Annotated in this window: 54 protein-coding genes and 1 tRNA gene (2 of these 55 cut by a window edge); 37 read left to right on the plus strand and 18 right to left on the minus strand. The window is 66.5% G+C overall.

The window, feature by feature from the left end; genetic code table 11:
- From LE190_RS09185 to msrQ, 4 genes are all read left to right on the plus strand, one after another.
- Positions 1–95 carry the 3' portion of a heavy metal response regulator transcription factor gene (locus LE190_RS09185; RefSeq protein WP_225238402.1) on the plus strand. It extends 592 nt beyond the left edge of the window, so only the last 95 of its 687 coding nucleotides appear in the window; its start codon lies beyond the left edge, outside the window; the stop codon is at positions 93–95.
- Positions 92–1,480, plus strand: coding sequence for a heavy metal sensor histidine kinase (locus LE190_RS09190; protein WP_225238403.1), 1,389 nt, complete (start codon positions 92–94; stop codon positions 1,478–1,480). The genes LE190_RS09185 and LE190_RS09190 overlap by 4 nt, the downstream gene beginning before the upstream one ends.
- Before the next feature lie 127 nt (positions 1,481–1,607).
- Positions 1,608–2,579 (plus strand): protein-methionine-sulfoxide reductase catalytic subunit MsrP, encoded by a 972-nt coding sequence (gene msrP, locus LE190_RS09195; protein ID WP_224946805.1) that lies wholly within the window; start codon positions 1,608–1,610, stop codon positions 2,577–2,579.
- A gap of 2 nt (positions 2,580–2,581) precedes the next feature.
- Positions 2,582–3,187 carry a protein-methionine-sulfoxide reductase heme-binding subunit MsrQ gene (gene msrQ, locus LE190_RS09200; RefSeq protein WP_225238404.1) on the plus strand — a complete coding sequence of 202 codons (606 nt, stop codon included), beginning with the start codon at positions 2,582–2,584 and terminating at the stop codon, positions 3,185–3,187.
- A gap of 50 nt (positions 3,188–3,237) precedes the next feature.
- Here msrQ and lysA read toward each other — a convergent pair whose 3' ends face one another.
- Together lysA and lptM are read right to left on the minus strand one after the other, a co-directional pair.
- A complete protein-coding gene (lysA, locus tag LE190_RS09205; RefSeq protein WP_225238405.1) occupies positions 3,238–4,515 on the minus strand; it encodes a diaminopimelate decarboxylase in 1,278 nt (425 codons plus the stop codon).
- An 8-nt stretch (positions 4,516–4,523) separates the two neighbouring features.
- Entirely contained in the window at positions 4,524–4,700 is a 177-nt protein-coding gene (gene lptM / locus LE190_RS22020; RefSeq protein WP_224946808.1) for an LPS translocon maturation chaperone LptM, read from the minus strand.
- A gap of 41 nt (positions 4,701–4,741) precedes the next feature.
- Here lptM and cyaY point away from each other — a divergent pair, with 41 nt between their 5' ends.
- On the plus strand, positions 4,742–5,071 hold the full coding sequence (gene cyaY, locus LE190_RS09215; RefSeq protein WP_225238406.1) for an iron donor protein CyaY: 330 nt from the start codon (positions 4,742–4,744) through the stop codon (positions 5,069–5,071).
- Positions 5,072–5,075: 4 nt separating this feature from the next.
- Here the strand turns inward: cyaY and LE190_RS09220 are convergent, their stop codons facing one another.
- The 6 genes from LE190_RS09220 to LE190_RS09245 form a co-directional block, all read right to left on the minus strand.
- A complete protein-coding gene (locus LE190_RS09220; protein WP_225238407.1) occupies positions 5,076–5,513 on the minus strand; it encodes a hypothetical protein in 438 nt (145 codons plus the stop codon).
- A 96-nt stretch (positions 5,514–5,609) separates the two neighbouring features.
- On the minus strand, positions 5,610–6,839 hold the full coding sequence (locus LE190_RS09225; RefSeq protein ID WP_225238408.1) for an ABC transporter permease: 1,230 nt from the start codon (positions 6,837–6,839) through the stop codon (positions 5,610–5,612).
- Entirely contained in the window at positions 6,832–7,548 is a 717-nt protein-coding gene (locus tag LE190_RS09230) for an ABC transporter ATP-binding protein (protein WP_225238409.1), read from the minus strand. The genes LE190_RS09225 and LE190_RS09230 overlap by 8 nt, the downstream gene beginning before the upstream one ends.
- Entirely contained in the window at positions 7,545–8,837 is a 1,293-nt protein-coding gene (locus LE190_RS09235) for an efflux RND transporter periplasmic adaptor subunit (RefSeq protein ID WP_225238410.1), read from the minus strand. The genes LE190_RS09230 and LE190_RS09235 overlap by 4 nt, the downstream gene beginning before the upstream one ends.
- Complete coding sequence (locus tag LE190_RS09240; RefSeq protein WP_225238411.1) at positions 8,834–9,568, minus strand: YIP1 family protein; 735 nt, start codon at positions 9,566–9,568, stop codon at positions 8,834–8,836. The genes LE190_RS09235 and LE190_RS09240 overlap by 4 nt, the downstream gene beginning before the upstream one ends.
- Positions 9,569–9,810: 242 nt before the next feature.
- The gene (locus LE190_RS09245) at positions 9,811–12,150 is read right to left on the minus strand and encodes a penicillin-binding protein 1A (RefSeq protein ID WP_225238412.1); all 2,340 of its coding nucleotides are present in this window, start codon (positions 12,148–12,150) and stop codon (positions 9,811–9,813) included.
- 364 nt (positions 12,151–12,514) lie between these two features.
- Between LE190_RS09245 and LE190_RS09250 the strand changes: the two genes are divergently transcribed.
- From LE190_RS09250 to LE190_RS09285, 8 genes are all read left to right on the plus strand, one after another.
- Entirely contained in the window at positions 12,515–13,594 is a 1,080-nt protein-coding gene (locus tag LE190_RS09250; protein WP_225238413.1) for a pilus assembly protein PilM, read from the plus strand.
- Positions 13,591–14,229 carry a PilN domain-containing protein gene (locus LE190_RS09255; RefSeq protein WP_225238414.1) on the plus strand — a complete coding sequence of 213 codons (639 nt, stop codon included), beginning with the start codon at positions 13,591–13,593 and terminating at the stop codon, positions 14,227–14,229. Before LE190_RS09250 ends, LE190_RS09255 begins: the two co-directional genes overlap by 4 nt.
- A 3-nt stretch (positions 14,230–14,232) precedes the next feature.
- Positions 14,233–14,967 (plus strand): type IV pilus inner membrane component PilO, encoded by a 735-nt coding sequence (locus LE190_RS09260; RefSeq protein ID WP_224946817.1) that lies wholly within the window; start codon positions 14,233–14,235, stop codon positions 14,965–14,967.
- Positions 14,964–15,506, plus strand: coding sequence for a pilus assembly protein PilP (locus tag LE190_RS09265; protein WP_225238415.1), 543 nt, complete (start codon positions 14,964–14,966; stop codon positions 15,504–15,506). Before LE190_RS09260 ends, LE190_RS09265 begins: the two co-directional genes overlap by 4 nt.
- Complete coding sequence (locus LE190_RS09270) at positions 15,503–17,707, plus strand: type IV pilus secretin PilQ (RefSeq protein ID WP_225238416.1); 2,205 nt, start codon at positions 15,503–15,505, stop codon at positions 17,705–17,707. Before LE190_RS09265 ends, LE190_RS09270 begins: the two co-directional genes overlap by 4 nt.
- A gap of 63 nt (positions 17,708–17,770) precedes the next feature.
- Entirely contained in the window at positions 17,771–19,906 is a 2,136-nt protein-coding gene (locus tag LE190_RS09275; RefSeq protein ID WP_225238417.1) for an Ig-like domain-containing protein, read from the plus strand.
- A 125-nt stretch (positions 19,907–20,031) separates the two neighbouring features.
- Positions 20,032–21,675, plus strand: coding sequence for a bifunctional shikimate kinase/3-dehydroquinate synthase AroKB (aroKB, locus tag LE190_RS09280; protein WP_229517063.1), 1,644 nt, complete (start codon positions 20,032–20,034; stop codon positions 21,673–21,675).
- Between the two features lie 2 nt (positions 21,676–21,677).
- Entirely contained in the window at positions 21,678–22,823 is a 1,146-nt protein-coding gene (locus LE190_RS09285) for a deoxyguanosinetriphosphate triphosphohydrolase (RefSeq protein ID WP_225238418.1), read from the plus strand.
- Between the two features lie 25 nt (positions 22,824–22,848).
- Here the strand turns inward: LE190_RS09285 and mutY are convergent, their stop codons facing one another.
- Genes mutY through mutM form a run of 3 tightly spaced genes read right to left on the minus strand, consistent with a single transcriptional unit; the run spans position 22,849 to position 26,767 of the window.
- Positions 22,849–23,967, minus strand: a complete 1,119-nt coding sequence (mutY, locus tag LE190_RS09290) for an A/G-specific adenine glycosylase (RefSeq protein WP_225238419.1) — start codon at positions 23,965–23,967, stop codon at positions 22,849–22,851.
- Positions 23,964–25,913 carry a dynamin family protein gene (locus tag LE190_RS09295; protein ID WP_225238420.1) on the minus strand — a complete coding sequence of 650 codons (1,950 nt, stop codon included), beginning with the start codon at positions 25,911–25,913 and terminating at the stop codon, positions 23,964–23,966. Before LE190_RS09295 ends, mutY begins: the two co-directional genes overlap by 4 nt.
- Before the next feature lie 14 nt (positions 25,914–25,927).
- Entirely contained in the window at positions 25,928–26,767 is an 840-nt protein-coding gene (gene mutM / locus LE190_RS09300; protein WP_225238421.1) for a bifunctional DNA-formamidopyrimidine glycosylase/DNA-(apurinic or apyrimidinic site) lyase, read from the minus strand.
- An 89-nt stretch (positions 26,768–26,856) separates the two neighbouring features.
- Between mutM and LE190_RS09305 the strand changes: the two genes are divergently transcribed.
- The 7 genes from LE190_RS09305 to pth all read left to right on the plus strand — a co-directional run bounded on the left by LE190_RS09305 (position 26,857) and on the right by pth (position 33,129).
- Complete coding sequence (locus tag LE190_RS09305) at positions 26,857–28,698, plus strand: tetratricopeptide repeat protein (RefSeq protein ID WP_225238422.1); 1,842 nt, start codon at positions 26,857–26,859, stop codon at positions 28,696–28,698.
- A 50-nt stretch (positions 28,699–28,748) separates the two neighbouring features.
- Positions 28,749–29,354, plus strand: a complete 606-nt coding sequence (locus LE190_RS09310; RefSeq protein ID WP_225238423.1) for an outer membrane lipoprotein LolB — start codon at positions 28,749–28,751, stop codon at positions 29,352–29,354.
- Between the two features lie 7 nt (positions 29,355–29,361).
- Positions 29,362–30,273 (plus strand): 4-(cytidine 5'-diphospho)-2-C-methyl-D-erythritol kinase, encoded by a 912-nt coding sequence (ispE, locus tag LE190_RS09315; RefSeq protein WP_225238424.1) that lies wholly within the window; start codon positions 29,362–29,364, stop codon positions 30,271–30,273.
- Between the two features lie 67 nt (positions 30,274–30,340).
- Positions 30,341–30,417 (plus strand) — tRNA-Gln (locus tag LE190_RS09320).
- Positions 30,418–30,558: 141 nt separating this feature from the next.
- Complete coding sequence (locus LE190_RS09325) at positions 30,559–31,509, plus strand: ribose-phosphate pyrophosphokinase (RefSeq protein WP_224946828.1); 951 nt, start codon at positions 30,559–30,561, stop codon at positions 31,507–31,509.
- A 197-nt stretch (positions 31,510–31,706) separates the two neighbouring features.
- Entirely contained in the window at positions 31,707–32,291 is a 585-nt protein-coding gene (locus LE190_RS09330) for a 50S ribosomal protein L25/general stress protein Ctc (protein ID WP_224946829.1), read from the plus strand.
- A 253-nt stretch (positions 32,292–32,544) separates the two neighbouring features.
- Positions 32,545–33,129, plus strand: coding sequence for an aminoacyl-tRNA hydrolase (pth, locus tag LE190_RS09335; RefSeq protein ID WP_225238425.1), 585 nt, complete (start codon positions 32,545–32,547; stop codon positions 33,127–33,129).
- Positions 33,130–33,153: 24 nt separating this feature from the next.
- On the opposite strand, the gene LE190_RS09340 is transcribed toward pth, so the two are convergent.
- The gene (locus tag LE190_RS09340; RefSeq protein WP_225238426.1) at positions 33,154–35,025 is read right to left on the minus strand and encodes a DUF3857 domain-containing transglutaminase family protein; all 1,872 of its coding nucleotides are present in this window, start codon (positions 35,023–35,025) and stop codon (positions 33,154–33,156) included.
- A 97-nt stretch (positions 35,026–35,122) separates the two neighbouring features.
- On the opposite strand from LE190_RS09340, the gene LE190_RS09345 reads away from it, so the two are divergent.
- A complete protein-coding gene (locus tag LE190_RS09345; protein WP_225238427.1) occupies positions 35,123–36,217 on the plus strand; it encodes a patatin-like phospholipase family protein in 1,095 nt (364 codons plus the stop codon).
- Here the strand turns inward: LE190_RS09345 and LE190_RS09350 are convergent.
- Entirely contained in the window at positions 36,214–36,768 is a 555-nt protein-coding gene (locus LE190_RS09350; protein WP_225238428.1) for a hypothetical protein, read from the minus strand. The genes LE190_RS09345 and LE190_RS09350 overlap by 4 nt on opposite strands.
- Positions 36,769–37,027: 259 nt before the next feature.
- On the opposite strand from LE190_RS09350, the gene ychF reads away from it, so the two are divergent.
- The 3 genes from ychF to LE190_RS09365 all read left to right on the plus strand — a co-directional run bounded on the left by ychF (position 37,028) and on the right by LE190_RS09365 (position 39,501).
- A complete protein-coding gene (gene ychF / locus LE190_RS09355) occupies positions 37,028–38,119 on the plus strand; it encodes a redox-regulated ATPase YchF (protein ID WP_225238429.1) in 1,092 nt (363 codons plus the stop codon).
- Positions 38,120–38,470: 351 nt separating this feature from the next.
- Positions 38,471–39,076, plus strand: a complete 606-nt coding sequence (locus tag LE190_RS09360; protein ID WP_225238430.1) for a peptidoglycan recognition protein family protein — start codon at positions 38,471–38,473, stop codon at positions 39,074–39,076.
- On the plus strand, positions 39,070–39,501 hold the full coding sequence (locus LE190_RS09365; protein ID WP_225238431.1) for a hypothetical protein: 432 nt from the start codon (positions 39,070–39,072) through the stop codon (positions 39,499–39,501). Before LE190_RS09360 ends, LE190_RS09365 begins: the two co-directional genes overlap by 7 nt.
- A gap of 121 nt (positions 39,502–39,622) precedes the next feature.
- Here LE190_RS09365 and LE190_RS09370 read toward each other — a convergent pair whose 3' ends face one another.
- Positions 39,623–40,444, minus strand: a complete 822-nt coding sequence (locus tag LE190_RS09370; RefSeq protein ID WP_225238432.1) for an alpha/beta hydrolase — start codon at positions 40,442–40,444, stop codon at positions 39,623–39,625.
- 91 nt (positions 40,445–40,535) lie between these two features.
- On the opposite strand from LE190_RS09370, the gene LE190_RS09375 reads away from it, so the two are divergent.
- From LE190_RS09375 to LE190_RS09395, 5 genes are all read left to right on the plus strand, one after another.
- Positions 40,536–41,060, plus strand: coding sequence for a DUF2975 domain-containing protein (locus LE190_RS09375; RefSeq protein ID WP_225238433.1), 525 nt, complete (start codon positions 40,536–40,538; stop codon positions 41,058–41,060).
- A complete protein-coding gene (locus LE190_RS09380; RefSeq protein WP_225238434.1) occupies positions 41,060–41,296 on the plus strand; it encodes a helix-turn-helix domain-containing protein in 237 nt (78 codons plus the stop codon). Before LE190_RS09375 ends, LE190_RS09380 begins: the two co-directional genes overlap by 1 nt.
- Before the next feature lie 30 nt (positions 41,297–41,326).
- Complete coding sequence (bla, locus tag LE190_RS09385; protein WP_225238435.1) at positions 41,327–42,241, plus strand: subclass B3 metallo-beta-lactamase; 915 nt, start codon at positions 41,327–41,329, stop codon at positions 42,239–42,241.
- A gap of 63 nt (positions 42,242–42,304) precedes the next feature.
- The gene (locus tag LE190_RS09390) at positions 42,305–43,159 is read left to right on the plus strand and encodes an MOSC domain-containing protein (RefSeq protein WP_225238436.1); all 855 of its coding nucleotides are present in this window, start codon (positions 42,305–42,307) and stop codon (positions 43,157–43,159) included.
- Between the two features lie 134 nt (positions 43,160–43,293).
- The gene (locus LE190_RS09395) at positions 43,294–44,412 is read left to right on the plus strand and encodes a GGDEF domain-containing protein (RefSeq protein ID WP_225238437.1); all 1,119 of its coding nucleotides are present in this window, start codon (positions 43,294–43,296) and stop codon (positions 44,410–44,412) included.
- A gap of 17 nt (positions 44,413–44,429) precedes the next feature.
- Here LE190_RS09395 and LE190_RS09400 read toward each other — a convergent pair whose 3' ends face one another.
- Positions 44,430–46,409 carry a monovalent cation:proton antiporter family protein gene (locus LE190_RS09400; RefSeq protein ID WP_225238438.1) on the minus strand — a complete coding sequence of 660 codons (1,980 nt, stop codon included), beginning with the start codon at positions 46,407–46,409 and terminating at the stop codon, positions 44,430–44,432.
- Positions 46,410–46,508: 99 nt separating this feature from the next.
- On the opposite strand from LE190_RS09400, the gene LE190_RS09405 reads away from it, so the two are divergent.
- The 8 genes from LE190_RS09405 (at position 46,509) to LE190_RS09440 (ending at position 53,162) form a co-directional block, all read left to right on the plus strand.
- Complete coding sequence (locus LE190_RS09405) at positions 46,509–47,531, plus strand: KpsF/GutQ family sugar-phosphate isomerase (RefSeq protein ID WP_307734693.1); 1,023 nt, start codon at positions 46,509–46,511, stop codon at positions 47,529–47,531.
- A complete protein-coding gene (locus LE190_RS09410) occupies positions 47,531–48,061 on the plus strand; it encodes a KdsC family phosphatase (RefSeq protein ID WP_225238440.1) in 531 nt (176 codons plus the stop codon). The genes LE190_RS09405 and LE190_RS09410 overlap by 1 nt, the downstream gene beginning before the upstream one ends.
- 6 nt (positions 48,062–48,067) lie before the next feature.
- Positions 48,068–48,664 (plus strand): LPS export ABC transporter periplasmic protein LptC, encoded by a 597-nt coding sequence (lptC, locus tag LE190_RS09415; RefSeq protein WP_224946850.1) that lies wholly within the window; start codon positions 48,068–48,070, stop codon positions 48,662–48,664.
- 32 nt (positions 48,665–48,696) lie between these two features.
- On the plus strand, positions 48,697–49,260 hold the full coding sequence (gene lptA, locus LE190_RS09420; RefSeq protein WP_225238441.1) for a lipopolysaccharide transport periplasmic protein LptA: 564 nt from the start codon (positions 48,697–48,699) through the stop codon (positions 49,258–49,260).
- Complete coding sequence (lptB, locus tag LE190_RS09425) at positions 49,257–50,018, plus strand: LPS export ABC transporter ATP-binding protein (protein ID WP_225238442.1); 762 nt, start codon at positions 49,257–49,259, stop codon at positions 50,016–50,018. The genes lptA and lptB overlap by 4 nt, the downstream gene beginning before the upstream one ends.
- A gap of 17 nt (positions 50,019–50,035) precedes the next feature.
- Positions 50,036–51,520, plus strand: coding sequence for an RNA polymerase factor sigma-54 (locus LE190_RS09430; protein ID WP_225238443.1), 1,485 nt, complete (start codon positions 50,036–50,038; stop codon positions 51,518–51,520).
- Positions 51,521–51,578: 58 nt separating this feature from the next.
- Positions 51,579–51,932: a ribosome hibernation-promoting factor, HPF/YfiA family gene (gene hpf / locus LE190_RS09435; RefSeq protein WP_224946854.1), complete on the plus strand. Its 354-nt coding sequence runs from the start codon at positions 51,579–51,581 to the stop codon at positions 51,930–51,932.
- Between the two features lie 144 nt (positions 51,933–52,076).
- Positions 52,077–53,162, plus strand: a complete 1,086-nt coding sequence (locus LE190_RS09440; RefSeq protein ID WP_225238444.1) for an enoyl-CoA hydratase/isomerase family protein — start codon at positions 52,077–52,079, stop codon at positions 53,160–53,162.
- A 143-nt stretch (positions 53,163–53,305) separates the two neighbouring features.
- Here LE190_RS09440 and rapZ read toward each other — a convergent pair whose 3' ends face one another.
- The 3 genes in view from rapZ to LE190_RS09455 are tightly spaced (at most 52 nt apart) and all read right to left on the minus strand, a layout consistent with a single transcriptional unit that may run on beyond the window.
- A complete protein-coding gene (gene rapZ, locus LE190_RS09445; protein ID WP_225238445.1) occupies positions 53,306–54,184 on the minus strand; it encodes an RNase adapter RapZ in 879 nt (292 codons plus the stop codon).
- Positions 54,185–54,223: 39 nt separating this feature from the next.
- Positions 54,224–55,159 (minus strand): HPr(Ser) kinase/phosphatase, encoded by a 936-nt coding sequence (gene hprK / locus LE190_RS09450; RefSeq protein WP_225238446.1) that lies wholly within the window; start codon positions 55,157–55,159, stop codon positions 54,224–54,226.
- A 52-nt stretch (positions 55,160–55,211) separates the two neighbouring features.
- Positions 55,212–55,605: the 3' portion of a PTS sugar transporter subunit IIA gene (locus LE190_RS09455; RefSeq protein WP_224946858.1), read on the minus strand. It continues 89 nt past the right edge of the window; only the last 394 of its 483 coding nucleotides appear in the window; its start codon lies off the right edge, out of view; its stop codon occupies positions 55,212–55,214.

Here is a 55,605-nt window from a genome sequence, read left to right on the forward strand (position 1 = left end):
GCCTGCGGCGCAAGATCGACGACCCGTACACGCTGAAACTGATCCACACGCGGCGCGGCATGGGCTATGTCTGCGAAGCGCAGGACCCGGCATGACATCCTCCTGGCGCCATTCCCTGACCCTGCGCGTGACGCTCGCCTTCATGCTGATCGTTTCCTTCGTTGCGGCGGGCCTGGGCATCTACCTGTACCGCGCCTTCGTGGCCGAGATCGCGCGCCGCGATGACCTGCAGCTGCTGGGCAAGCTGCGCCAGGTGCAGATCGTGCTCGGCCGGCCGGGCGCGGCCGAGCTGCTTGTTGCGCAACCCGACTTCTTCCGCGACACCATGAGCGGGCAGGAGAACTCGCTGGTGCGCATCGTCGGGCCGGGGGGCGCGGTGCTGGCCGATATCAACCCGCGTGGCGAGCGCTACCCCACGCCGCCGGACGCCGGACCGGCGCCGGGACGCGACGCCATCGCCGCCTGGACCACGCAGGACGGCACGCCCGGCCAGGTGGTAGCGGGCAGTGCCCGCCTGGGTACGACGCAGGTAGCGGTGGTGGTGGCGCGCGCCTATGCCGAGCGCACCGCCATGTTCGCGCGCTACCGCGCGCGCATCCTGGCCGCTTGCGCGGTCGGCGCCGTGCTTGCCGCGGCGCTGGCGGCGCTGATGCTGCGCCATGGCCTGCGTCCCCTGCGCGAGGTCGCCGAGCACGCGGCCCTCATCAAGCCGGGCACGCTGGCGCAGCGCCTCGGCATCGTCGGCGCGCCGTCCGAGCTGCGTCCGCTGATCGACGCGTTCAACGCCATGCTGCAACGGCTGCAGGACGGCTATGCGCGCCTGTCCGGCTTCTCGGCCGACCTGGCGCACGAGTTCAGGACGCCGATCACGAACATGATCGGGCAAAGCCAGGTCGCACTCGGGCAAGGCCGCAGCCGTGACGAATACGAGGCCCTGCTGGCATCGAACATCGAGGAACTCGAGCGTCTCGCGCGCATGATCGAGAGCATGCTCTTCCTTGCCCGCGCCGGCCAGGACGAGGTGGTCCTGGCGCGCCAGCCGCTGGTGGCGCTCGACGAGCTGGAGCGGGTGGCGGATTTCTACGAAGGCATGGCGGAGGAGCGCGGCCTGCGCCTGCGGTGCAGCGGCGCGGGCAGCTTCGCCGCCGACCCGGCGCTGGTGCGGCGGGCCCTGGCCAACCTGGTCTCGAACGCGGTGCGCCATGCCGATGAAGGCAGCACCATCACGCTGCATGCCGAGCCGCGTGCCGGCATGCTGGAGCTGAGCGTGGCCAATGTGGGCGCGGCGATTCCACAAGAGCACCTGGACCACCTGTTCGACCGCTTCTACCGCGTCGACAGTGCGCGCAGCGACGCCGAGGGCTCCACGGGGCTGGGCCTGTCCATCGTCAACGCCATCCTGAATTTGCATGGTGGCAAGGCGACGCTGCAGTCGCACGGTCCCGCAATCCGTTTTGTCCTGGCTTTTCCCACCGGGTAAGCCGGACGCGGCCCCTGACACGCTTTTGTCCAGCGCGGCAGGGCCATCCTCGCCGATTGGCGGACGGTACTAACGTGCGCCCAAGGCGGCTAGTGTAACCTGATATCTCTTCGAAGCGGAGTCAAGCATGCTTTTCAAACGCAGTCCGAATGGAATGGATCTCCCGTATCCTTCCGAGATCACACCGCGCGAGGTCTATGAAGGCCGGCGCCAGTTCATCGCCCGCATCGCCGCCACGGCCGCGGTCGGATCGGGAATCTGGGAAATGGCCAACCGCGAAGCGTTCGCCCAGGGCACGAAGCTGGCCGCGGTCCGCAACGCGGCCCTGTCCACGCAGGAAGCCCAGACCTCGTTCAAGGACGCCACGTCCTACAATAACTTCTACGAGTTCGGCCTGGACAAGGACGACCCGGCCCGCAACGCGCACACGCTGCGCACCCGGCCGTGGACGGTGACGATCGAAGGCGAGGTGAAAAAGCCCGTCACGCTCGACATCGACCGCATCCTCAAGCTCGCGCCGCTCGAAGAGCGTGTCTACCGCCTGCGCTGCGTGGAGGGCTGGTCGATGGTGATTCCCTGGGTCGGCTACTCGCTGTCGCATCTGCTGAAGCAGGTCGAGCCGACCGGCAATGCGAAGTTCGTGGAGTTCACCACCCTGGCCGACAACCGGCAGATGCCCGGCCTGCGCAGTCCCGTGCTCGACTGGCCCTATGTGGAAGGCCTGCGCATGGACGAGGCGATGCATCCGCTCACGCTGCTGGGGCTGGGCATGTACGGACAAGTGCTGCCGAACCAGAACGGCGCGCCGGTACGCCTGGTGGTGCCCTGGAAGTATGGTTTCAAGTCGGCCAAGTCGATCGTGCGCATCCGTTTGCTGAGTCGCCAGCCGCGCACCGCCTGGAACGAATCGGCGCCCAACGAATACGGCTTCTATTCGAACGTGAACCCGAACGTGGACCACCCGCGCTGGTCGCAGGCCAGCGAACGCCGCATCGGCGAAGACGGCTTTTTCAAGCCCAAGCGCAAGACCCTGATGTTCAACGGCTACGAACAGGTGGCTTCGCTGTACGGCGGCATGGACCTGAAAAAGTTTTTCTGACGATGGCCTGGACTCCTTCCCCGCGCCAGCTGGCCGGCATCAAGGCGGCCGTGTTCTTGATGGCGCTGCTGCCTTTCCTGCGCATGGCCTGGCTGGTGGCGCAAGGCGCGCTGGTCGAGCCGCTGGCCTTCCTCACGCGCGGCACCGGGGACTGGACCCTGTATCTCCTCTGCATCACGCTGGCGGTGACGCCGCTGCGCCGGCTCACGGGCTGGAACTGGGTGGTCAAGCTGCGGCGCATGCTGGGGCTGTTTACCTTTTTCTACGCGCTGCTGCACTTCAGCTGCTTCTTCTGGTTCGACCATTTCTTCGACATCGCGGCGATGCTGAAGGATGTCGTGAAGCGGCCCTTCATCACGGTGGGCTTCATCGCCTTCGTGCTGCTCGTTCCGATGGCGGCGACCAGTACCAACGGCATGATCCGGCGCCTGGGCGGCAAGCGCTGGCAGTGGCTGCACCGGCTGGTCTATGTGGTGGCGGTGCTGGGCATCCTGCATTTCTGGTGGATGAAGGCGGGGAAGAACGACTTCCAGCAGCCAATCGTGTTCGGGCTGATCGTGGCGCTGCTGCTGGGATTGCGGGTGTACTGGCGCGTGACAAGGAGGTAGGGTGGGCGGGTCTCCCGCCCACGCGTCCAGCCTACGAATCGCGACACCGTTTATTTCAGCATCGACTCGAGCGCGAACAGATCGGCCGGATGCTCGCGCTGGCGAATCAGGTGCACGCGGTCGCCATCGACCATCACTTCGGCCGCGCGGCCGCGCGTGTTGTAATTCGAGGCCATCGTCATGCCATAGGCGCCCGCCGTCATGATGGCCAGCAGGTCGCCCGGCGCGACCGCGAGATCGCGCTCGCGCGCCAGCCAGTCGCCCGATTCGCACACCGGGCCGACCACGTCGTAGGTCAGCTTGTCGCCTTCGCGCGGCACCACCGGCTGCACGCCCATCCAGGCCTGGTACAGGGTCGGACGCATCAGGTCGTTCATGGCGGCGTCGACGATGGCGAAGTTCTTTTCCACGCCCGGCTTCAGGAATTCGATCCTGGTCAGCAGCACGCCGGTGTCGGCCACGATCGAACGGCCCGGCTCGAAGATCACCTTGATCGGCTGCCCGCCGTGCCTGTCGGCGCGCCAGGCGTCGATGCGGGCGAACAGGCGGCCCAGGTAGTCGCCCACCGGCACCGGCGGCTGATCGCCCTCGGCGCCGTAGTTCACGCCCAGGCCGCCGCCGATGTCGAGGTGGTGCAGATGGATGCCTTCGTCCGCCAGCGTGTCGATCAGCTCGATCAGCTTGTCCAGCGCTTCGAGCAGCGGCGCATCGTCCAGCAGCTGCGAGCCGATGTGGCAGTCGATGCCCACCACGTCCAGGTGCGGCAGCGCGGCGGCGCTGCGGTAGGTCTCCAGCGCGTCGTCGAAGGCGACGCCGAACTTGTTGGCCTTCAGGCCGGTGGCGATGTAGGGGTGGGTCTTGGCGTCCACGTTGGGGTTCACGCGCAGCGACACCGGCGCGCGCTTGCCCATGCTGCCGGCCACCTCGTTCAGGCGGTGCAGCTCGGGGATCGATTCGACGTTGAAGCACAGGATGTTCTTTTCCAGCGCCAGCCGCATTTCCTCGACGGTCTTGCCGACGCCCGAGAAGATGGTCTTGCCCGGGTCGCCGCCAGCCGCGATCACGCGCAGCAGTTCGCCACCCGAGACGATGTCGAAGCCGGCGCCGGCGCGCGCCAGCAGGTCGAGGATGGCCAGGTTCGAGTTCGCCTTCATCGCATAGCACACCAGCGCGTCGCGGCCCTGGCAGGCGTCGGCATAGGCGCCGAAGTTTTCCAGCAGCGCGGCTTTGGAATAGACATAGGTCGGCGAGCCGAACTGCGCGGCGATGGCGGACAGGGAAACACGTTCGGCGTGCAGGGCGCCGTTCTGGTACTGGAAATGCGACATGGGATGCGTTACTTGGTCGGGGCCGGGGTCGAGGCGTTGTTGGATGGAACGGGCTGGGCCGGCTGCGGGTTGGCAGGGGCAGGCTTGGCCGGCGGGTTCGGCATGTACAGCGGACCCGTCTGGCCACAGCCGCTCAGGACGGCGAGCAGGGCGGCGCCGGAAAGCAGTGCGGTGGTGGACTTCACGATTAGAATGGGGGTTTGATTAGCAGACTTTGGAGTGTAGCATGACCGAATCCGAATTTTTGGCGCTGGCCGAAAGCACCCTGGACCGCATCGAGGCCTGCCTCGACAAGCTCAACGACGACGACGTGGTCGACGTCGAATGCAAGCGCAGCGGCAACGTACTCGAAGTCGAATTCCTGCGCAACGCGTCGAAGATCATCATCAACAGCCAGGCCCCGCTGCAGGAAATGTGGGTGGCGGCGCGTTCGGGCGGCTACCACTACAAGCGCGTGGGCGACGAGTGGCGCAATACGCGCGACGACAGCGAGCTGTTCGCCTCGCTGTCGCAGTACGTGACGGAGCAGGGCGGGGCGCCGGTGGCCCTGGGCTGATCGCTCATCCTGGGGGAGCCTCTTCCCATGCGCGTGGACTGGCTCCGATCTCGTCGATTGCATCCATGATCGCTGCCTCGATGGCAGGTGGGACATGAATCCTGCGCTTACTTGGCCAGATTCCAAGCAGGTTCCTCCGCTGGAATGCCTGCATCCGCAACCCCCATTCTGGCGCACCCGGACAGCTGCCTTCGTCGGGCTCGCTGAACTGGTAGACAGCGATTTCGAAACTGGTCGACGGCGCCGCTTTCCCAAAAACCAGCCATCCCCAGTCCTCGTCGAGGAAACCGGCGTCGAGTCCCTTGGCCTTGAGCCGCGCACACAGGAATTGCGCAAGGTCGCCGCCATACAAGCGGTTACCTGCGTTGTCATTCTCGGGCAGGTCCGACGTGCAGTCGAATTTCTCCGACCTGAACAGAATGGCTTTGGTCAGTGCATCCATGACATTCGGGTGTTGTCGTGATGGGCAAACGATGTGGAAAAATGACCGTGTCTGCATCGCCGTCCGGGGGCGCGGCGATTCCTCCCGCGCCCCGGGTCATTCGTAGCGCAGGGCATCGATCGGATGCAGGTTGGCGGCTTTCGCGGCCGGCATGATGCCGAACAGGATGCCCACCAGGCTGGAAAAGCCGAAGGACATCAGGACCGCCCACCAGGGCACGACGGCGCCGGGAAAGCCCGGAATCAGCTTGGCCACGCCGAAGCCGAGCAGGTAGCCCAGCACCAGGCCGACCAGCCCGCCCAGCAGCGACAAGGTGGTCGCTTCGATCAGGAACTGCAGCAGGATGTGGTGGCGTTGGGCCCCCAGTGCCTTGCAGATGCCGATCTCGCGGGTCCGCTCCGTCACCGACACCAGCATGATGTTCATGATCCCGATGCCGCCCACCAGCAGCGAGATGCCGACGATCCCGCCCAGCACCAGGGTCATCATCCCGACGATCTTCTCGAAGGCGTCGGACAACTGCTGTGCCGACTGCACCTTGAAGTCGTTGCGCTGCCCCGGCTTGAGATGGTGGGCCTGGCGCAGCAGCGAAGTCACCCGGCCCTGCACCGCATCGATCTGTTCGATGTCGTCGACGGTAAAACTGATCGAGATGTTCAGCCGGGTGCTGGTGCCAGCCACGATCTGCCCGACCGAGAACGGAATCAGGATGTAGTCGTCCTTGCTGAAGCCGAAGGCTTCGCCTTTTTCCTCGGTGACACCGATGATCTTGAACCATTCGCCGCCGATCTCCAGGAACTGGCCCACCGGATCGGCGGGCAGGCGCAGCTTCTCGAGCAGCTTGCTGCCGATGACGCATACCTTGCGCCGCGAAGCGTCGTCGCTGGCGCGGATGAAGCGCCCGCTCTGCGGGAACACCTGGCTCGACTCCATGTAGGCTTCGGTCACGGCCAGCACCTGCGTGAAGCTGGTCTGGCTGCCGGCGCGCACCGTGGTGCCGAAGCCGCCGAACGGGGCGAACGTGGGCGAGACGTTGCTGATGTCGTCGATGTGGGCCACGATGCGTTCGTAGTCGCCCAGGCTCAGCACATGTTCCTTGCCCTGCAGCGCTTCCTCGAAAGGCGTATACGCCTGCACCGTCAGGCTGTTCGAGCCGAGGCCCTTGAACTCGCTGCTGATCGAGGCCGAGAAGCCCTGCACGATCGAGACCACGGCAATGACCGAGGCGACACCGATGATGATGCCGAGCGAGGTCAGGAAGCTGCGAAAGCCATGGGCGAAGATGCTCTGCAGGGCCGAGCGGAAGCTCTCGACCAGGCTAAACATGGGCGGCCTCGCGCACGCTGTTCAGGGTATCGCTCTGCACCTTGCCGTCGGCCAGCCTGACCGTGCGCCGGCAGTGGGCGGCGATGTCGGGCTCGTGGGTCACGACGATCAGGGTCTGGCCTTCGCGGTGCAGGGTGTCGAACAGTTGCATGATGTCGGCGGCGGTGCTGGAATCGAGGTTGCCGGTCGGTTCGTCGGCCAGCAGGATCGACGGCTCGCTGCACAGGGCGCGCGCGATCGCCACGCGCTGGCGCTGGCCGCCGGACAGCTGGTTGGGCAGGTGGTCCATGCGGTGTTCCAGTCCCACGCGCGCCATCGCCTCGCGCGCACGGCGCGCGCGCTCGGCGGGACGCACGCCGCGGTAGATCAGCGGCTGCATCACGTTCTGCAGGGCGGTGGCGCGGGTCAGCAGGTTGAAGCTCTGGAAAATGAAACCGATCTCCTCGTTGCGCGCGCGCGCCAGCTCCGACTCGCTCATGCCGGCCACGTCGCGTCCGTTGAGGAAGTAGCGGCCGCCGGTGGGCGAATCGAGGCAGCCGAGGATGTTCATCATGGTCGACTTGCCCGAACCGGACGAGCCGATGAAGGCGACGTAGTCGTTGCGGGCGATTTCGAGGTCGATGCCGGCCAGTGCCGCGATCGTTTCACCTCCCATCGTGTAGTGCCTGGTGATGCCTTCGAGCCGGATGAGCGGGACAGCCTGGTTCATGTCGTGGACTTCGTTGGCGCCGGCGCTGGCGCGCTTGCTGCGGTCGCGTCCTGCACCGGCCTGTCGGTCGCCGAGATGCTGTCGCCCTGGCGCAGCGCGCGCAAGGTCTTGTAGGGACCGGTGATCACGGTCTCGCCCTGCGCCAGGCCGCTGCGGATCTCTTGCATGCTGTCGTCCGAGGCGCCGACGGTGACGATGCGTTTTTGCGCCTTGCCGTCCTTGGCCACGAACACCCAGCTTTCGCTCTTCGGCGCGGGGGCCTTCTTGCCCTTGCCGGCGGCGTCGCCGCCTTCCTCGTTGTTGGACAGTACCGCCTGCAAGGGCAGGGCCAGCGACTTGCCGCTGCTGGCGGTATAGATCTCGGCGCGGCAGCTCATGCCGGGACGCAGCGCAAGCTTGCCGGTGTCGGCCAGCTGCACCTTGACGTTGAAGTTGCGCGCGCGCGAGCTGCCTTGCGCGGCGGCGGCCGGGTCCTGCCTGGGCGACAGCGGAATGGTCAGCACCTTGCCCTTGAGGGCGGTATCGGGATAGGCGGCGGTATGGATCGCCACCTCCTGGCCCACTCCCACCTTGGCGATGTCGGCTTCGTCGACGTTCACTTCGGTGACCATGGTCGCGGTGTTCGCGATCGTCATCAGGCTCGAGCCGGCGATGCCGATCTGGCTGGCCACCGCCGTTTCGCCGACCTTGATGTCGAGCGCGGTGATGGTGCCGGCGATCGGGGCGCGGATGGTGGTCTTGGACAGGCGCTCGTTGGCCTGCTGCAGGATCGCTTCCACCTGTTCCAGGCGCGTACGGCTGTTGCGCAGCTCGATCTTCGCCAGGTCGAGCGCATAGCGCGCGTCGTCGATCTGCGAATCGGCGATCATCTTCATCTGGTGCAGCTCGATCTTGCGCCGGTACTGCTTTTCCTGGTTCTGCACGTTCAGCTGCTGCTGCTCGATCACGATGCGCTGCTGGCGCACCGCCGCCTGCTGCTGGGCCACTTCGGCGCGGTAGCTTTCGTCGTCGAGGTGCAGCAGCAGGTCGCCGCGCGCGACCTGCTGTCCTTCCTTGACGAAGATGCGGCTGACCTTGCCGATCACCTCGGGCGACAGCTTGACCTGTTCTTCGTACAGCAGGTGGCCGGAAGCCAAAATCGAGGAGCGGATTTCGCGCTGGGCGACGCGTTCGGTATCGACCGCCTTGGCCGGTCCGCTGCCGCGCACCAGCTTGGTGGCGACCGGCACGCCCAGCAGGGCGGTCACCGCCAGGCCGACGACCAGCTTGCGCTTGCTGGCCTGCTTCATGCTGCCTTGCTCAACGCATAAGCCAGCCAGAGGCCGTACACGACGGCATACGGAGCGAGCACGACGCGCAGGGCGGTGGCGCGCGACACGCCGGTCCAGACCCGGTAGCCGATCACCATCAGCACGGTGCCCCAGACCATTGGAACCGAGACGGTTTCCAGCAGGCCGGCGAGCGGATGGCCGGTTTCGTAGTGAAACAGCAACTGGTTGAGGGTGAGCGGGTTGAGCGCTTCGAGGGGCATCTGGCCGTTGGCGGCCAGCAGCATCTGCATTGCGCCGAGAGGCAGCAGCAGCAGGTTGGGCAGCGCTGCCCAGGCGCACAGGGAAAAGCCCTGGCGGAAGCCGAAATCCTGGTTCTTGACCTTGGCGACGATGAGGAAGTACAGGCCGCCGATCGCATACGAAAACACGACGCTGACGAGGGCGCCGATGCCGGAGACGATGCCCATGGTCTGCTGTCCCATGCCCATCTTGGCCGCCTGCTCACGCTCGGCCGGATCAGTCACGCTGGCCAGCATATGGTCCTGGAACCAGGCATAGTCGACGAAGCCGAGGAAGTACCACAGCAGCAGCAGGGAGCTGGCGAGGGCGACCAGTACCACCGGCAGCCAGGTGGCGCGCCGTGCGGCAAGGCGGGCAAAGGTGGCGCCCGGCTCGTGGAAGATGCTCACGAGTGCGCTGGACGGGGAGGCAAGGGCAGCGGCCGGGGCCGATTTTTCGGTCAGTTCCATGGGAGGCGATCCGTAGGTAGAAGAATGAAGGAATACGCTAACAAAAGTTCCTTTTGGGAACATTCATTTGCGCAACATATCATGAGCTAAACCTATGGCGCCATGCGCTTTTGTCCTAACTGCCGAAATCGGGAAAAGTTATTCGCCGCGGATAGGATTGCTGTGTTCCTGCCACAATTTGCAGGGAGCGCAAAAAAAATGGCGGCCCTTGGAGCCGCCAATTCCCAGCAACTGTTCACCAATCAGAACAGCTCGTTCCTGACCGCATCGCGTTGCTTCTGCTCGCTTGGCGCCGGCGGCGGTCCGACATCCAGGGTCTGCACCCCGGTGCCCGGCGGATTCTCCGCGTAGTAGTACTCGCCGTTGGCCATGATCAGCCCCGGCGGCACTTCGCGCTCGACCGTCGCCTCGCCCTTGAGCGCCTTGCCCATGTAGCTGATCCAGATCGGCAGCGCCAGGCCGCCGCCGGTTTCCCGGTTGCCGAGGTTCTTCGGCTGGTCGTAGCCGATCCAGGCGACACCCACCAGCTTTGGCTGGTAGCCGGCGAACCAGGCGTCGATCGAATCGTTGGTGGTGCCGGTCTTGCCGGCCAGGTCGGTGCGCTTGAGCGCCATGGCCTTGGTCGCGGTGCCATGGCGTACCACGTCCTTCAGCATGCTGTCGACCAGGAAGGCATTGCGCGCATCGATCACGCGGTTGGCCTCGACGCCGGCGCGCTCCGGACGCGCTTCCGACAGCACCTTGCCGTCGCTGTCGGTCACCTTCGAGATGATGTAGGGGCTGATGCGGTAGCCGCCGTTGGCGAACACCGCGTAGGCGCCGGCCATCTGCAGCGGCGTGGTCGATCCCGCGCCCAGGGCCAGGGTCAGGTAGGCCGGGTTGCGCTCGGCGTCGAAGCCGAAGCGGGTCGCGAATTCCTGGCCATAGCGCGCGCCGATCTTGTTCAGGATGCGGATCGAGACCATGTTCTTCGATTGCGTCAGCCCGCGCCGCATGGTGATCGGGCCTTCGTAGCGGTTGTCGTAGTTCTTCGGCTCCCAGGCCTGGCCGCCGGTCTGGCCGGCATCGAACGAGATCGGGGCGTCGTTGATGACGGTCGACGGCGACAGGCCGCGTTCCAGCGAAGCCGAGTAGATGAAGGGCTTGAACGAAGAGCCCGGCTGGCGCCAGGCCTGGGTCACATGGTTGAACTTGTTGCGGTTGAAGTCGAAGCCGCCCACCAGCGCGCGGATCGCGCCGTCCTCGGTGCTGGCCGCAACGAAGGCCGATTCGACTTCCGGCATCTGGGTGATGATCCATTTCGATTCGTCGTCCTGCATCACCCGGATCACGGCGCCGCGGCGCACGCGGCGGTTCGGTGCCGCCTTGTCCGACAGCCAGGCCTTGGCGAAGGACAGGCCGGCGCCGGTGATGTCGATGGTCTCGCCGGAGGCGATGGTGGCCGTCACCTTCGACGGCGAGGCCTGCAGCACGATGGCGGCCACGATGTTGTCGCTGTCCGGGTGCTCGGCCAGCTCGGCCTCGATCGCTTCGTCCGCTTCCGCCTTGTCGCCCGGGATCTCGATATAGGCTTCCGGCCCGCGGTACGGGTGGCGGCGCTCGTACTCCATCACGCCGCGGCGCACCGCCAGGTAGGCCGCGTCCTGGTCGGCCTTGGTGATGGTGGTGAACACGTTCAGGCCGCGCGTGTAGGTGTCTTCCTTGAACTGTTCGTAGACCAGCTGGCGCGCCATCTCGGCCACGTATTCGGCGTGCACGCCGAAGGCGGTGCTGTCGGTCTTGATCTTCAGCGGTTCTTCCTTCGCCTGCTGGTACTGGGCATCGGTAATGTAGCCAAGCGAATGCATGCGCTGCAGGATGTACTGCTGGCGGGTCTTGGCGCGGGTCGGGTTGACCACCGGGTTGTAGGCGGACGGCGCCTTCGGCAGGCCGGCCAGCATCGCCGCTTCGGCCACGGTGATGTCGCGCAGGTCCTTGCCGAAGTAGATCTGGGCCGCCGACTGGAAGCCGAAGGCGCGCTGGCCCAGGTAGATCTGGTTCATGTACAGCTCGAGGATCTGGTCCTTGGAGAGGTTCTTCTCGATCTTCCAGGCCAGCATGGCTTCATAGGCCTTGCGCTTGAAGGTCTGTTCCGAGGACAGGAAGAAGTTGCGCGCCACCTGCTGGGTGATGGTGGACGCGCCCTGGCGCGAGCCGCCGGTGGCGTTCTTGAAGGCCGCGCGCAGGATGCCCCAGTAGTCGATGCCGCTGTGCTCGTAGAAACGGTCGTCCTCGATCGAGAGCACGGCCTTCTTCATCACGTCCGGGATGTCCTTGAAATGGACCAGGGTGCGGCGCTCTTCGCCGAACTCGCCGATCAGGACGTTGTCGGCGGTGAAGATCCGCAGCGGCATCTTGGGCCGGTAGTCGGTGATGGTGTCGAGCGCGGGCAGGTTCGGGTAAGCCATCGCGAGCGCGAATACCAGTACCAGCACGCCGATGACGGCCAGGCCCGTGACCGCGCCGAGCGCCATCAGGATCAGGCGCTTGGGAGTGTATTTCGACGGCGCTGCTGCCGTACCGGACGCTTGTTTCTGTTTCATGCTGACTTTCGCAAATAGGCTGTGCGCAACGCTTCATTATAAGACAGGCCTTTTGGCGCTGACACGCGCACTGCTGAGCCAAGGCTTAAGCCAGCGCAATACCACCCGACAAGCCCCGAGATATCAAGCAAATAAGGGTCGTGGCAGGGGTGATAACACCTGGTGCCAGAGTGTGGCGTGGACGCGCCGCAATGAGGTGTTCCCCCACAGAAATTTCTTGTCGGGGTGCATCCTTTTCGCTACGATCTAACGCGGTGCCTCATAAATATGCACCAAGTACCGGTTTTAACAGAGAAATTCCCACCCGGGCGTTCAACATCAGGTTTTCCGCATCAGGCGGGAAGGGCAGTCAAGGAGTACGCTCGTGATCAATCTAGGTTCCTTGTTCGGGAAGTCCAATCCGCCGATGGTCGGGCTCGATATCAGCACGTCGGGCGTGCGTCTGGTCGAGCTGGGCGAGGCCGGCAAGGGTGAACTGCGCCTGGAGCGCTATGCCACCGAGCCGCTGCCGCGCGGGGCGGTCGTGGACGGCAACATCGAAAACATCGAACAGGTCTCCGAAGCCGTGCGCCGGGTCTGGAAGAAGAGCGGTACCCGTGCCCGCCACGTGGCGCTGGGCATGCCGCCGGCCGCGGTGATCACCAAGAAGATCATCCTGCCGGCCGGCCTGTCGGAAGACCAGCTGGAAGTGCAGGTGGAGTCGGAAGCCAGCCAGTACATCCCGTTCGCGCTGGATGAGGTGAGCCTCGACTTCGACGTCATCGGCCAGGCCCCGCATGCGCAGGAAGACATGGAAGTCATGCTGGCTGCTGCGCGCCGCGAAAAGGTCGAGGACCGGGTCGCGATCGCCGAGGCGGCCGGCCTTACCGCCATCGTGATGGACATCGAATCCTATGCCGCGCGCGCCGCGCTCGACCGCGCCACGCGCGGCCGCGCCGGCATTGCGAAGCCGGAGCAGATTGTGGCCCTGTTCCAGATCGGTGCCCAGTCCACCCACGTGTCGGTGCTGCAGGACGGCGAGACCATCTACGAGCGCGAGCAGCCCTTCGGCGGCAACCAGCTGACCCAGGATATCGTGCGTGCCTATGGCCTGTCGTTCGAGGAGGCGGAAACCCGCAAGAAGAGCGGCGACCTGCCCGAGAACTACCGCGCCGACCTGCTCGCGCCCTTCCTGGAAAGCGCGGCGCTGGAAGTCACGCGCGCGATCCAGTTCTTCTTCACCTCCACGCCCTACACCCGTATCGACGAGCTGTACCTGGCCGGCGGCTGCGCCGCGCTGCCCGGCCTGCTCGAGCTGATCGGCAGCCGCACCCGCATCCCGAGCAGCATCGTCGCGCCCTTCGAGGGCATGGCCTTCGGCGCGCCGGTGCGCGAACAGCAGCTGCGCCAGGAAGGTGCGGCCTACCTGGTCGCCTGCGGCCTGGCCCTGCGGAGGTTCGCTTGAATATCCGCATTAACCTGTTACCCCACCGCGAAGCGCGGCGCAAGCAGAAGCAGGCCGCCTTCGTCGCCCTGCTGGCGGCGGGCGCCGTGGCCGGCGCCGCCGTGGTGCTGCTGGTCGGCGCCTGGAATGCCAGCCGCATCGCGGTCCAGAACCAGCGCAACCTGGTGCTCAAGACGGCCAGCGCGGAACTGGACAAGAAGATCGGCGAGATCCGCACCCTGAAGGAAGAGATCGAGGCCCTGAAGGCGCGCCAGCAGGCGGTCGAGGACCTGCAGGGCGACCGTAACCAGTCGGTCTACCTGCTCGACGAACTGGTGCGCCAGACGCCGGAAGGGGTGGTCCTGAAATCCTTCCGCCAGGATGGCCGCAAGGTCACGCTGAGCGGCTATGCGCAGTCGCAGGAGCGGGTCTCCGAACTGCTGCGCAACGTGTCCGGTCCGTCGCCCTGGCTGGAAGCGCCGAACCTGACCGAAATCAAGGCCACCACGCTCGACAAGAGCAAGACCGGCCGCAAGGTCGTCGAGTTCCAGGTGGACGTGGCGCTCAAGCGCCCGCGCGAACAGGACGCGGCCGGCGACGGCACCGGCGCGGCGTCGCCCAAGCTCGCGAAAGCGGCGCCGCAGGAGCGCGACTGACCCATGAATATCGATCTCAAAGACCTCGGCGCCCGCTTCGCGGCCCAGTTCCAGGACCTGCAGGGGCGCCAGCCCGGCCAGTGGCCGCTGGCGCCGCGCCTGCTGTGCGCGGCCGGCGTGATGGCGGCGGTCGTCGGCCTCGGCTACTTCTTCTACTGGGACGATCAGTTCACCCGCCAGAAGAAGGGCGCCAGCGAGGAAGCGTCGCTGCGCACCGAGTACCGCAGCAAGATGGCGCAGGCGATCAACCTCGAAGCCCTGCAGCAGCAGAAGGTGCAGGTCGACCAGTACGTCGAGCGCCTCGAAAAGCAGCTGCCGAACAAGTCGGAGATGGCGGACCTGCTGTCTGACATCAACCAGGCGGGCGTCGGCCGCGGCCTGCAGTTCGAGCTGTTCAAGCCGGGCGCCGAAGTCATCCGCGACTACTACGCCGAGCAGCCGATCGACATCAAGGTGACCGGCAAGTACAACGACGTGGGTGCCTTCGCCGCCGACATGGCCAACCTGCCGCGCATCGTCACGCTCAACAACATGGCGATGGAGCTGAAGGACGGCGTGCTGTCGCTGCAGGCGGTGGCCAAGACCTTCCGCTACCTCGACCCGGACGAGATCAGCGCGCAGAAGAAGGCGCGCGACGAGCGCAAGGGCAAGGGCAAGAAAGGCAAGAAGGGCAAGGGCAAGGACGCCGATGCGGACAGCGACGGCAAGGCCGGCGCAAGCAAGGGAAAACGGAAATGATGCGGCTGCGACTACTGGCTGCCCTCGGCGCGGCCCTGCTGCTGGCCGGTTGCGGCGACGGCGACGTGCAGGAAGTGCGCGACTGGATGAAGAAGGTCGAGCGCGAAACGGTGCCGGCGGTGAAGCCGCTGCCGGAACCGAAGGATTTCGTGCCCTACGCCTATCAGCCGGGCACCGCCATCGAGCCTTTCAGCGAAACCAAGCTGCTCAACGAGCTGGCGCGGGTGGCGGCCAACAGCCCCAACCCGCTGCAGCCGGACGCCGGACGCGTGCGCGAAGTGCTCGAGAACTACCCGCTCGACACCATGCGCATGGTCGGCACGCTGCAGAAGGCCGGGGTGAATTACGCGCTGGTCCAGATCGATGCCTCGATCTTCCAGGTCAAGGCCGGCCAGCGCATCGGACAGAATCACGGGTTGGTCACGCGCGTCAGCGAAGGCGCGATCGACATCAGGGAAGTCGTGCAGGACCCCACCGGCGACTGGGTGGCGCGCAAGGCGACCATCGAGCTGGCGGACAGCAAGGAGAGCAGCAAATGAGCCCACGCATGAACCATCGCAGCACCATCCGCCTCGCGGCGCCGGCCTGGCTGGCACGCGGCGCCTCGTTCTGCCTCGCGCTCCTGCTGGCGCTGGGCGCCGGCGCGGCCGCGGCCCAGGGCAATGCCATCGAATCGATCACGGCCAACCAGCAGGGCGGCAACGTGGTCCTGCACATCGCCATGCGCGAGGCGCCGGCGCGCGCGCCGATCGGCTTCGCGATCACCAATCCGGCCCGCATCGCGCTCGACTTCGGCGCCACCGCCAACGCTACCGGCAAGCAGTCCCAGGACGTCAACCTGGGCGATGTGCGCGGCCTGAACCTGGTCCAGGCCGGCGAACGCACCCGCCTGGTGCTGAACCTGGCGCGGCCGCTGAACTATGCCACCGCCATCGACGGCAAGTCGGTGATGGTCACCATCGAAGGCTCGGGCGCCGTGGCCCAGGCCGTGAATGCGGCGGGTCAGGCAGCACCGCGCGCCCAATTGCCTCCCACTGGTCGGCAATTGCTGCGCGACCTCGACTTCCGCCGCGGCAGCAATGGCGAGGGCCGGGTCGTGGTCGACCTGCCGCACGGCCAGGTCGGCGTCGACGTGCGCCAGGCCGGCAACCAGGTGATCGTCGACTTCCTGCGCACCGGCCTGCCGGAATCGCTGCGCCGGCGCCTGGACGTGAGCGACTTCGGCACCCCGGTCACGCGTGTGAGCACCGCCGCCCAGGGCGAGAACGTGCGCATGACCATCGAGGCCCAGGGCGCCTGGGAACAGTCGGTGTACCAGAGCGACACCCAGCTGATCGTGGACGTGCGTCCGGTCAAGGAAGACCCGAACCGCCCGGGCGGCGGCAACGCCACCGGCTACCGCGGCGAGAAACTATCGTTCAACTTCCAGAACGTCGAAGTGCGCGCCGCCCTGCAGGCGATCGCCGACATTTCGGGCCTGAACATCATCACCAGCGACTCCGTCACCGGCAACCTGACCCTGCGCCTGCGCGACGTGCCCTGGGACCAGGCGCTCGACGTAGTGCTGCAGGCTAAAGGCCTGGACATGCGCAAGAACGGCAACGTGCTGTGGATCGCGCCCAAGGAAGAACTGCTGACCAAGGAAAAGCTCGAGCTCGAGCAGCGTGCCCAGATCGCCGACCTCGAGCCGCTGCGCTCCGAGATCTTCCAGCTCAACTACCAGAAGGTGGAAGCCTTCCGCACGGTGTTCGGCCTGGACGCCAACGGCGCCGCCGCCACCGGCAGCGACGCTGGCCGCAACCGCGTGCTGTCGCGCCGCGGCAGCGCCATCATCGACCCGCGCACCAACCAGCTGTTCGTGACCGACATCGCGTCCAAGATCGAGGATATCCGCAAGCTGATCCAGAAGACCGACGTCGCCTCGAAGCAGGTGATGATCGAGGCGCGCCTGGTGGAAGCGAACGACGGCTTCTCGCGCAACCTCGGCGCCAAGCTCGGATTCAACGACATGCGCGCCCTGCGCGGCGGCAACCAGGGTTACGGCATTGGCGGCAATAACCGGGTTGCCATTGGTGGCAACTTGACCGGTGTCGGCCAGGACACGCTGCAGACCCCGGACAAAGGCGACGCCTACACTAACACCACGCTGGTGAACCTGCCTGCGGCGGCAATCAACGGCGTCAACCCGGCAAACATCGCGTTCTCGCTGTTCTCGTCGGCGGACAACCGGTTCCTTAACCTGGAGCTGTCGGCGCTGGAAGCCGACGGCAAGGGCAAGATCATCTCCAACCCGCGCGTGGTCACCGAGGACAAGCAGATCGCCGTGATCGAGCAGGGCATCGAGCTGCCCTACCAGGTCGCCACCAGCAGCGGCGCGACTTCGATCACGTTCAAGAAGGCCAACCTGCGCCTGGAAGTGACGCCGCAGATCACCCCGGACGGCAACGTCGTGCTCGAGGTCGACGTCAACAAGGACTCCAAGGGCGAGGAAACCCGGGCCGGACCGGCGATCAACACCCAGCACGTGAAGACCAAGGTGATGGTGGAAAACGGTGGCACGGTGGTGCTGGGCGGGATCTACCAGCAGACCGAGCGCAATAACGAGAACAAGGTGCCGCTGCTGGGCGACGTGCCGGTGCTGGGCTACCTGTTCAAGACCACCGGCCGCGAAAGCACCAAGACCGAATTGCTGGTGTTCATCACGCCGAAGATCGTGACCGACGCCGCAGCCGGGCGCTGATCCGCCCCTTTTGCCTCCCTGGCCAGACAACGCGACATCACAACAACAAGGAAGAACAGATTCATGCACCATACAGCGAAACAGGAGGTCCTGGCCACGCTCGGCCGCTGGACCGCGATCGGGCTCGTGGCGGCCAGCCTGGCAGCCTGCGGCGGCGGCGGCGGTAATCCCGGCACCACGGTCGGCGGCGGCTCGGGTACGGGTGGCGGCGGTACCGGCGGTGGCGGCACCGGCGGCGGCACCCCGGTCACGGTCGAGCCGAAGCTCACGCTGGCGCTGGTCGACGGCAGCGGCGCCACGGTCACCTCGCTGTCCGGCGGGCAGAGCGCCAGCGTCAAGGCGACCGTGCTGGACGCGGCCGGCAAGCCGGCCGCGAACGCCATCGTCCAGTTCGCGGCCAGCGCCAGCAGCCTGGTCGTGTTCACGCCGGAAACCGGTTCGGCCCTGACCGATGCGAATGGCGTGGCCGTGGTCAGCGTCAAGCCGGCCAGCGTCAGCTCGGCCGGCGCCACCGCCATCACCGCTACCTCCGTCATCGGCGGCAAGACCGCCACCGCCAGCAGCAACATCGCGGTGGGCGCGGCGCCACTGACGCTCGGCACACTATCCTTCTCGCCGGCCCCGAGCGGCACCCTGCCGGCCTTCAGCACGGTCTCGCTGAGCATCCCGGTCACCAGCGGCGGCCAGCCGGCCACCTCGATCTCGGGCCTGTCCATGAACTCGCTGTGCGTGGGCGACGGCACCGCCACCCTGGTGCCGGGCAGCTTCGCCAACGGCATCCAGACCGCCACCTACACGAATAACGGCTGCCTGCGCGGGCGCGACACCATCAGCGTCGCGATCGGCAACTCGACCCAGACCATCAGCCTGGACGTGGGCGCGGCCAACATTGGCGCGATCCAGTTCTCGGGCAGCAGCGTGTCGGGCAGCTCGATCGTGCTGAAAGGCTCGGGCGGCCAGGGCCGCACCGAGGCGGCCCAGATCACCTTCCGCGTGGTCGACCAGCACGGCAACGGCCTGGCGGGCGTGGACGTGAACTTCGGCGCCACCACCTATACCGGCGGACTGACGGTGTCGCCGACCCGCGCCACCACCGACAGCACGGGCTCGGTATCGACCATGGTGTCCTCGGGCACGGTGCCGACCCCGGTGCGCGTGATCGCCGAAGCCACCCGCAACGGCGTCAAGATCAGCGGCCTGTCGGACACCCTGACTGTCTCCACCGGCCTGCCGATCCAGCGCTTCATGTCGATGAGCGCCGAGAAGTTCAACATCGAAGGCCTCGACTACGACAACGAGACGACCGACATCACGGTGCTGCTGGCCGACCAGTACGGCAACCCGGTGTCGGACAACACGGCGATCAACTTCGTCACCGAAGGCGGGGCGGTCGGCACTTCGGCCCAGGGCGCCTGCGTGACCAAGGGGGGCGCCTGCACGGTGGCTTTGCGCAGCCAGGCCTTCAAGCCGGTCAACGGCCGTGTCACGGTGCTGGCCTACCTGCAGGGCGTGGAAGACTTCACCGATTCGAACGGCGACGGCCAGTACTCCTGCACCGGCTACAGCGGCAGCACGCCTTACCGTCCACTGGTGGACAGCTGCCCGTCGGGCGGCGAGCCCTTCGTCGACCAGGGCGACCCGTTCCTCGACACCGGCAGCCACGCCGTGGTGTACGGCCAGCCGGCCAAGAAAGACAGCCTGGACGGCAGCTATGAAGCGGCCAAGGGCGACCTGCCGTTCCCGTTCAACCGTAGCAGCTACAGCGCGGCCGGCGACAGCAAGTGGGGCCTGAACTATATCCGCCGCTCGCTCGAAATCGTGTTCAGCGGTTCCGACACCACCATGGTGCGCCAGGTCTGCACCACGGACGGCTGCCGCGACTGGACCGCGGCCGATGGCGACCCGGCGGTGGTGCAGGGCGTGGCCGGTTCCAGCTGCAGCCCGCAGACGATCGCGGTGCGCCTGTTCGACAGGAACAACAACCCGCTGCCTTTCAACACCCGGGTCACCGCCAGCGACAGCACCAAGATCTCGGTGTCGACCTTCCTGCCGGATGCGGTCGCCTCGACCAATACAATCGGCGGCACCATCCACTACCTGACCGTCAAGCCGAACACGACCTGTGAGTCCGGCAGCTTCATGGTGCGCGTGGAAACCCCGAAGGGCAAGGTGACGGGCTTCACCTTCAAGTCGAACTAAGCAGCAAGCAACGCGCATTGTTGGCGTTACCGAAGGCGGCCAGTCTATACTGGCCGTCTTTTTTCATTTCTGCGGACCTGGCAGTGCCTCATCCCAAGAACAACAACCTTTTCCTGGTCGGCCTGATGGGAGCGGGCAAGACCACCATCGGACGCCAGCTGGCGCGCCGGCTCGGCATGCGCTTCGTCGATTCCGACCACGAGATCGAAGCGCGCACCGGGGCCTCGATCCCCTGGATCTTCGAGATCGAGGGCGAGGCCAGTTTTCGGCGGCGCGAAGCGGACATGATCCGCACCCTGACGGCCCAGCAGGGCCTGGTGCTGGCCACCGGGGGCGGCGCCGTGCTGAACCCGGCCAGCCGCGCGCTGCTGGCCGAGCGTGGCACCGTGATCTACCTGCGCGCGGCGATCGGCAGCATCCTGCAGCGCACCTCGCACGACAAGAACCGTCCGCTGCTGCAGACCGCCGACCCGCGCGCCAAACTGGAACAACTGCTGGCCGAGCGCGACCCGCTGTACCGCGAAATTGCGGACCTGGTCATCGATACCGGCCGACCTAACGTACAATCGATGGTACAGACCATACTCGACCAGCTGGCGGCAGGGGAGGCGGCGCATGTTGCCTCCCGCGCGCAGCGGCTGGCAAGCGATCCGATGAACGCAACGAACCAGGCAGCATCCACCATCCTCAACGTCGAACTGGGCGAACGCAGCTACCCGATCAGCATCGGGCGCGGCCTGCTCGACGACGCCGCGCTGCTCGGGCGCCACATCGACGGCGGCAAGGCCGCCATCGTCACCAACACCACCGTGGCGCCGCTCTACCTCGGCAAGGTGGCCGGCGCGCTGCGCGCCGGGGGCCACGACGTGGTCGAGATCGTGCTGCCGGACGGCGAGGAGCACAAGCACTGGGCGTCGCTCAACCTGGTGTTCGACGCGCTGCTCGCCAACAAGTGCGACCGCAAGACCACGGTCGTGGCCCTGGGCGGCGGCGTGATCGGCGACCTGGCCGGCTTTGCCGCCAGCAGCTACATGCGCGGCGTGCCTTTCGTGCAGGTGCCGACCACGCTGCTGTCCCAGGTCGACTCCTCGGTGGGCGGCAAGACCGGCATCAACCACCCGCTGGGCAAGAACATGATCGGCGCCTTCTACCAGCCGCGCGCCGTGATCGCCGACACCGCCACCCTGGACAGCCTGCCGCCGCGCGAGCTCGCCGCCGGCCTGGCCGAGGTGATCAAGCATGGCGCCATCCTGGACGCCGCCTATTTCGACTGGATCGAGGCCAACATCGGCAAGCTGGTGGCGCGCGAGCCGGAGGCGATGGCCTACGCCATCGCGCGCTCGTGCGAGATCAAGGCCGAGGTGGTGCGCAAGGACGAGCGCGAAGGCGGCCTGCGCGCCGTGCTGAATTTCGGCCATACCTTCGGCCACGCGATCGAGGCCGGCCTGGGCTTCGGCACCTGGCTGCACGGCGAGGCGGTCGGCTGCGGCATGGTGATGGCGGCCGACCTGTCGGCCCGCCTGGGCCTGGTCGACGAGGCCACGGTCGAGCGGGTGCGCGCCCTGGTGGCAGCCGCCGGCCTGCCGGTTGCCGCGCCCGACCTCGGCCTGGAGCGCTGGATCGAGCTGATGGCGGTGGACAAGAAGAACGAGGGCGGGGAGATCAAGTTCATCCTGCTCAAGCCCCTCGGCAGCCCGGCGATCACGACGGTGCCGCCGGAGATCCTGAAGGAGACCCTGGCCGCCTGCGTGGCCCCGAACAAGGAGTGACGATGGACTTCGCGCTGGATTTCGACGCCCACCTGGCCCCCTATGCCGCGCACTCGTCGAAGTCGCACGGCCGCATGCACATCGAGCCGCCCGCAGGCTCGCGCAGCGAGTTCCAGCGCGACCGCGACCGCATCATCCACTCCACGGCCTTTCGCCGCCTGGAATACAAGACCCAGGTCTTCCTGAACCACGAGGGCGACCTGTTTCGCACCCGTCTCACGCATTCGATCGAGGTGGCGCAGATCGGCCGCACGCTGGCGCGCAGCCTGCGTTTGAACGAAGACCTGGTCGAGGCCACCGCGCTGGCGCACGACCTCGGGCACACGCCCTTCGGCCACGTGGGCCAGGACGTGCTCAACGAATGCATGAAGGACTATGGCGGCTTCGAGCATAACCTGCAGAGCCTGCGCGTGGTGGACGAGCTGGAAGAGCACTACGGCGCCTTCGACGGGCTGAACCTGACTTTCGAGACGCGCGAAGGCATCCTCAAGCACTGCTCGCTGGCCAATGCGCGCCAGCTGGGCGAGCTGGGACGGCGCTTCATGGAGCGCAGCCAGCCCAGCCTGGAAGCGCAGCTGACCAACCTGGCCGACGAGATCGCGTACAACAACCACGATATCGACGACGGCCTGCGTTCCGGCCTGCTCACCATGGCGCAGATGGAGGAAGTGGAACTGTTCGCGCGCCACCGGCACACGGTGGAAACCCAGTACCCGGGGCTGCCGGGCCGGCGCGCGCTGTACGAGACGATCCGCCTGATGATCACGGCGATGACGGCCGACCTGGTCGAGACCTCGCGCGCGCTGCTGCTGGAGGCGGCGCCGCAGAGCATCGAGGACGTGCGCGCCTCGCAGCCCCTGATCCGCTTCTCGCCGCAGATGCGGGCCGAGACCACCGCCCTGAAGCGCTTCCTGTATGCCAACCTGTACCGCCACTGCCAGGTGAACCGGATGCGGGTCAAGGCCAGCCGCATCGTGCGCGAGCTGTTCGACGCCTTCCTGGCCGACCCGGTGCTGCTGCCGAACGACTACCAGGTCGAGGGCGACCCGCTGCGCCAGGCACGCAAGATCGCGGACTACATCGCCGGGATGACCGACCGCTATGCGATCCGGGAGCACCGGCGCATCTTCTCGCTCGACCATTTCTGAGCGCCGCCGGGCGCCCGGGATAGCGTCAGCCGAACAGGCCGGGCGCCGCCAGTTCCTGCAGCAGCTTTTTGACCGGCGCCGGCAGCGGCGCCGCCTCGATCGTGTGCAGGTCCCACCACAGGTGCCTGACGCTCGCGCCGCCACGCCGCGCCAGCGTCACCTGCCACGGGTGGATGTGCAGCTTGTAGTGCGTGAACACGTGCACCAGCGGGCGCAGCGCCTGCAGCTCTTCCACGGTACCGTAGGCGCCCGCCGCCGCCAGCACCTCGGGCGCGGTCACGGCCTCCAGCTCCGCGCCGAGATGGCCGTCGACCTCCGGCAGCGACAGCAGGCCGCCCCAGATGCCGCTGGCGGGCCGCTGTTCGAGCAGCACCTGGCCGCGGTCGATCACGACCAGCAGCGCGGCACGTTTCTCGGGCGTGGTCTTTTTCGGCTTGCGCACCGGGAGCTCGGCCGTGCGGCCGGTGGCGTAGGCGACGCAGCGCGCCTGCAGCGGGCAGCGGGCGCAATCGGGGCGGCTGCGGGTGCACAGGGTGGCGCCCAGGTCCATCAGTCCCTGCGTATAGGCTTGCATGCCACGCTCCGGCAGCAGCGCGTCGGCGCGCCGCCACAATGCATCCTCGACCCGCTTCTCGCCCGGATACTGGTCAATGCCGAACACCCGCGCGAACACGCGCTTGACGTTCCCGTCCAGGATCGCGGCGCGCACCCCGCTGGAGAAGGCGGCGATCGCGGCCGCCGTCGAGCGTCCGATGCCCGGCAGCCCGGCCAGCAGCGCCGGGTCGCTCGGGAATACGCCGCCGTAGTCCTGCACCACGCGCTTCGCACAGGCGTGCAGGTTGCGCGCGCGGGTGTAGTAGCCCAGGCCGCTCCAGTGCGCCATCACGTCCTCGCCCGGTGCCTCGGCCAGTGCCTGCACGGTGGGAAAGCGTTCCAGGAAGCGCGCGTAGTAGCCGAGTACCGCCGCCACCTGGGTCTGCTGCAGCATGATCTCGGACAGCCAGATGCGGTAGGCGTCGGTGGTGTTCTGCCAGGGGAGGCTGTGGCGCCCGTGGATGCGCTGCCAGTCGATCACGGCTTGCGAGAAGCCGGGATCGGCCAGCTGCTCGGATCCGGCCAGGCCGAATCGGGTCAGTTGGTTCATGCGGGTTCGGTTTCCTGTGCGGTGCTGGCGGCGGGAACGGCGTCGAGCGGCGCGTCCAGCGCTGCCTCGACCTGCGCCGCCAGCGCGGCCAGGCGGACGCGCTCCCCTTCCAGCGCCAGCTGGGTCGCTTCGAAGGCGGCGATCTTCTGTTCCAGGCTGTCGGTGGCCTCGAAGATGCGGCCGATCGAGGCCTGGCGCTGGCGCAGGCCGTCGCGGTGCTGGCGGATCGCCGTTTCCAGCGGCGCCATGATCGTTTTCAGCCAGGCTTCGGCGTCGGTGTTGGCGGCGCGGAAGATGTCGCGCACGCGCGAGGCGATCGAGTCGAAGAAACGCGCCAGCAGCGTCGCGCGGCTGTTCATGAGCAGGGTGGCGGTGCCGAACTGCTTCAGGAACAGGGTCTCGACCTCGTCCAGTTCGCGGCCGTAGCGTGCCAGCGAGAGCGGCATCGGGCCGGCCAGGCTCAGGCCGTGTTCGGCCGAGAACCGGCGCACCATGCTGTCCATCATGGCGCCGATCTCGGCCACCTTGCCGGACGAGGCATCGAGGTTGGTGCGCATCGCCGCGAAATAGCTGCGCACCGGGGCCCGCATGCCGGTCGCGAAGCGCGCCGCCTGCATCGCCGCGCGCACCGCGTCGGTCTGCGCGCCGACGCTGTCCATGCCCAGCGTCGAATACAGCTCGGTGGACAGGCGCGCGAACACGGCGCGCGTGCCCTGCAGCTTGAACAGGCTGGCGTCGAATTCCTTTTTCTCCAGCTCGATGCGGCGCATCATGTGCGCGATCACGCCCTGGTTCTTGCCGCGCAGGCTCTTGAGCTCCTGCAGCTGCTCGACCAGGTCGCGCGTGCGCGCCGCGCCAAGGGCCTGCTGGCCGGCGGCCAGCACGGCCAGGTCGGCGCGCAGCTGGCGCGCGACCAGTTCGCGGCGTGCCGGGATCAGGTCGTGGAACAGGGCCGCTTCCAGCGCGCCCAGGCGGCTTTTCTCGACCAGGCCCATGTCGCCGTTGATCTTGCCGACCAGGGCTTTCTGGGCCGACACCGGATACACGCGCCCACCGTCCAGGCCCAGCAGCCGCGCCACCTCGCCCTGCTGGCGCGCGATCTCGGCCTCGTTCTCGGCGGGGGTGCGCAGTTCGTCCCACATCGCGTCGATCTTGTTCAGCACCGCCAGCCGCCCGGGTCCGCCGCCGATGTGGGTGCGCCAGACCTCGATGTCGCTCTTGGTGACGCCGGTTTCGGCGGCCAGCACGAACAGCACCGCGTGCGCATTCGGGATCAGCCTCAGGGTGAGTTCGGGCTCGGTGCCGATCGCGTTCAGGCCCGGGGTGTCGAGGATCACCAGGCCCTGCTTGAGCAGGGGATGGGGCAGGTTGATGATGGCGTGGCGCCAGCGCGGAATCTCCACCGTGCCGTCCGGCCCCAGGCTGTGGGCGCCGTCCGGGTCTTCCGGATCCCACAGGCCGTAGCTTTCGGCCTCGGCGGCCGGCACCCGGCGCGTCTGGCTCACCTGGCGGAAGGCTTCGCCCATGCGTTCCGGCGCGGCGAGGTCGAGTTCCAGCACCGTCCAGCTGTCCGGGTCGGCGCGGAAATCGCTGGTGGACAGGTGCTGGACCCGGGTCTCGATCGGCAGCAGGCGGATGCAGGGCGGCAGCGCCGGGTCGTACAGCAGTTCGGTCGGGCACATCGTGGTGCGGCCGGCGCTGGACGGCAGGATGCGCTGGCCATAGTCGGCAAAGAAGATCGCGTTGATCAGCTCGGATTTACCACGCGAGAACTCGGCCACGAAGGCCACCGACAGGCGCTCCTCGCGCAGCCGCGCCAGGGCCTGCTCCAGCTGGCTGGCGCCGGCGTCGTCGATCAGCGCGGTCTCGCGCAGTGCGGCGCCATACGCCTGCAGCGCGCTCGCGGCGGCGGCGCGCCATGCACCATAGTGTTGAAAATCCTGCATTGTCCTGGACCCGTTCAGCGTTGGCACTGCGCGCAGTAGAAGGTCGAGCGCTGGCCCTGCTTGATCTGGCGGACCGGCTCTCCACAGTTGCGGCAAGGCACTCCAGCACGATCATAGACGAAATATGTCTGCTGGAAATATCCGGATTGGCCATTCACTGCAATAAAGTCCTTCAGCGTGCTGCCGCCCTGCACGATGGCGGCGGCGAGGATGTCCTTGATCGCCTCGGCCAAGCGCTCGTAGCGGGCGCGGCTGATGCGCGAAGCGGCCGTCTTCGGGTTGATCCCGGCGCGAAACAGGCTCTCGCAGGCATAGATGTTGCCGACACCGACCACGATGTCGCCCGCCAGCAGCACCTGCTTGATCGGCGCGCTGCGCTTGCGCGTGGCGCGCCACAGCAGTTCGCCCGAGAAGCCTTCGCCGAGCGGCTCGACGCCGAGGCCGCGCAGCAGCAGGTGGGCATCCAGTGCGCCTTCCTCGTGGCCATGCCAGAGCACGGCGCCGAAGCGGCGCGGGTCGTGCAGGCGCAGCACCTGCGTGCTGCCCGCGTCCGGCCCGGCCACCACCAGGTCGACGTGGTCGTGCTTGCGCGGCTCGACGCCCGGCGGCAGCACGCGCAGGTGGCCGGACATGCCGAGGTGGATGATCAGGGTGCCGTGCTCGAATTCGATCAGCAGGTACTTGCCGCGGCGGCCCGTGCCCAAAATACGGCGCCCGGCCAGCAGCGCCGGCAGGGCGGGCGGGAAAGGCCAGCGCAGGCCTTCGCGGCGCAAGACCACCTGTTGCACGACGCGGCCTTCGAGATGGGGCGCGACACCGCGCCGGGTGACTTCTACTTCTGGCAATTCGGGCATGGGGAAGGGGATTCGTGTAAATTCTGCAGTGCACGCGGGCGCATGCTTGAGCGTAGAATCAGACAACATCTCAGAATCCCGGACTTGCCTTGAAAAACGCTTTCGCCATTGTAACCCTCTCCAGTCTCCTGGCGGCATGCGCTGTCGCGCCCCAGCCACCTGCGTCCGTCGCCGGCGCCGCCCAGGCCGCGTCGGATACGCCCCTGGCCGCCGAGGCGGCCGCGCAGGACGAGGACGAGCAGCCTGGCGAGGACGCCGGCGAGGAAGCGCAGCAGGCGAAGGCGCACGCCGAGGAAGAGGCGCGCCTGCCGAAGGTGACGCTGACTAGCAGCATGCTGAACCAGTTACTTAAGGCCGAGTTCGCGTTTCGCAAGGGCGACTGGCAGGGGCCTTACCTGACCATGCTGTCGCTGGCCCAGCAGACGCGCGACCCGCGCCTGGCGCGGCGCGCGGCCGAGATGGCGGTGGCGGCGCGCCAGGGCGACGATACCCTGGCTGCGGTGCGCCTGTGGCGCGAGCTCGATCCGCAATCGGACGAGGCGACCCAGTACTTCGTCGGCCTGGTGGTTACCTCGGACAACATCGCGGACGCCGAGCCGATCTTCGCCGAGCGCCTGCGCCTGTCGGCGCCGGACAAGCGCGGCGTGCTGCTGTTCCAGATCCAGCAGATGCTGGGCCGCGCCAAGGACAAGGAAGCCGCCGCCGCCATGCTCGAGCGCGTGATCGCGCCCTACGACGGCAGCTTCGAGGTCCACATCGTGCGCGCCCAGGCGGCGCTGGGACGGGGCGACAAGGAAGCGGCCCAGCGCGCGGCCCACGCCGCGCTGGTGGCGAAACCCGATTCCGAGATCGCGGTGCTGATGCTGGCCCAGGTGCTGGACGACGACGCCAAGGTGGCCCCGATGCTGGAAGGCTTCCTGCAGACCCACCCGGACGCGCGCGAGGTGCGCGCGGCCCACGCCCGGGTGCTGGTCAACCAGAAGCGCTATCCGCAGGCGCGCGCCCAGTTCGAGGCGCTGCTCAAGGCGCGTCCGGAGGATGCCGGCAACCTGTACGCGCTGGGCGTGCTGGCCACCCAGATGAACGACATGGCCGCCGCCGAATCCTATTTCACGCGCTTTGTCGCCGTGCTCGGGCGCGATCCCGAGGACGAACGCGACCCGACCCGCGCGCTGCTGATCCTGGCGCAGATCGCGGAGGAGCGCGACGATTACCCGGCCGCCCAGGCCTGGCTGGAAAAGGTTCCGGCCGGCACCGAGCCGCAGCTGCTGCTCAGCGCCCAGCTGCGCCGCGCCCAGGTGCTCGGCAAGCAGGGCGACCTGGCTGGCGGACGCAAGCTGCTGGCGGGCCTGAAGCCGACCGAGCCGGCCCAGCAGGCCCAGGTGGCGGTGGCCGAGGTCCAGCTGCTGCGCGATGCCGGCCGCGTGCTGGAAGCGTATTCGCTGATGGAAGGCGCGGTCCGCCGCTTCCCGAAGAATCCCGACCTGCTGTACGACTTCGCGCTGCTGGCCGAGAAGATCGGCCGGGTCGACGTGATGGAAAAGGCATTGCGCGAAGTGATGACGCTGGCGCCGGACAACCACCACGCCTACAACGCCCTCGGCTATTCGCTGGCCGAGCGCAACGTGCGCCTGAACGAAGCCCTTGCGCTGGTCACCAGGGCGCTCGAGATGGCGCCGGGCGACCCCTTCATCATGGACAGCATGGGCTGGGTGCAGTACCGCCTGGGCAAGCTGGACGAAGCCGAGAAATACCTGCGCGATGCCTATGCGCTGCGGCGCGATCCGGAAATCGCGGTGCACCTGGGCGAGGTGCTGTTCCAGAAAGGGCAGCAGGCCGCGGCGCAGGAATTGTGGCGCGAGGCGCGCGCCAAGGATCCGCAGAACGACACGCTGCGCAGCACGCTGGCGCGCCTGCGCCAGAGCTTGTGAAATAATCCAGCTCCCGCAAACCTCCCCTGAAGCCGATGCCGCCGCCGTCCATGCCGATCACCCGACGCCTCACCCTGTTCGCGATTTGCGCTGCCTTCGCCGCCCTGGCCGGCTGCGCCAGCACCAGCACCAACCTCGCCACCGTGGGCGCCTACCGCGACAGCATCGACCTGGGCGGCCGATTGTCGGTCAATTACCAGAAGGGCGGCAGCGTGGAGTCGCTCAACGGCAGCTTCGACTGGTCGCAGCAGCCGGGCCGCGTCGACGTCACGCTTTCCAATCCGCTGGGACAGACGGTGGCCACCATCGCCGTCACGCCGCAGTCGGCCACGCTGACCCAGGCCGGCCGCGCGCCCGTGACCGAAGCCGACATCGACACGCTCACCCAGCGCACGCTCGGCTGGCCGCTGCCGGTGTCCGGCCTGCGCGACTGGCTGCAGGGCTATGCGGTGGATGCGCAGGGCCAGCGCTTCGCCGCTTCGCCGGCGCGCAACGAAGTCGTGACGCAGGATGGCTGGCGCCTGCGCTTCGTTGAATGGCAGAACCCGGATGCGGCCCAGCCGGCGCCGCGCGTGATCCACGCCAGCCGCGCCGCGGTCGGCGATATCCAGGACCTGGCAATCCGCATCGTGATCAATCCGGCAGGGCAGGGCTGAGAGACACATGCGTTCGCTGCACCATTGCCTGGCTCCGGCCAAGCTCAATCTGTTCCTGCACGTCGTCGGCCGCCGCGCCGACGGCTTCCACCTGCTGCAAAGCGTGTTCCAGCTGATCGACCATGGCGACGTCCTGCACTTCGACCTGCGTCCGGACGAGCGCATCGTGCGCAGTACCGACGTGCCCGGCGTGCCCGAGGAGCAGGACTTGATCGTGCGTGCGCTGCGCCTGCTGCAGGCGGAACATGCGCGCCGCCATGGCCGCCTGCCGCCCGGCATCGAGGTCGCGATCGAGAAGGTCCTGCCCATGGGCGGCGGGCTCGGCGGCGGTTCCTCGGACGCGGCCACCGCGCTGATGGCGGCCAACCACCTGTGGCAGGCCGGCCTGACGCAGCAGGAGCTGATGGATCTCGGCTTGCCGCTGGGCGCCGACATTCCCTTCTTCATGTTCGGCGAGACCGCTTTCGCGGAAGGCGTGGGCGAGGCGCTGCAGGCCGTGCCAGGCCCGGATTGCTGGTATGTGGTGATCGAGCCGGGCGTGTCGGTACCGACCCCCGCGATTTTTTCGGCGCCCGATTTGACGAGGAACACGACACCCGTTACAATAGCGGACTTTTCCAGCAGCCTTGTTGCTTCAGGCAAGCAATTTGACTTCGGGAAGAATGATTTGCAGGACGTGGCTGAACGCCTGTTCCCGCCGGTAGCAGAGGCGGCGACATGGTTGAAAAGCTACGGCGATGCCAGGATGACTGGCTCGGGGGCATGTGTGTTCTGTGCCTTCTCCAGCGAACATGAAGCGGACCAGGTTCTGGCGCAGGTGTCACTCAGTGGCGCGAGCGCGTGGAAAGCGTGGAAAGCCCGTTCGCTGAAGAGCCACCCGATGAAATCGCTCTTGCAGAATCAAGCAGTTATGGAATAAAATTTTGCCTGTCGCGACGTTAAGCGGTAAAATACGCAGAATGTAACGGCAAGCAGTTCAGTCGTGTAGGGGAATCGCCAAGTTGGTTAAGGCACCGGATTTTGATTCCGGCATTCCAAGGTTCGAATCCTTGTTCCCCTGCCAAAGTTTTCCTGGCTGTCGAGGCGAATGCCTCCGGCGGGAAAGAAAGCGGTGCAGCGTTCGGCCTGCATCCACAAGCTAATCAGCCGGTTCGTCCGGCTGATTGTTTTTCCAGATTCAACGTTATCTCTTGGGACTCCCTCCATGGCTTACGAAAACCTGATGGTTTTTACCGGCAACGCCAATCCGGCACTAGCAGAGGGGGTCGCTAAGAACCTCGGCATTCCTCTCGGAAAAGCAGTCGTTTCGAAGTTCTCGGACGGCGAAGTCATGGTCGAAATCAACGAGAATGTGCGTGGCAAGGATGTCTTCGTCCTGCAGTCGACCTGCGCACCGACCAACGACAACCTGATGGAACTGATGCTGATGGTCGACGCGCTCAAGCGCGCCTCGGCCGGCCGCATCACCGCCGCCATTCCTTACTTCGGCTATGCCCGCCAGGACCGCCGCCCGCGTTCGGCGCGTGTCGCGATCTCGGCCAAGGTCGTTGCCAACATGCTGGAAGAAGCCGGCGTCGAGCGCGTCCTGATCATGGACCTGCACGCCGACCAGATCCAGGGCTTCTTCGACATCCCGGTCGACAACATCTACGCGTCGCCGGTCCTGCTGGGCGACCTGCAGCGCAAGAACTACGACGACCTGCTGGTCGTGTCGCCGGACGTCGGCGGCGTGGTGCGCGCCCGCGCCCTGGCCAAGCGCCTCGGCTGCGACCTGGCGATCATCGACAAGCGCCGTCCGAAGGCGAACGTGTCGGAAGTCATGAACATCATCGGTGAAGTCGAAGGCCGTAACTGCGTGATCATGGACGACATGGTCGACACCGCGGGCACCCTGTGCAAGGCTGCCGAAGTGCTCAAGGAGCGCGGCGCCAAGAAAGTCATCGCCTACTGCACCCACCCGGTGCTGTCGGGTCCGGCCATCGACCGTATCCAGAATTCGCCGCTCGACGAACTGGTCGTCACCGACACCATCCCGCTGAGCGCCGCCGGTGCCGCCTGCACCAAGATCCGCCAGCTGACCTGCGCACCGCTGCTGGCCGAGACCTTCAAGCGGATCGTGAAGGGCGACTCGGTGATGTCGCTGTTCGTCGACTAAACAACAGATCGTCGTATTTTGCGGCGCGCCTGGCTGACGAAGCCGGCGCGCCGTTGTAACATCTTGGGTTTCCGCATTCTTGAGCGCGCTGTACGGCGCTTGTTCACGACTGCCCTGGTCGCGGGGCGGTCACCACTGGGTTGCCGGGCCGGTGTTTCGACACCGGCATGCGGGCCCGTTTATTTTTGGAGTTTCACATGAAAGTAGTCGCATTCAACCGCACTCAGCAGGGGACCGGAGCGAGCCGCCGCCTGCGCAACGCTGGCCAGACCCCGGGCATCATCTACGGTGGCGCCGAAGCCCCGCAACTGATCGCCCTGGACGGCAACGCGCTGTTCCACGCGCTCAAGAAAGAAGCGTTCCACGGTTCGATCCTGGACCTCGAAATCGAAGGCAAGACCCAGCAAGTCCTGCTGCGCGACTTCCAGATGCACGCATACAAGCAACTGGTCCTGCACGCTGACTTCCAGCGCGTCGACACCTCGAAGCCGATCCACACCAAGGTCACCCTGCACTTCGTCAACGCCGAGATCTCGCCAGCCGTCAAGCTGAGCGGTGCAGTCATCTCGCACGTGGCCAACGAACTGGAAGTGGCTTGCCTGCCGGGCAAACTGCCGGAGTTCATCGAAGTCGACCTGAGCAAGCTGGAAGCCGGCCAGTCGATCCACACCGGTGACCTGACCCTGCCGGAAGGCGTGACCGCGCTGACCCACGGCCAGAACCTGACCCTGGTGACCACCTCGATCCCGCGTGGCGCGGCATCGGCTGAAGCTGCTGAGTAATACCTTCTGAAAGCCGCTGCGGCGGCTGACCGGAAACAGAAACCCGCCGTGGCCTTGCCCGGCGGGTTTTTTGTTGCCGGCCGCGCTTTTTGTGGGGGCGGGCCCGTTCCTCTGCCCGGGCACCCTTGAACGCGTGGGCGGCGCAGGCGCAGGGGCTGATCGACTTGCTGGTAGAGCCGCCCACCCTACGAACGCTCGGCGTGCTGCTGTTTTCAGCGATAATCCTGTTTTTCCCAGAATCAAAGTAGACAGCATGCCCATCCGCCTGATCGTCGGCCTCGGCAACCCGGGCCCCGACTATGAACAAACCCGTCACAACGCCGGCTTCTGGCTGGTCGACAACCTGGCCAACTCGCTGCCGGGCTGCCGCCTGCAGCGCGAGTCGCGCTTCAACGCCCTGGTGGCCAAGACCCGCATCGCCGGCAACGAAGTGTGGCTGCTGGAGCCGCTGACCTACATGAACCGCTCCGGCCAGTCGGTGGGCGCGCTGGCGCGCTTCTACAAGATCAATCCGGATGAAGTGCTGGTCGTGCACGATGAACTGGACATGCTGCCGGGCGTGGCCAAGCTGAAGAAGGGCGGTTCCTCGGGCGGCCACAACGGACTGAAGGACATCACCGCCGCCCTCGGCACCCAGGATTACTGGCGCCTGCGCATCGGTATCGGCCATCCGCGCAGCCTCAACCTGCAGCAAGGCGTGGCCGATTTCGTGCTGCACCGCCCGCGCCGCGAGGAGCAGAGCCTGATCGAAGAATCGATCGACAAGGCGCTGCGCATCATCCCGCTGTGCTGCGAGGGCAAGATGGACGTGGCGACGATGCAATTGCATACGGCCTAAGGGCTGAGGGCCAGCCGGGGGCTCCTAGCGTCCCTGGACCACCACCTGCCCGCGCAGGTCGTGCATCATGCGCTCGAGCGGGGGCCGCATCCGGCGGTAGTCTTCCGGCGTGCAGATGGGGCCCGTATGCCGGAACTGCAGGCGCCGCTTCACCAGCACCGCGTCGCCCTGGCGCAGGTACTGCGAGCGATAGTAGAACCTGCCGTCGTCGACCACGAGCGGCTTCGGCAGCGCCAGTACCCGCGTGCGCGGCGGCAGCGCATAACGCAATTCGTCCTCGGCATCGATGGCGGGGCAAATAAAATCCACGTGTCGCTCCGGCTCGCGCCCCAGGTCGAACACGGCGTCGCCCAGCCCACCCCAGAAATTGTAGGTCGTGGCCAGCGCGACCGGTCCCGGCAGGCGCAGGAAGCCATCGGTCGTGCCCGAGAAGGCCAGCGTATACTGGTCGCCAGACGGATCCCGTTGCGGCTGTTCCGTCTCACCCGGGTCGAAGCGGCCCTCGCCCCGCTGTCCGAGCCCGGCCAGCATGCGCCGCACGAAGCCGTCGCGCTCGGCCTGGGGCGTGGCGCGCACCGCCTGCCGGTAGGATTCCGCCAGCGCGCCGCCCGTCGTGCGCCGCACCTGGAAGCGGCTGCTGCCGTCGCGCGCGATGTCGAAGCGGGTCTGCGTGCGGCTGCGCGCCGGCTGGTAGGCCGGCGTCAGCGCGAATTCGCCGCTGCCGGCCAGCAGCACCGGCTTGCCCAGCAGGGCAGGGGGCAGGAAGCCGGCGGCGACGCTGGCCGCGGTCGGGTCGAGGAACAGTTGCAGTTCCGGCACATGGACGATCACGTGGTTCAGCACGCCCAGCGTCGGCACCGCCGGCAGGCGATAGGCATGGTCGCCATTGACCAATGCCGCTTCGGCCGGCATCCCGGCCGCCGCCAGCAGGGCCTGCAGCAGCACCGCGTGGTCCTTGCAGTCGCCATAGCGGTTCGCCAGCACCGCCGCGGCCGGGTGCGGCACCACCCCGCCCGGGCCGAGGTAGACCGCGACATAGCGGATGTTGCGCCGGACCCAGTCCGACAGCGCGATGGCGCGGGCGCGCGGTTCGGCGATGCCGCGGGTGATGTCGGCGGCCAGCCTGGCGATCGCGGCATCGGGCAGGGCAGCCGGCGCGGCGCGCTGCCGGTAGGCGCGCGCGAAGGCGGGGTAGTCGGCGAAGGTCGATACCGCCAGCCGGCGGCCGTAGTCGAGGTAGCTCACCGCATCCTGCTCGCCGCGCGCGGACGCGCCATCGCCCTGGCGCCAGGCGTAGCGGCGGCGTCCGGGCGGACTCGTGGAAGGCACGGGCACGAAGCCGGCGGCATCGGCCTGCAGCGGCAGCGACAGCGGCAGGTCGTAGGTCAGGAGGAATTCCCGGTGTTCCTGCGGGGGACCCGGCCGGGCCACCGTGAAATCCTCGAACTGGCCGGGAAACAGCGGCGTGTGGCGCCGCAGGGTATAGCGCAGGGTGAGGGTATCGCCCACCGCCACGCCGGGGAAGATGACGACTTTCAGGCGCGTGTCCTGGAACATCGGCGCCTCGGCGGAGACCGCTTCCTGCTGCTCGCGGATGCCCTGCGGCCCGACCGGCAGGCGGCGTCCGTCCGGCTTGGTGGTCCAGGCCTCGATCGACAGTACCTCATCGAGCGAGGCGTTGAAGCCGATGTATTGCTCGGCATGCTGCTCCACCGCCGCCGGCGTGGCCAGGGTCTTCACCAGCTCGGCCTCGAGCCGGTAGGACCCGTTCTCCTCGACCGTGAAATGCTGGGTGTGGCGCTCGACGGCGACCGGGCGGCTGCTGCCGTCGCCGCTTGCCGCCAGGCGGCCGCAGCCGAGCACCAGGATCATGAACAGCGCAAATCGTATCGGCATGGCGGTCTCCGCGACGGGGATCGATCCATGTTAGGCAGCGCCGCCGGCCTGGCTTTGCGCCAGCGCAAGGGCGCTCTTCCTGCGATAATTTTGCCCCATGAAGGCACTCACATTCCACGCCGGGCCCCTGGCCCTGGCCCAGATCGGCGCGCAGGGACTGCGTGCGCAGGACATCGCCGTCGTTCCTGGCGCCGCCGGCGGCCCCAAGGGACTGGTATTCCAGGCCCTCGACAGCTGGATGTTCGGCGAATGGCTGCCGGCCGCGCCGCGCGAGCGGGTGTTGATCGGTTCCTCGATCGGCGCCTGGCGCATGGCCGCCGCCTGCCAACGCGATCCGGCCCGCGCCTTCGCGCGCCTGGGCGAGCTGTACGCCGGCCAGCGCTATGCCAGCCGCAAGCCGAGTCCGCAGGAGATCGACGAGGTGATCCAGCACCTGCTGGCGGAACTGGTGCGCGGCCACGAGGACGACATCGTCGGCCATCCCCATTACCGCCTGCACCTGCTGGCAGTGCGCGGCAAGGGCGGGCTGGCCGCGCCGCCCCACCCACGCGCCGAACTGCGCGGCTTTGCCGCCGCGGCCCTGCACAATGCCTGTTCGCGCGCCTTGCTGGGACGGATGATGGAGCGGGTCGTGATCGGCGACGCGCGCGCCCAGGCGCCCTGGCTGCGCGAGCGCTTCGACGCCTTCACCACGCACTTCAGTACGCTGACGCGCGACAACCTTGCCGCCAGCCTGCTGGCATCGGGGACCCTGCCGCTCATCATGAAGCCGGTAACGGGGATCCAGGAGCTGCCGCCGGGCAGCTACTGGGACGGCGGCATCATCGACTACCACCTGGCCTTGCCATATGCGCGGGCGGCGGGGGCGGCCAGGTCCGACCTGGTGCTGTATCCGCACTTCACCCAGCACATCGTGCCGGGCTGGCTCGACAAGGGCTTCCCGTGGCGCCGCGCCGCGCGCGCCCACCGCGGCTGGCTCGACAACGTCCTGATCGTCGCACCTTCGGATGACTTCCTGCGCAGCCTGCCGCGCGCGAAGCTGCCGGACCGGGCCGACTTCAAGTTCTACGGCCTGGACCACGATGCGCGCTTGCGCAACTGGCAGCGCGCGATCGGGGAAGGGCAGCGCCTGCGCGACGAGCTGGCCGACTTCGTGGCCCGGCCGGACCTGGCGCGGATCCGGCCGATCTAGGCGCCCGGCTTGTCCGCCGCCTGGAAGGCGAAGGCCACCTTGCTCACCAGCCCCAGGCTGACCTGCGGTGCGAGCGGGAAGCTGAGGTAGCTGGATGCGTCCGCACCAAGCTCGACCTTGACGCTGGCGCGCCCGATTTCCTTGCCCAGCGCATCGAAGGCCAGCATCCGCAGCGTGCCCGCGGCCGGCGCGCTGGCGATGACGTAGGCGTCGAAGCCGTGCGTTGGCTTGTCGCCCGGCGCCGCCTCCTGCACCCGCGTGATCGACAGGCCGGCCGCCTGCAGCGACTTGTCGGCCACGATCTCGCGGCCCGACTTCAGCACGCCCCGTTCCAGGCCCTTGATCACGGTACCGACCCCGGCGGCCACCGATTCGCCCGCGGCGGCGCCCTTGGTCTGCAGCGCGTCGCCGACGCCGGTGGCGATGTCGAGTTTTTCGGTGGCCATCTCCGTCCCTTTTTCCTGGGCGGTCTGGCGCGAGCAGGCCGACAGCGCGAGCGCGATGCCGATGAGGCAGGCGGCCAGCCGCAGGCTTGCCGATGAAGTGTTCATGCGAAAGCTCCTTTTGTCAGGAAACGTCTTGGCCAGGGAGGCTGGGCCGTAAAAATTGCCAAACAGCATGTAGCATTCCATGTGCCTGCGGGACGGGCTTTGCGTGGCCGCAACAGGCCACAGGTCGGCTTCCAGGTCGACTGGCCACGTCCGCCTCACGCCGTTTTTTTCAGCAGCTTGGTGCGTCCGCGGTTACAATGTGGGGTTTTGGAGCCGGGCTTTCATTCCGCTCCGCATCCACAGATTAGAAAGAGTTCCCATGAGCCTCCAATGCGGCATCGTCGGCCTGCCGAACGTCGGCAAGTCCACCCTGTTCAACGCCCTGACCAAGGCCGGCATCCCGGCTGAAAACTATCCGTTCTGCACTATCGAGCCGAACGTCGGCGTGGTCGAGGTGCCGGATCCGCGCATGCAGGCGCTGGCTGACATCGTCAAGCCGGAACGCGTCGTGCCGGCCATCGTCGAATTCGTTGACATTGCAGGCTTGGTGGCCGGCGCCTCGAAGGGCGAAGGCCTGGGCAACCAGTTCCTGTCGCACATCCGCGAGACCGACGCGATCGTCAACGTGGTGCGCTGCTTCGAAGATGACAACGTGATCCACGTGGCCGGCAAGGTCAGCCCGATCGACGACATCGAAGTCATCCAGACCGAACTGGCGCTGGCCGACATGGGCGCCGTCGAGAAAGCGATCCACCGCGAGAACAAGAAGGCGCGCTCGGGCGACAAGGATGCCGCCAAGCTGGTGGCCATCTGCGAACGCATGCTGCCGCACCTGAACGAAGGCCAGCCGGTCCGCACCCTGGGCCTGGATGCCGACGAGATGGCCCTGATCCGCGAACTGCACCTGATCACCGCCAAGCCGGCGATGTACGTGGCCAACGTGTCCGACACCGGTTTCACCGACAACCCGCTGCTGGACAAGCTGACCGAGTTCGCGAAGAAGCAGAACGCGCCGATCGTGGCCATCTCCGCCGCGATCGAATCGGAAATCGCCGAGATGGACGACAAGGACAAGAAGGACTTCCTGCTTGATATGGGCATGGAAGAGCCGGGCCTGGACCGCCTGATCCGCGCCGCCTACAAGCTGCTCGGCCTGCAGACCTATTTCACCGCCGGCGTGAAGGAAGTGCGCGCCTGGACCGTGAAGGTCGGCGCCACCGCGCCGCAGGCGGCGGGCGTGATCCACACCGACTTCGAGCGCGGCTTCATCCGTGCCCAGACCATCTCCTACGACGACTACATCACCTACAAGGGTGAAGCGGGCGCCAAAGAAGCGGGCAAGATGCGGGCGGAAGGCAAGGAATACATCGTCAAGGATGGGGATGTGCTGAACTTCCTGTTCAACGTCTAAGCAAGAGGTCGAATCCGACGGATTCCAGTGAACGACGAAAGCCCCGGCTTCTTTCTAGAGCCGGGGCTTTTTGTATCTGGAACGCCAAGTCGACCTGATACTCGCGGAAGTTGATTTGCCACACAGCTTCCCTTTCTTCGGCGGTCGAAAATGGTCAACGGGCCACGCACCCTAGAAGTGCGGCGACCGCGCACGGCGCCTTTCAGTCGCCGTATTCCTATCAGCGTGATCCTGGGCGACTGGATGGCCTTCCAGTCTTTCTAAAGGCACTGCATACGGTATACGACGTTACCAAGTTGTTGGTACCAACTTTGGGTTGTTACCATAATCGTGGTAAGACGGAGGTGAGTAGTGTTCTCTCTAGACAGGCAGGGCTACGTCATTAACGCACGTGTGAAACGGGCACCGCGCCCTCTCATTGAGCGCGCAGCTTTGCACAAGATCAAAGGAATAGTCGTTCACCAGACCGGTGGCTCGTCCGGCGCATCAAGCTTGACTAGCTACGCGATGCAGAACGCCAACGGCACGCATTTTTTGATCGATAAGGACGGAACGATCTATCAGACTGCGTCGCTGTTGCGGCGGACTTCACATGTGGGGCGATTACGCGCCCGATGTCTCGCCGAACATCGATGCAGCCCGACCGAGCTTCAAGTACTCAAAAACTTCAATCCAAAAAATGAACACCGGATGGAAATGGCGAAGGAAGTGCCTCAGCGCTATCCTTCGAACGAAGATAGTGTTGGGATTGAAATCGTTGGCGCTGTGTTCGTCGGCAAAGGTCTGAACCCCGCTGAGCATGGAATCTATGAGCCGGTGAATGGCCAGCAAAAGACATCTCTTCGCTGGCTGATTAGTGAGCTTGCCTCGACTTTCGGGATACCGATGACTGAAATATTCAGGCACCCAGTCGTCTCCCGCAAGAATCCGACTGAAGCAAAGAGCGCATCATGGTAATCACGGCAATCATCCTTGTCATGATGGCAAACGCGTCCACAGAGAACGGCGATGGTTCAGATATTGAACCGACAATGCACATGACACATTTCCCGCCGATCAGTACAGTCACTATCCGGAACAACGGCGCAAGGTCTTCAGCGTCAGGGAAGCCGGCAGATCAATGTGCAGATTTCCAGCTCAGCGCTCAGGAGATCGGCGAGTACATCAGCAAAGCAGCCGAAGTCGCCGAACACGATTACTTCCATATGCTCGACTGGTCGCCCTGCTATGCGAGCGGATCTGTCGTTTTCAAGAATGGCGTTACGGGGACATGGGCAATCCAGCAGTATCGTGCCGGCTCACTCACGCTAAGCACCGGCCGAACTTTCTACTTGTATTGCCCGCGCTGCTACGCTAAAGCCTTCCCGCCCGCGGATGAGTAGGGAATCCCCATTTTTAGAGCACGTTAAAAGGAGAGGTTAAGCGGCGAGCGCCAATTTCTGTTTTGGTGTGATTTCCCCAAGTGCCATGTTGGGCCGGTCGTGATGTTTCATCTCTTTCGCTTCAACGTTCTTGCACGAAGCCGCAATAGGTCCCGATCGCCCCCTCGCTGCGCAGGGCGTCATTGTGCCCGGCCTTCTCGAGCATGAGCAGCTGCTTGTCCCGCCCCGGAATCGCATCGAACACGGCCTTGCCCATCCAGGCCGGCGTCATCTCGTCCTTGCCCGCGGCAATCACCAGCGTGGGCGAGCGCACCCGGCTGGCTGCGATGCGGTTGTCGACCTGCCGCAGCGAGGCGTCCATCTCGATTCGCACGAAAGGCCGGGCATACCATGGCATCTTCGCGTCCACCAGTTCGGTGGCGCTGGTGGCCGTGGTTTCCAGCACCGTCCCCAGCACCGGCCGCGCCTGCGCCACGTAGGCGGCCATGAAACTGCCCAGCGACTGCCCGTGCACGATCACGCGGCCCGGGTAGCGCGCATTCAGGCTGTCGAACAGGGACAACGCGTCGGCCTTCATGTTTTCCACGGTGGGCGCGCCGCCGCTGCGCCCGTAGCCGCGGTAATCGAAGACGGCCACGTTGGTCCGGCAGGCGCCCAGTGTCGCCAGCAGCGTGTCCGCGTGCCGGTCCAGGTGGAACATGTTGCCGCCGAAGTAGAGCACGGTGTTGCGGGCGTCCGGCCGTTCGGCCAGAATCCCGTTCAGCAGCACGCCATCCCTCGCAACGACCGACAGATCGCGCACGGCTTCGCCTGCAAAACGTTTTTCGAGCACCGTACCCGGCGGATCAGGCCGGATGAAATGGCGTTCAGTGACGCGCATCTGCGTGCAGCCAGCCAGCGCGGCACACGCCAGCAGGACGAGGACAAGGCAAGGATGACGCATGGGATCTCCTGAGATATACTGATTGTAAATAAATAATAAATTATCCTAAAACGATAATAAATTAATGTTAAATGATAAGTCAATCCGCCGTTTGAGCTATCTTGCGCGGGCCCTTGACGTGGTGCTGGGCCTGATGCAGCTGGCTTATTTTCTGCTGTCCTGGTTTCCGCCGGTGTCGCTGCACGCCGGTTCCGTGGCCATGGCCTTCTATCCGCGCGGTATGGAAGCGGGCGCGGTCGCCAGCCTGGCGCCCGCGCTGCGCTGGACCGGCGCAGCACTCGCACTGCCAGCGCTGCTCGCGCTCGGCTACGCGCTGCTGCGCCTGGACCGCATGCTCGGCGCCTGCGTCCAGGGCAGGATGTTCGCGCTGGCCACGATCGGCCACATGAAGGCCTTCACCGGCGCCATCCTGGCGACCCTGGTGCTGACCATCTTCGAGCCCCTGTTGCGCGCCGCGGCCTGGCGTTTCGCGATGGGCAGCAGCCCCCAGCGTTTCAGCATCGGTGTCTCGTCCGAAGAATGGATGCTGGTGCTGATGTGCGTGCTGTTCTTCGTGCTCGCCTCCCTGATGCACGAAGCGCGCCGGATCGCCGAAGACAACGAGGGCTTCGTCTGATGGCGATCGTGCTGCACCTGGACGTGATGCTGGCCCAGCGCAAGGTCAAATCGAAAGAGCTGGCCCAGTACGTCGGCATCACGGAGCAGAATCTCAGCCTGCTGAAATCGGGCAAGGTGAAGGGCATCCGCTTTTCCACGCTCGAGAGGATCTGCGAACGCCTCGATTGCCAGCCCGGCGACATCATTCGCTACGTGCCGGGCGTCCCCCTTGCCGATGATGACGGCGAGCCCTGAACCATTTTCCACGACCCAGCGGAGAACCGCATGCCCTACCAGACATTGAGCCTCCTGGGCGCCGCACTGGCGCTGTCCACGTCCCCTGCCGCGCTGGCGCAGGACGCCATCGACTGCTCGCAGTGCGCCGAATGGAACCAGCCGGCGAAGCCCTTCAATATCCACGGCAACGCCTGGTACGTGGGCACGGCCGGCCTGTCCGCCGTCCTGGTCACCGGCCCGCAGGGCCACGTCCTGCTCGACGGCGCGCTGCCGCAGTCGGCGCCGCTGATCCAAAAGAACATCGAAGCCCTCGGGTTCAGGATGCAGGACGTCAAGCTGATCCTGAACTCGCATGCCCACTTCGACCATGCCGGCGGCATCGCCGCGCTGCAGAAGGCGAGCGGGGCGACCGTGGCCCACAGTCCGCATGGCGCGCAGGTGCTGCGCGACGGTACCCCCGGCACCGACGATCCGCAGTACGACCCGAAGGAGCGTTTTTATATTCCCAAGCTCGAGAAGGTGAGGGAAGTGGCCGACGGCGAGACCCTGGCGGTCGGCCCGCTGCGCTTCACCGTGCACTACAGCCCCGGCCACACGCCGGGCGGCACTACCTGGACCTGGCAATCCTGCGAAGGCGGAAAATGCCTGGACATGGTGTACGCCGACAGCCTCACGGCGGTCTCCACCGACGGCTTCCATTTCACTGGCGGTGCCGGCTATCCCGACCGCTCGGCGAGCTTCCGCAAGACGATCGACCGCATCGGCAGTCTGAAGTGCGACATCGTCATCGCCGCCCACCCGTCCGCCACCGATGCCTTCGGCAAGGCGGCGGCGAAGAGCGCCCAGGTCAATCCCTTCATCGACCCGGACGGCTGCCGCAAGCTGGCCGCCGGGGCAGGACGCAATCTGGAAGCGCGCCTGCAGCGCGAACGGTCGGAAAAGGCCGCGGCCGGCGGCCGCTGAGGCGCTGCGGCCCGCCGCGATTGCTGCCATACTGTCGGCCTCTTGTTCGCAAGCGCTGACAGCATGGCCACCGACACCCGCATCGCCGCACTCCACATCTACCCGATCAAATCCTGCGCCGGCATCGCGGTGCCGGAGGCCGCCTTCCACGTCTCCGGCCTGGTGGCGGGGGGCGTGCACGACCGCGAATGGATGCTGGTCACGCGTGAGGGCCAGTTCCTGACCCAGCGCGAGTATCCGCGTTTGGCCTGCATCACGCCGCGCATCGATGGCGACGCCGTCGAGGTCAGCGCACCTGGCATGCCGCCGCTGCGCCTGCCGCTCGCGCACGATGCGACGGCGGCAAGCATGACGGTGCAGGTCTGGGATGACAGCGTGCCGGCCGCCGACTGCGGCGACGCCGCGGCGGCCTGGTTCGCCGACGTGCTCCAGGCGCCTTGTCGCCTGGTGCGCTTCCGCCCCGACGTGCGGCGCCCGACCAGCATCAAATGGACGGGCGGCGTGCCGGCCGAGACCCGCTTCGCCGACGGCTACCCGGTCCTGCTGATCGGCCAGGCCTCGCTCGACGACCTCAACGCCAAACTCGCGCTGGCCGGGCGCGCACCGCTGCCGATGGACCGCTTCCGCCCGAACCTGGTCGTGAGCGGCCTGGAAGCCTTCGAGGAAGACTACCTGGCCTCGCTCTCGGGCGGCGATGTCGCGCTGCGCCCCGTCAAGCCCTGCGCGCGCTGCCCGATCCCGGCCATCGACCAGGCCAGCGGCATCCCCGGCCCCGATCCGCTCGACATCCTGCAGGCCTACCGCGCCAACCCGCGCATGGAAGGCGCGGTCTGCATGGGCATGAATTGCATCGTCATGGCCGGGGTGGGCGGGACGCTGCGCGTCGGCCAGCAACTCGACGCCGCCATCGCATTTTGACGCGATCCTGACCAGCCTCCGGAAGGGAGAAGCGGCGGCGCCAGTGTCGCGAAATCGCCCTTGCCGGGTGATTTTTCGTTTCCAAGCCTGGAAAGATGGCGTAATGTTACGGCTATTGCTGAAAGGAATTTTCAATGCACGAGCCGGATGCGCTGACGCGAGAACTGATGCTGGAGAACGAGACCCTGCGTTCCCGCATGGCGTACCTGCTCGAACAGGCCGAGCGCAACCACTCGATCATGACCCGGCACCAGGCCTTCGACCTGCAGATCGTGGGCGCCAGCTCGTTCCAGGAACTGGTCTCGACCATCTTCGGCACCCTGCCCATCATCTCGGAACTGGACACGGTGACCCTGTCGCTGGTGGACCCGGACGCCGACATCTATACCGTGATGCACAAGCTGGGCGTGGACTACGAAGGCCTGCCCAACCTGCTGTTCTGCGAGCAGGCCGCCGAACTCGGCTTCAAGGCGCCGGAAGGACGCGTGCCGCGGCCGCTGCTGGGCCCCTATGCGCCGTCGCGCCACGGGGCGATGTTTCCGCATCCGCCCAAGGGGCTGCAGAGCGTGGCGCTGGTGCCGCTGCTGCGCAATACCCGCCTGATCGGCAGCCTGAACCTGGGCAGCGCCGACCCGAATCGCTTCACGCCGGCGCTCGGCACCGACTTCATCGAGCACATGGGATCGATCGTCGCGATCTGCCTCGAAAACGTCATCAGCAACGAGATGCTCAAGTTCATCGGCCTGACCGATTCGCTCACCGGCGTCTATAACCGCCGCTACATCGACCGCCGCCTGGTCGAAGAGATCGCGCGCGCGCGCCGCCAGGGCTACCGCATCTCCTGCATGTACATCGACATCGACCACTTCAAGCAGGTCAACGACAGCGTGGGACACCAGGGCGGCGACGACGTGCTGCGCGAGGTCGCCCAGCGCATCAAGGCCGAGCTGCGCATGTCGGATGCGCTTGGACGCTTTGGCGGCGAGGAATTCGTGGTGCTGCTGATCGATGCCGACCTGGAAAGCGCCAGCACGGTGGCGCAGCGCATCCGCGCCAGCGTGGCGGCGGCGCCGGTGGACATCAGCGGCGGCGACCGGGTCGGTGTGACGGTGTCGATCGGGGTGGCGATGCTCGACGATTTCGAACGCGACCACGCGATCGAGGGCGTGGCGCAAGACCTGGTGGCGCAGGCCGATACGGCGCTGTACCAGGCCAAGGCGAACGGGCGTAACCGGGTGGTGTCGCTGGCCTAGTCCGGGCGCGCGGGCCCCTACGACAGGCGGCTTTCGGCGCGGTCGACCGCTTCTCCCACTCCCCGCAGCACCAGCACATCTCCCGCCAGCAGGAGCGTCGCCGGATCGAAGGGCAGGCTCTGGCCGCCGCGCCTAAGCGTCGTCACCTCGGCGCCGGTGTCGTCCAGCGCCAGTTCGCCCAGCGCATGGCCGATCGCCGCGGCACCCTCGCGCAGCGTCACCGAATGCAGGCGCACGTGGGCGTGTTCCGGGTCGTCGCTGACGTCGCTCGCGCCATGGAAGTAGCCGCGCAGCGAAGCATAGCGCTCGTCGCGCGCCGCCTGCACCCGGTGCACCACGCGGCGCAGCGGCACGCCCATCGTCACCAGCGCGTGCGACGCCAGCATCAGGGAACTCTCCAGCGCTTCCGGCACCACCTCGGTGGCGCCGGCTTTCTTGAGCACGTCGAGGTCGCGGTCGTCGTGGCTGCGCACGATGACGGCCAGGTTCGGCGCCAGCTCGTGCACCAGGTGCAGGACCTTCAGCGCCAGCCGGGTGTCGGCGAAGGTGATCACCAGCGCGCTGGCGCGGTGGATGCCGGCCGCGATCAGGCTTTCGCGGCGCGCGGCGTCGCCGTAGGACACGTTGGCGCCGGCGCTCTGCGCTTCCTGCACCCGCTCCGGATCCAGGTCGAGCGCGTACCAGGGCAGCTTTTCCTCGGACAGCAGGTTCGCCAGGCTCTGGCCGCTGCGGCCGAAACCGGCGACGATCACGTGCTTCTGGGTCTTCATGGTGCGGCTGGCGAGCTGGGTCAGCTGCAGCGACTGCATCATCCATTCGTTGGCCGCGACCTTCATCACGATGCGGTCCATATTGTCGATCATGAAGGGCGCGAGCAGCATCGACAGCACCATCGAGGCCAGCACCAGCTGGATCAGGAAAGGGTCGACCAGATTCGAGCCCATGGCCAGGTTGAGCAGCACGAAGCCGAACTCGCCGGCCTGGGCCAGCGCCAGGCCGGTGCGCATCGCCACCCCGTCCGACGAGCCGAAGGCCTTGGCGAGCAGCGCGATGATCGCGAACTTGAGCAGCACCGGGAAGATCACCAGCGCCAGCACCACCCACCAGTGCTGCAGCACCAGTCCGACATTGAGCAGCATGCCGACCGTGATGAAGAACAGCCCGAGCAGCACGTCGCGGAAGGGCTTGATGTCTTCTTCCACCTGGTGCTTGTACTGGGTCTCGGAGATCAGCATGCCGGCGACAAAGGCACCGAGGGCCAGCGACAGGCCGGCCTGCTCGGTGATCCAGGCCAGGCCGAGCGTCACCAGGAGCAGGTTGAGCATGAACAGCTCCTGCGAGCGGCGCTTGACCACCACCGTGAACCACTTGCGCATCAGCTTCTGGCCGAAGAACAGCAGCAGGGCCAGCACCGCGGCCGCCTTCAGCGCCGCCCAGCCAAGCGTCACCGCCAGGTCTTCCGCGGGGCGCGACAGCGAAGGAATCATGATCAGGAGCGGCACCACGGCCAGGTCCTGGAACAGCAGGATGCCGATGATGCGCCGTCCGTGCTCGCTTTCCAGTTCGAGCCGCTCGGTCAGCATCTTGACCACGATCGCGGTGGACGACATGGCGAGCGCGCCGCCAAGGGCGAACGCGGCCTGCCAGCTCACGTGCAGGGTCGGCGCCCACCAGGAGATGAACAGCCCGAAGCCCATCGCCGCCACGATGGTGAGCACCACCTGGGCCAGGCCGAGGCCGAACACGATGCGCCGCATCGACTTGAGCTGGGCCAGTGAGAATTCGAGCCCGATCGAGAACATCAGGAACACGACGCCGAATTCGGCCAGCGTATGGGTGGCGGGACTGTCGTCGGCCAGCGCCAGCGCATGGGGGCCGATCAGCACGCCGACGGCCAGGTAGCCGAGCATCGGCGGGAGCTGGAGCATCCGGAAGGCGACCACGCCGAGCACGGCGCAGCCCAGCAGGAGCAGGGTCAGTTCAAGTCCGGAATGCATTATCCCCAGTTGATTCTTGGTTATCTTTGTCGTTATCTTTGTCGTGCTTTGTTACGACTGGCAAGTTTTTTGCTTGGCCAATTCGTTTATACTGCCGACATGAGTGTAACCGATGAAAAAATAATGCTGAAAAGTTTTGACGAGGACGCAGCGCGCCGCGCGCTCGAGCTGGGCCGCGAGACCCTCGCCATCGAAGCCGACGCCATCCAGGCGCTGCATGCGCGCCTAGGCGATGACGACCATTTCGTGCGCGCCGTGGCCCTGCTGTACGGCTGCACCGGCCGGGTGGTGGTGTCGGGCATGGGTAAGTCGGGCCACATCGGGCGCAAGATCGCCGCCACCCTGGCCTCGACCGGCACCCCGGCGATGTTCGTGCATCCCGGCGAAGCCGCGCACGGCGACCTTGGCATGGTGACCTCACACGACGTCTTCATCGCCATCTCGAATTCCGGAGAGTCCTCCGAACTGCTGGAAATCCTGCCCGTCATCAAGCGCATGGGCACTCCAGTGATCTCGATGACGGGCAAGCCGCATTCGCGCCTGGCCAAGCTGTCCGAGATCCATCTCGATATCTCGGTGGCCAAGGAAGCCTGCACCCTGAACCTGGCGCCGACCACCAGCACCACCGTGACGCTGGCCATGGGCGACGCCCTGGCCGTGTCGCTGCTGGACGCGCGCGGATTCCGCGAAGAAGACTTTGCGATGTCGCACCCGGGCGGCGCCCTCGGCCGCCGTCTCCTGACCCACGTGCGCGACGTGATGCGCAGCGGCGATGCCGTGCCAAGCGTTTCGCCCGACACGCCGCTCACGCGCGCGCTGCTGGAGATCAGCCAGAAGGGCATGGGCATGACCGCCGTGGTCGACGACGAACGGCGCCCGGTCGGCGTGTTTACCGACGGCGACCTGCGCCGCCTGATCGAGCGCGTGACCGACTTCTCGAACATCGCGATCCGCGACGTGATGCACGCGAACCCGCGCCGCATCCATCCGGAACAGCTGGCGGTGGACGCCGTCGCCGTGATGGAGGAATTCCGCATCAACCAGATGCTGGTGGTGGACCACGACGAGCGCCTGGTGGGCGCGCTGCACATCCACGACCTGACCCGCGCCAAGGTGATCTGATGACGCCGCTCCAGCACATGCAGCGCGCCGCGCGCGTCAAGGTCATGATCTTCGATGTCGACGGCGTGCTCACCGACGGCAGCCTGACCTACGGTCCGGACGGCGAGGTCACCAAGACCTTCAACGTGCTCGACGGCCTCGGCATCCAGCTGCTGAACAAGACCGGCGTGCAGACCGCCATCATCAGCGCGCGCAAGTCGCCGATCGTGGTCAAGCGCGCCGCCGACCTGGGCATCTCGCACGTCTACCAGGGCATCCACGACAAGCGGGTCGGCTTCAAGGAGCTGCTCGAAGCAACAGGCGTCACGCCCGAAGAATGCGGCTACATCGGCGACGACGTGATCGACCTGCCGCTGTTCACCCGGGTCGGCTTCGCCGTCACCGTGCCCTCCGGCCACCCGGAAGTGCAGCACCGCGCCCACTACGTGACGAAGAACGCGGGCGGCCGCGGCGCCGTGCGCGAGGTGTGCGACCTCGTCATGCGCGCCCAGGGCACCTACGAACAGGCGCTGGCGCCATATTTCGGCTGACGACGCATGGTCAACTACAAGCGCACCGCCCACCGCTGGAAGCTGCTGGCGATCATGATGATCGCCACCTTCTGCGCCTTCGGCAGCTTCTGGCTGGTGCAGTTGATGGACGACGAAGACCGCGACGCCCGCCTCGGCGGGCCGCTCGACGAGCCGGACTACATCGTCGAGAATTTCTCCTTCGTGCGCATGACGCCCGAGGGCAAGCCGAACTACGTGGTGTCGGGCCGGCGCATGGCGCACACGCCGCAGGGCGACGTGTCGCGGGTCGAGGCGCCGGTGCTGGAGGGCATGGCGCCCGGCCGGCCGCGCATGACCATCGTCGCCAGCCGCGCCGAGATCTATCACGAGGAGCACCGGGTCGAACTGCTCGGCAAGGTCGACATCCAGCGTCCGGCCACGCCCACCAGCGAAGCGCTGCGCGTGCGCACCGAGGCCCTGACCGTCCTGCCCGACGAGGAAATCCTCAGGACCCGGCTTCCGATCGAGATGCAGCTAGGCGCCGCCACCGTGCACGGCACCGGTATGGAGGCCAACAACGCAACCCAGAAGCTGCACCTGGCCAGCCGTGGCCAGATCGTCTATCCGCCCCGCGCGCGCTAGCAGCACTGCGCGGTTAACCCAGGACCAGCAACATGAAAAAACTCTTCGTCGCCGTCTTCCTCGGCCTGGCCGCCTTCGGCGCCTCGGCCGAGCGCGCGGATTCGCTCAAGCAGGCCGTGATCACCTTCGACACGCTCGACGTGGACGAGGTCACCCAGACCCGCATCCTCACCGGCAACGTGGTGATCACGCGCGGCACCCTGGTGCTCAAGTCGGACCGCGCATTGATGAAGGAAACGCCGGAAGGCTACATGAGCGTGACCCTCACCGCCAACAACGGCAAGACCGCCACCTTCCGCCAGAAGCGCGACGGCGGTCCCGACCTGTGGGTCGAAGGCCAGGCCCAGCGCATCGAATACGATGACCGCGCCGAACTGGTGAAGCTGTTCGCGAATGCCGAAGTGCGCGAACTGGAGAACGGCCGCATGAGCAACGAGATCCGCGGCCCCTTCATTTCCTACGACAACCGCAAGCAGGTGGCGCAGGTGCGCAACGACGTCAGCGGCGCCAGCAAGGTCGGCGGCGGACGCGGCACCCTGATCATCGCGCCGCGCCGCAACCCGGCCGCGGCACCTGCCGAGGGTGCCAAGCAATGACGGCAGCATCCGCGGCTTGCAGCACGCTGATCGTCAAGGGCCTGCAGAAGAGTTATGGCAAGCGCCTGGTGGTGCGCGACGTCTCGCTGCAGGTCGACTGCGGCGAGGTGGTCGGCCTGCTCGGTCCGAACGGCGCCGGCAAGACCACGTCCTTCTACATGATCGTCGGCCTGGTGCCGTCGGATGCCGGCACCATCGACATCAACGGTACCGACATTTCCAGCCTGCCGATCCACCGGCGCGCGGTGCTGGGCCTGTCCTACCTGCCGCAGGAAGCCTCGGTGTTCCGCAAGCTCACGGTCGAGGACAACATCCGCGCCGTGCTCGAGCTGCAGCACGACGCCAACGGCAAGGCGCTGTCGAAGAACGAGATCAACGAACGGCTCGACACCCTGCTGGCCGAACTGCAGATCGAGAAGCTGCGCGAGAACCCGGCGCTGTCGCTGTCCGGTGGCGAGCGGCGCCGCGTGGAGATCGCGCGCGCCCTGGCCACCAACCCGCGCTTCGTGCTGCTGGACGAACCCTTCGCCGGGGTCGACCCGATCGCCGTGATCGAGATCCAGCGCATCGTGCGCTTCCTGAAGGAGCGCAACATCGGGGTCCTGATCACCGACCACAACGTGCGCGAGACGCTCGGCATCTGCGACCGCGCCTACATCATCAACCAGGGCGCGGTGCTGGCCTCGGGCCGCCCTGACGACATCATCGCCGACGAATCGGTGCGCCGCGTCTACCTGGGCGAGCACTTCCGCATGTAGCCACGAACGCCTCCTGCATGAAACAGTCCCTCCAGCTTCGCACCTCGCAGCACCTGGCGCTCACGCCGCAACTGCAGCAGTCGATCCGGCTGCTGCAACTGTCCACGCTCGAACTGCACCAGGAGATCGAGCAGATCCTGCATGACAATCCCTTGCTGGAGCGGCTCGACGATCCGCTCGACCGCTCGGTGCGGCTGCTGGCCGACGGCGCCATCAACAGCGCGCCGGCCAGCGGCGAGGCGCCGCAGCCGGGCCAGGAAGCGCTTGATGCCGGCGCGCCGAAGGAAGGCGAGGGGTTCGAGGACGGCGCCGCCGATGGCGAGCGCGACGACGGCAGGGAGGGCGAGAGCGACTGGGGCGGCGAAGGCGGCGGCGCACGCAGCGGCGACGACGAGGACGGCCGCCCGCAGCTGGAAGCCGAGGGCATTTCGCTGCGCCAGCACCTGGCCGAGCAGATCCGCCTGACCGGCTGCAGCCTGCGCGACCGCGCGCTGGCCGAGCTGGTGATCGACGCGCTCGACGACAACGGCTACCTGGAAGAGCCGCTCGACGAGATCCATGCGCGCCTGCCGGCCGAGCTCGAGATCGAGATGGACGAGCTGCGCTGCGCGCTGGCGCTGGTGCAGAGCCTGGACCCGGTGGGCGTGGGCGCGCGCAGCGCGGCCGAATGCCTGGCGCTGCAGCTGCGCCGCATGCCGGGCGTGCCGCTGGTGACGCGGCGCCTGGCGCTGACCATCGTCGAAGGCTACCTGAGCTGGTTCGCCCAGCGCGAATACACCAAGCTGAAAAAGGCGCTCGACTGCGACGACGAAGACCTGCGCGAAGTGCAGGCCGTGGTCCGCCAGTGCAACCCGCACCCGGGCGCGGCCTTCGCCTCGAGCGTGTCGGACTTCGTGGTGCCTGACGTGATCGTGCGCCGCGCCAAGAGCGGCTGGGCGGTGTCGCTCAACCCGGACGTGATGCCCAAGCTGCGCGTGAACAACCTGTACGCCAGCCTGCTCAAGCAGGGCAAGAGCGAAAGCCAGATGGGCGCGCAGCTGCAGGAAGCGAAGTGGCTGATCAAGAACATGCGCCAGCGCTTCGACACGATCCTGCGGGTTGCCGAGGCGATCGTCGAGCGCCAGCGCAACTTTTTCAGCCACGGCGCGGTTGCCATGCGCCCTCTTGTTTTGCGTGAGATAGCTGATACACTAGGCCTACACGAGAGCACGATCTCGCGTGTAACCACGCAGAAATACATGCTGACCCCGCACGGCATGTTCGAGCTGAAGTACTTCTTCGGAAGCCACGTCGCCACCGAAGCGGGGGGAGAAGCCTCCTCGACGGCGATCCGCGCACTCATTGCGCAATTGACAGGAGCAGAAGACCCTAGGAATCCTCTTTCCGACAGCAAGATCGCGGAGATGCTCGGGGAACAAGGTATGGTCATTGCGCGCAGGACGGTCGCCAAATACCGTGAAGCGCTCAAGATTCCGCCCGTCAGCCTCCGCAAATCCCTGTAAAGCACCTGCCCACTCCCACCTTGTGGCGCGGGCGGGGCACCTTTCCAAAGGAGTGTGTATGAACCTCACAATCAGCGGCCACCATCTCGAAGTCACCCCCGCCATCCGTGAATACGTTCAGAATAAGCTCGAGCGCATCACCCGCCATTTCGATCACGTGATCGACACCCACGTGTTCCTCGCCATCGATAATCTCACTGAAAAAGAAAAAAGGCAGAAAGCCGAGATCAACCTCCAGGTGTCGGGCAAGATTTTGCATGTGGCCAGCGCCGCGCAAGACCTGTATGCGGCGATCGATACGCTGATGGACAGGCTGGACCGACAGGTTCTGAAACACAAATCCATGTTGCAAGACCATAGCCACGTGGCGCACAAGCGCCTTCCGGACAACGGAGAAGCTGCCGCCGCGTAAAGACGGGCCGTAGCCACCAATCGCAAGGGCGTCGGAGGGACGCCCTTTTTGCTTTCCGCAAATCATCAGTTGTTACTTTTCAGTGCTTCGGTTTGGCGCTGTACTTCTGTAGAATACATGTCTTTTCGACCACAGAAGCCCATCATGACCGACACCGTCCTGACCCGCGTCGCCAACCGCACCGGCGTCATTACGCTGGACCGCCCGAAAGCCCTGAACTCGCTCTCGCTCGACATGGTGCGCGCCCTGAGCGCCATCCTGCTGCAATGGAAGGAAGATGCCGGCGTCGAGGCGGTCGTGATCACCAGCAGCAGCGAGAAGGCCTTGTGCGCTGGCGGCGACATCCGCTTCTTCCACGAAATGGGGCGCGTCACGCCGATGGGCGGCAGCGCGCTGCTGGAAGATTTCTTCACCGAGGAATACGCGCTGAACCACCTGATCCACTTCTATCCGAAGCCGTACATCGCGGTGATGGATGGCGTGGTGATGGGCGGCGGCATGGGCATCGCCCAGGGCGGCCCGGATTGCGGGCTGCGCATCGTTACCGAACGCACGAAAATGGCCATGCCCGAGGTGAACATCGGCCTGTTCCCGGACGTGGGCGGGAGCCACTTCCTGTCGCATGCGCCGGGCCAGCTCGGCCAGTACCTGGGCTTGAGCGGGCTGACCATCGGCGCCGCCGATGCGCTCTACGTGGGCCTGGCGGACGTGTTCGTGCCGGGCGCCGAGCTGGGCGCGCTGATGGCGCTGGTGGAAGTGACACCGGGCGCGCAGCTGCCGCAGGCGATCCGCGACTTCGCGGCGCCGTTCGCCGCCCAGGCGGGTACGAGCGAGCTGCAGGCCCAGCGCGGCGTGGTCGACGCGCACTTCGGCGCGGCCTCGGTGGGCGCGATCATGGCCTCGCTGGCGCGCGACGAGAACCCGTTCGCGCAGAAGGCGCTCAAGGCCATGCGCCAGCGCTCGCCCCTGATGATGTGCGTGACCCACGAACTGCTGCAGCGCGGCGCCGCGCTCGGCGTGGCGGACTGCCTGCGCATGGAACGCAACCTGGTGCGCCGCAATTTCGAGCATGGCGAAGTGCTGGAAGGCGTGCGCGCGCTGGTGATCGACAAGGACAACCAGCCCCGGTGGAATCCGCCGACGCTTGAAGGCGTGACGCAGGAGATGGTGGACCGGTTCTTCGAGCCGGTGTGGCCGGACCATGCGCATCCGCTGCGGCACCTGGCCTGACCGCTGTTCTTCGTAGGGTGGGCAGATTCCTGCCCACGCGGTCAAGCAGCAAGATCTGCCGGCCCGGCTGATTGACAGATCGCCGCGTGGGCGGCACAGCCGCCCACCCTACGGTCGCGACCAATCAAGGGCCGCAGCCCGTATTACCCCGCGGCGTGCTTCGGCTGCTCCCGATGCCGGATGATCACCCGCTCGCTCTGCCCGAAATACGCCCCCAGCCGCTCCGCCATGTACACCGAGCGGTGCTGCCCGCCGGTGCATCCCACCGCCACCGTCAGGTAGGAGCGGTTATCGGTCTTGAACGAGGGCAGCCACTTGGCCACGAAGGCGCGAATATCCTCCAGCATCTCGGTCGCGCTGGGCTGGGCGTCGAGGAAGTCGATCACCGGCTGGTCGCGCCCGGTCAGCGGGCGCAGCGCCAGGTCGTAATAGGGGTTCGGCACCGCGCGCACGTCGAACACGAAGTCCGCGTCCAGCGGCACCCCCACCTTGAAGGCGAAGGACTCGAAGAACAGGGTCAGCGGCGCGTGCTGGAGGTCGGCCAGTTCCTTGACCCAGGCGCGCAGCTTGTTGGCCGACAGTTCCGAGGTGTCGATCACGTGGCCCAGGTTCTCGATCGCCGACAGCCGCTCGCGTTCCTCGGCGATGCATTCGATCAGGGTGCGGCGCGAGGCCGGGTTCTCGCCGGGGCGCAGTTCGTGCGACAGCGGATGGCTGCGCCGGGTCTCCGAGAAACGCGCCACCAGCGAGTGCGTGCTCGAGGTCAGGAACATCACCTTCAGGCTGTGGCCTTCTTCCTTCAGGTGGCGCACGCTCACCGGCAGTTCCACCAGCGATTCGGCACTGCGCGCATCGACCGCGACCGCGATCTTGTCGGTGCCCTTCTCGCTGACCGCGTGGACCAGGGCCGGCAGCAGGGCCGGCGGCAGGTTGTCGACGCAGTAGTAGCCTGCGTCTTCCAGGACATTCAGGGCAACCGATTTGCCCGAGCCGGAAATACCGGTAATGAGGACGATGTGCATGGTCAAGATGATAACCCAAACCTGCCGCGCATTGCGGACCTAGTCGCCGCTCATCGCTTGACGTTGCCGCTCCATGAATTCCTGCAGCGTGTCGATGCCGCGCAGCTGCAGGATGGTATTGCGTACCGCCGCTTCCAGCAGCACCGCGATGTTGCGGCCGGCCGCCACCGGAATGACGACTTTGCGGATCGGCAGGCCGAGCACATCCTCGGTCGGGTGCTGGAAGGGGAGGCGTTCGACTTCTTCGTCAAGCGTGCCGCGCTTGACCAGGTGGACGATCAGTTTCAGGCGCATCTTGCGCCGCACCGCCGTCTCGCCGAAGATCGCCTTGATGTCCAGCAGGCCCAGGCCGCGCACTTCCAGCAGGTTCTGCAGCAGCGGCGGGCAGCGGCCTTCGATCATGTTGGGCGCGATGCGCGAGAATTCCACCGCGTCGTCGGCCACCAGGCCGTGCGAGCGCGAGATCAGTTCCAGGCCCAGCTCGCTCTTGCCCAGGCCCGATTCGCCGGTGATCAGCACGCCCACGCCCAGCACGTCCATGAACACGCCGTGCATGATGACGCGCTGCGCCAGCTTCTTGGACAGATACACGCGCAGGAAGTCGATCACCTGCGCCGCCGGCAGCGGGGTCGAGAACAGGGGGATGTTCTGCTCGTCGCAGATGGCGAGGATGTCGGGCGGGGTTTCCAGGCCCTGGGCGATGATCAGGGCCGGCGGGCCGCCGCCTATCAGCTCGCCGATCACGTGGGTACGCGAGCTCGATTTCAGGCGGTGGTAGTAGTTCAGTTCCTGGTGCCCGAAGACCTGGATCCGTCCCGGGTGGATCAGGTTCAGGTGGCCGACCTGGTCGGCGGCCGAGGCCGCGTCGCCCGCGATCTGCCGCTCGCCGCCGGGAAAGCCCGCGAACCAGCCCAGTTGCAGGCTGTCCCGGTTGTCGTCGTACAGCCTTTGGATGGTCAGCGGGGTCTGCAGCATGGGCATGGCATGGGGACGCGGCGACATTGCCGCGTAGATAGTCTACTACGAGTCAGCCCAGGGCCTGCAGGCTCGGCTGCCAATTGATGATGCGCTCGTGGACCGATTTCGGGTCCGGGTCGGTGGCCAGTGCCTGGCGCACGGCTTCGTCCGAGAACAGCTCGGCGATCTCCGACAGGATTTCCAGGTGCTGCTGGGTGACGTGGTCGGGGATCAGGAGGAAGAACAGCAGGCTGACCGGCTGCCCGTCGGGCGATTCGAAAGGAATCGGTTCCTTCAGGCGCACGAAGGCGGCCAGTGGCGACTTCAGGCTCTTGGAACCCTTGATGCGGCCGTGCGGCACCGCGACCCCGTGGCCGAGGCCGGTAGAGCCGAGGCGTTCGCGCGCGAACAGGTTGTCCGAGACGGTCGAACGCGCGATGCCGCAATTGTTTTCGAAAATCAGG

Origin of the sequence: Massilia hydrophila (assembly GCF_020208145.1) — a bacterium.
Lineage (GTDB): Bacteria > Pseudomonadota > Gammaproteobacteria > Burkholderiales > Burkholderiaceae_D > Telluria > Telluria hydrophila.

Bases quoted from the DNA above. Each gene is read 5' to 3' on its own strand.
- LE190_RS09190 (WP_225238403.1), top strand. From the start codon at position 92: ATGACATCCTCCTGGCGCCATTCCCTGACCCTGCGCGTGACGCTCGCC.
- msrP (WP_224946805.1), top strand. From the start codon at position 1,608: ATGCTTTTCAAACGCAGTCCGAATGGAATGGATCTCCCGTATCCTTCC.
- msrQ (WP_225238404.1), top strand. From the start codon at position 2,582: ATGGCCTGGACTCCTTCCCCGCGCCAGCTGGCCGGCATCAAGGCGGCC.
- lysA (WP_225238405.1), bottom strand. From the start codon at position 4,515: ATGTCGCATTTCCAGTACCAGAACGGCGCCCTGCACGCCGAACGTGTT.
- cyaY (WP_225238406.1), top strand. From the start codon at position 4,742: ATGACCGAATCCGAATTTTTGGCGCTGGCCGAAAGCACCCTGGACCGC.
- LE190_RS09220 (WP_225238407.1), bottom strand. From the start codon at position 5,513: ATGGATGCACTGACCAAAGCCATTCTGTTCAGGTCGGAGAAATTCGAC.
- LE190_RS09225 (WP_225238408.1), bottom strand. From the start codon at position 6,839: ATGTTTAGCCTGGTCGAGAGCTTCCGCTCGGCCCTGCAGAGCATCTTC.
- LE190_RS09230 (WP_225238409.1), bottom strand. From the start codon at position 7,548: ATGAACCAGGCTGTCCCGCTCATCCGGCTCGAAGGCATCACCAGGCAC.
- LE190_RS09235 (WP_225238410.1), bottom strand. From the start codon at position 8,837: ATGAAGCAGGCCAGCAAGCGCAAGCTGGTCGTCGGCCTGGCGGTGACC.
- LE190_RS09240 (WP_225238411.1), bottom strand. From the start codon at position 9,568: ATGGAACTGACCGAAAAATCGGCCCCGGCCGCTGCCCTTGCCTCCCCG.
- LE190_RS09245 (WP_225238412.1), bottom strand. From the start codon at position 12,150: ATGAAACAGAAACAAGCGTCCGGTACGGCAGCAGCGCCGTCGAAATAC.
- LE190_RS09260 (WP_224946817.1), top strand. From the start codon at position 14,233: ATGAATATCGATCTCAAAGACCTCGGCGCCCGCTTCGCGGCCCAGTTC.
- LE190_RS09265 (WP_225238415.1), top strand. From the start codon at position 14,964: ATGATGCGGCTGCGACTACTGGCTGCCCTCGGCGCGGCCCTGCTGCTG.
- LE190_RS09270 (WP_225238416.1), top strand. From the start codon at position 15,503: ATGAGCCCACGCATGAACCATCGCAGCACCATCCGCCTCGCGGCGCCG.
- LE190_RS09275 (WP_225238417.1), top strand. From the start codon at position 17,771: ATGCACCATACAGCGAAACAGGAGGTCCTGGCCACGCTCGGCCGCTGG.
- aroKB (WP_229517063.1), top strand. From the start codon at position 20,032: ATGGGAGCGGGCAAGACCACCATCGGACGCCAGCTGGCGCGCCGGCTC.
- LE190_RS09285 (WP_225238418.1), top strand. From the start codon at position 21,678: ATGGACTTCGCGCTGGATTTCGACGCCCACCTGGCCCCCTATGCCGCG.
- mutY (WP_225238419.1), bottom strand. From the start codon at position 23,967: ATGAACCAACTGACCCGATTCGGCCTGGCCGGATCCGAGCAGCTGGCC.
- LE190_RS09295 (WP_225238420.1), bottom strand. From the start codon at position 25,913: ATGCAGGATTTTCAACACTATGGTGCATGGCGCGCCGCCGCCGCGAGC.
- mutM (WP_225238421.1), bottom strand. From the start codon at position 26,767: ATGCCCGAATTGCCAGAAGTAGAAGTCACCCGGCGCGGTGTCGCGCCC.
- LE190_RS09310 (WP_225238423.1), top strand. From the start codon at position 28,749: ATGCCGATCACCCGACGCCTCACCCTGTTCGCGATTTGCGCTGCCTTC.
- ispE (WP_225238424.1), top strand. From the start codon at position 29,362: ATGCGTTCGCTGCACCATTGCCTGGCTCCGGCCAAGCTCAATCTGTTC.
- LE190_RS09325 (WP_224946828.1), top strand. From the start codon at position 30,559: ATGGCTTACGAAAACCTGATGGTTTTTACCGGCAACGCCAATCCGGCA.
- LE190_RS09330 (WP_224946829.1), top strand. From the start codon at position 31,707: ATGAAAGTAGTCGCATTCAACCGCACTCAGCAGGGGACCGGAGCGAGC.
- pth (WP_225238425.1), top strand. From the start codon at position 32,545: ATGCCCATCCGCCTGATCGTCGGCCTCGGCAACCCGGGCCCCGACTAT.
- LE190_RS09340 (WP_225238426.1), bottom strand. From the start codon at position 35,025: ATGCCGATACGATTTGCGCTGTTCATGATCCTGGTGCTCGGCTGCGGC.
- LE190_RS09345 (WP_225238427.1), top strand. From the start codon at position 35,123: ATGAAGGCACTCACATTCCACGCCGGGCCCCTGGCCCTGGCCCAGATC.
- LE190_RS09350 (WP_225238428.1), bottom strand. From the start codon at position 36,768: ATGAACACTTCATCGGCAAGCCTGCGGCTGGCCGCCTGCCTCATCGGC.
- ychF (WP_225238429.1), top strand. From the start codon at position 37,028: ATGAGCCTCCAATGCGGCATCGTCGGCCTGCCGAACGTCGGCAAGTCC.
- LE190_RS09365 (WP_225238431.1), top strand. From the start codon at position 39,070: ATGGTAATCACGGCAATCATCCTTGTCATGATGGCAAACGCGTCCACA.
- LE190_RS09370 (WP_225238432.1), bottom strand. From the start codon at position 40,444: ATGCGTCATCCTTGCCTTGTCCTCGTCCTGCTGGCGTGTGCCGCGCTG.
- LE190_RS09380 (WP_225238434.1), top strand. From the start codon at position 41,060: ATGGCGATCGTGCTGCACCTGGACGTGATGCTGGCCCAGCGCAAGGTC.
- bla (WP_225238435.1), top strand. From the start codon at position 41,327: ATGCCCTACCAGACATTGAGCCTCCTGGGCGCCGCACTGGCGCTGTCC.
- LE190_RS09390 (WP_225238436.1), top strand. From the start codon at position 42,305: ATGGCCACCGACACCCGCATCGCCGCACTCCACATCTACCCGATCAAA.
- LE190_RS09395 (WP_225238437.1), top strand. From the start codon at position 43,294: ATGCACGAGCCGGATGCGCTGACGCGAGAACTGATGCTGGAGAACGAG.
- LE190_RS09400 (WP_225238438.1), bottom strand. From the start codon at position 46,409: ATGCATTCCGGACTTGAACTGACCCTGCTCCTGCTGGGCTGCGCCGTG.
- LE190_RS09405 (WP_307734693.1), top strand. From the start codon at position 46,509: ATGAGTGTAACCGATGAAAAAATAATGCTGAAAAGTTTTGACGAGGAC.
- LE190_RS09410 (WP_225238440.1), top strand. From the start codon at position 47,531: ATGACGCCGCTCCAGCACATGCAGCGCGCCGCGCGCGTCAAGGTCATG.
- lptC (WP_224946850.1), top strand. From the start codon at position 48,068: ATGGTCAACTACAAGCGCACCGCCCACCGCTGGAAGCTGCTGGCGATC.
- lptA (WP_225238441.1), top strand. From the start codon at position 48,697: ATGAAAAAACTCTTCGTCGCCGTCTTCCTCGGCCTGGCCGCCTTCGGC.
- lptB (WP_225238442.1), top strand. From the start codon at position 49,257: ATGACGGCAGCATCCGCGGCTTGCAGCACGCTGATCGTCAAGGGCCTG.
- LE190_RS09430 (WP_225238443.1), top strand. From the start codon at position 50,036: ATGAAACAGTCCCTCCAGCTTCGCACCTCGCAGCACCTGGCGCTCACG.
- hpf (WP_224946854.1), top strand. From the start codon at position 51,579: ATGAACCTCACAATCAGCGGCCACCATCTCGAAGTCACCCCCGCCATC.
- LE190_RS09440 (WP_225238444.1), top strand. From the start codon at position 52,077: ATGACCGACACCGTCCTGACCCGCGTCGCCAACCGCACCGGCGTCATT.
- rapZ (WP_225238445.1), bottom strand. From the start codon at position 54,184: ATGCACATCGTCCTCATTACCGGTATTTCCGGCTCGGGCAAATCGGTT.
- hprK (WP_225238446.1), bottom strand. From the start codon at position 55,159: ATGCTGCAGACCCCGCTGACCATCCAAAGGCTGTACGACGACAACCGG.